This is a genomic window from Clostridium sp. 1001275B_160808_H3, from assembly GCF_015550425.1.
GTDB lineage: Bacteria > Bacillota > Clostridia > Clostridiales > Clostridiaceae > Clostridium.
In genome coordinates, this window is the sequence record NZ_JADNAT010000001.1 from 115344 (window position 1) to 173014 (window position 57671).

The following is a 57671-nucleotide window of genomic DNA, read 5'->3' on the forward strand; positions in this document are numbered from 1 at the left end:
TTATAAAATCTAAGTCTTTGTAGTATTTACCATTATCTATGAATGCATCTTTGAACCCAATTCTATTGCTGATTTATTTAATTCATAATATTCTTTTTTCCCGTGTACTCTAATAGAGTTTAAAACATCTTCTATAGTAATAATTTTTAATTTTTCAATTAAAAAACCTAGTAGTATCATATTGGCATTTCTTTTATCTCCAAGCTTCTCTGCTTTCGATTCAGCATTTATCTTATATACTTCTATATCCTCAAAATCAGTTTCATCTTTTACCATATCTGAATCTATTATTAAAATTCCATTTTTCTTTATTGATTTACTAAACTTATCTAAAGATGGCTTATTCATAACAACAACTATATCTGCTTCTGCTATAACAGGAGATCCAACTTCTTCATCAGAAATTATAACTGAACAATTTGCTGTTCCACCTCTCATTTCAGGACCATAAGATGGTAACCATGAAACATTGAATCCCTTATCCATGGCTGCATAAGCTAAAAACTTTCCAACTGTTAGTATTCCTTGTCCACCAAAACCTGCAAATATAATTTCCTTTTTTGTCATTCTAATTATCCTCCTTCTTTAAATCTTTTTTAACACCTAAAGGATAATATGGAATCATATTTTCTCTAAGCCACTTTAAAGAATCAATTGGAGATAAGCCCCAATTAGTTGGGCATGTAGATAAAACCTCTATAAATGAATATCCGAGTCCTTTTATTGAATTATCAAAAGCCTTTTTAATTGCTTTTTTAGCTTTTGTTAAATTAGCTATATTATCTACACTCACTCTTTCAACATAACATGCACCATCTATAGTAGATATCATTTCTGATACTCTTATTGGATAACCTTGAACCTTAACATCTCTTCCATATGGAGATGTTTCTGTAATTTGCCCTTCCAAACTTGTAGGTGCCATTTGACCACCTGTCATACCATATATGCAATTGTTTACAAAAATAGTTACTATATTCTCACCTCTTGCTGCTGCATGAACAACTTCTCCAGTTCCTATTGCTATTAAGTCACCATCTCCTTGATAAGTAAAAACTACTTTATCTGGATTAGCTCTTTTAATACCTGTGGCAACTGCTGGAGCTCTTCCATGTGCTGCTTGAAACATATCACAGGCAAAGTAATCATATGCAAGTACAGAACATCCAACTGATGCAACTCCTATAGTTTTATCTAATATTTCCAACTCTTCTATTACTTCTCCTACTAACTTATGAATTATTCCATGAGTACATCCTGGACAATAATGCGTAGGCACATCTAAAAGTGCCTTTGTTGGCTGATAAACAATTCCCATATTACATACCTCCAATAATAGATTTTATATATTCGTATATCTCATCTACTGTTGGTATCATTCCACCTGTCCTACCATAAAATCTAACTTCTTCTTTTCCATTTACAGAGAGTTTTACATCTTCAACCATTTGCCCACAATTCATTTCAACAGATAAGTACCCATGCTTACTTTTCCCTAAAGTCTTAGTAAATGCTTCGTTAGGAAATGGCCAAGTAGTTATAGGTCTTATTAACCCTAAGTTTATCCCTTCCTTTTTTGCAAGGCTTATAACACTTTTGCATATTCTTGCTGTTATACCATAAGAAACTAATATTAAATCACAAGATTCTTCACAATTATATAATTCATATTTAACTTCATTTTCTTTTATTATTTTATATTTTCCTTGAAGCTCCATATTAAGTTCTTCAAGTTTCTCTGGATTTAACTCTAATGAATTTATTATATTATGTTTACTTTTCTTTCCTAAACCATTGGCTGCCCAAGTTTTTTCTTGTAATTCTCTTTTTATATTCTCTTTAAATTCAACGCCTTCCATAATTTGTCCAAGCATTCCATCAGCCATTATCATTACAGGTGTTCTATATAAATCGCTTACATCAAATGCCTCGCAAATTAAATCTATCATTTCTTGAATAGATGCTGGAGCATAAACTGGTATATTAAAATCTCCATGCCCTAAACCTTTATTTACAAATAAATAATCTGATTGAGCAGGTTGTATTCCTCCAAGTCCTGGACCACATCTAACTACATCAACTATCACACAAGGTACCTGTGCTGCTGCTAAATATGAAATTCCTTCTGTCATTAAGCTTATTCCAGGACTAGATGATGAAGTCATGCATCTAACTCCAGTTCCTCCACAGCCATATACCATATTTATAGCTGCAATTTCACTTTCTGCTTGTAAAAAAACTCCATTAACTTTTGGCATATTTTTTGCCATATATGCTATTAATTCAGTTTGAGGAGTTATAGGATATCCAAAAAAACATTTACATCCAGCCCTAATAGCAGCTTCTGCTATAGCTTCATTACCTTTCATTAAAAACTTTTCTCCCATAGTTACCCTCCTACCTTTCAATTGTTATTACACAATCAGGACAAATTTTTCCACAAGATGCACAAGCTATACATTGTGTCATAAGATTTTCTTCTATTCCAGCTGGATGATATCCCTTACTATTAAAATTTTCTTTAAAACTTATAATCTTTTTAGGACATATATTTATGCAATGTCCACAACCTTTACACCTTTCCTCTTTAAATATAACCTTAGCCATTTAATTCCTCCTCATTATTCCCAAGGCATGTCCATATATAATTCTATAGGTAATATTTCTCCATTAACTTTATCCTTTATTACCTTTTCAAATTTTTTGGTACACACAGTGTATTTGTAAGGAATGCTTAAAAACTTAGATAACTCCAAAGATTCAATATCTCCTTTCAATATATGTTTAGATTCTGTTTCCTTCATCATGTGAGTATTTGATATTATATCAGTAACTTTTAATCTACTTGCTGATTCTATGGATTTTAGATATTTACTTGCCATTCTACAACTTAAGGTTTCTGATCTTGAATTATTTAAAACATAATACATTGAATAGTCTTCATCTTCAAAATACTTATTATATACTCCCAGAACCTTTGCCCCTACATCATCTCCACCAATATCAAATATAACTTCGTATGATTTATCATTAAATACGGATAAAATTTCTCCTGATAGTACCATTAGCTCTGCATTAACTAAATCCTTTCTTGTACTTATAACTCTTATTTTATAATTATTTTCTAAAGTTTCCTTAATATCTCTTACACAAAAATAAGGATTTATTACATCCATATCAACCAATGATACCTTTTTACCTTCCTTAGCCATTTTAATAGCATAATTAATTGCAATTTCTGTCTTACCACTACCAAAGTGTCCAGTAAATATCTTAATCCTACTCACACTAACACTCCTCATTAAACATTCTTACTAAAAGTATACTTTATATTCTATTTATTATGCAATGAAAAGTGCTATAACAAAATTGACATCTTCAAATTTGTTATAGCACTTTTTATAAACCTATTACTTTTACTATTATAGGAATGGTTACTATTGATAAAAGCGTTGTAACAAACACTACTATTGCTCCATATTCCTTTTCTTTATCAAAATCAGCCGCAAATATTGATGTCATAGCAGCAGCTGGCATAGCTTGAATAATTATCATGGTATCTATTACATTAGAATTATCTTTTATTATTAATTTAATCATATAAATAGCAAGTGGTATCACTATTAATTTTATTAAAGCTCCATAATAAACTGATACTTCTTTAAATATAGATTTAATTTTAACCTTTGCTAATATACTTCCAACTATAATCATTGATATAGGTGCAGTCATATCCCCTACTATCTTAGTTGTATCTAAAATAGCTATCGGTAATTTTATATTAAATATCATAATAGGTATTCCAATATATACTGCAATGATTGAAGGATTTAATAATACCTTTTTTATATTTTCTTTTGATAGCTTATCTGAAAATATCATTACTCCATATGTCCATAAGAAAATTGTAAAAACCATATTAAATATAGATGTATAAACTACTCCTTCTGCACCAAATATGCTATTTATAATTGGAAATCCAATAAATCCACAATTAGAAAAGAAATTTGCAAAATGTAATATTTTTTTCTTTTCACCCTTAAATGGCTTTAATAAAATGAAAGATATTATTCCTCCCAAAATCATAAATAAAACACTATATATAAATGCGCTAATTACGTTTCTTCCCATACCTTCATTAAAAGTAAAGCTAAAGGAATTTATAACTAGTAGTGGTAGTGTAATCTCTAATAATATTCTTCTTAACCCTCTATTAACCCCTTCATTTATTATATTTTTTTTGGTTCCATAAACTCCTATTAAAATAATCAAAAATAGTGCTATTATTTTATTAAAAACTATCATCCTATACTCCTAAACTATTATATTTCACTTTATTATATACAATTTATTTATCTAAGGACTAATTTATCTTTATAAAAGTTACAAATATGGTTTTATACTTTTCTATTAATAAAAGTATCTGTCCAATCTCTATTTAATCATAATTTAGGTATTATAAAATTAAAATCCTATTTACTTATTTATAAGATTTCAATGTTACTATTTTTATTTATTGCTTTCCAAAACTAAAAGGATAAAAATGAAAATTAATTATTGATATATTACTTATAATTTGGTAATATATAGGCTGAAATAAAGATATACTATTTAAATATGATATAGTTTTTATGTATAGGGGAGTAGTTAGCTCTATTTTCGAATGAGTTACTAAGTCAACATATTGAACTAACTTGGTTCTGGCTTAGTATTGAATAACGAGACTTATGCGTAGCTTTGCTACGTATAGGTCTTTTTTATTTATTTATTATTTTATGTGAGTATAATTTGTAAAAGGCAATAGAATCCTAAATACTAATTGGATTTTGCAATAAATTCTATAATAAAGGAGTTACATATCATGGGTTTCTTTTCAATTTTTATGACAGGAATAGGCTTATCTATGGATGCCTTTGCTGTTTCATTAGCTAAAGGTATTTGTTTAAAAGAGGATGAATTTAAATACTCTCTTAGAGTTGCATTATTTTTTGGTGGCTTCCAGGCATTAATGCCTCTACTCGGCTGGTGGTTTGGTAGATATTTTGAAGATTATATAAAATCTTTTGATCATTGGATAGCTTTTATACTACTTGGAATCATAGGTGGAAAAATGCTAATAGAATCTATTAAGGAAATGCGTTCTGAAGAAAATGATATTGCTTTAGAATGTGAAAGAGATGAATTTTCTTATAAAAAGCTAACTATATTAGCTATTGCAACTAGTATAGATGCCTTAGCAGTTGGAGTTAGTTTTGCATTTTTAAGTGTTAACATCATTCCTTCAATAACTATAATAGGAATAACTACTTTTGTATTAAGCTTCTTAGCAGTTTTTCTTGGTAAAAAGCTTGGAGAGCATGTTCAAAATTATGCTGAAATAATTGGTGGAATTATTTTAATAGGTATCGGATTTAAAATATTATTCGAACATTTAATGTAAAATACAGCAGCATGGTAGAATTAAAAATGTAGAGTACTTATCTTTACAGCTTTTGTATTATTCTTATATTAATATCCTTAATATAAACGATAAACTTTTTCGATAAACTTCTTGATATTAAATTAGCTAAGAGTGTAATTTTTTATGCTAGATAATAAAAATTAATATGATTTTAAATTATATATAAAATATTCAAAGGGCGTCGTGTTTCGCGACGCCCTTGAGTTATAGAAGTTAAAATAAAAAATAAACATATAATTTTTTATATTTAAATTTATTAATTTCTAGATAAATCTAATTTCTTGTTTTTTCATACACTACATTTAACAATACCAATTTATTTTTGCTGGATTAATCTCATCTATTATAGCTACTTTACGTAGAGCATCCTCCATGTTCTTGCACTCTTTTGATGCAATTTCCTCATAAACATCAATTTCAGCATTAACACCAACAGATGAATATGCTATTGCTGCAGCACCATAAAAAGCAAGGCCTAAAGAACTCGTTACAGTATTAATTGTTGCAGTTGTTGCTCCAATTGCTCTAGCTGCAGCTTGTGCTGATGGATTTCCTTCTGCTTCTCTTGCTGCTATTTGAACTTCCTTAATAATTTTCTTTGCCTCTGTTAATTTCATATTTCCTTCTAACCATTCACCAACTGCATTCAATGCATTTTTTAAACGTGTATCCTCAGGATAAACTTTTTCATAAATAGGTAGAATATGCTCCCTTGCATATTCATTACACCATTTTACAATTGTATTTTTGCTTTGTGTTTCTATTAATCTCATAAGAGAAACAATATATGGTGAATCTGCTTTTCCAAGCATTTTTCGTACTTTAACCATAATAACCCCTTTTTCCTAAATAGTTTTAATTTAAAATCTAATCATATAAATCTTTATTTCTTAAATTATTATACCATCGAAATGGTCTACTTCATGCTGAATAATCTGTGCAGTAAATCCATTAAATATTTGTTTATGCTTTTTAAATTCTCTATCAAGATATTCTACCTCAATTACTTCATATCTCATTGTTTTTCTGAAGCCACTTAAAGATAAGCAGCTCTCCTCAGTCTCATAGCCTTTATCTTTCTTTACTATAACTGGATTCACCATAGGAACTATTATATCGCCTATACTAAATACCAATATACGTTTTTTAACTCCTATCATATTAGCAGCCATACCAACACAATTCTCTAAATTTGCCCTTAACGTATCCACTAAATCATCAATAACTGCTACATCAGCTTTAGTTGCAATCTCTGATTTCTGTCCTAAGAATAATATATCTTTTACAATCGGTTTTATCATTTTTACTCCAACCTTTCTAATTTCTTTCTTGAAAGCTATAAATTTTTTTAGGAAATTCAACTCCTTTTTATAACTTATCATAGTTTGCTATCAAGGCTTAACTTTAAAGCAGCCTTCATTTAATTCATATCTTATCTGAATAAATAAGAATCAATTACATATTACTTTTACTGGAATATAAACTTAATTAAATTGATTTCTATTACAACAATATTAACAATTATTATACATATAATCAATTTACACAAAAAAACTTCAATTAATTTAATTTCATATTATAATACTATAATAACTTTTGTAAGGATTTTCTTTTTTCATATTCATAATTCTTTTTATAGTACATAAACTAGGTAACACTACTTTTAGCTACTAATATACTATTAATTATGAGTCTTACAGCAGTATCAATATAAAGGAGTATTATATGTATAATAATCAATTTTTCTCTTATCCTTATTACATTAAGCAAGCTGATTACCTCCACTACAATTCAATGTGGAGAAACACGGTACAAAAATTTGCAGCCTTTAGTGGCACTGTTACACTGATTGAAGATTTTTACACAGGTCAAGATAATCCATCATTAGGTTGCTATAAATTAATGTCGCTAGAAACTATGGACATGGGCCCTGTAAATTTTGTAATTTCACCAGAAACTTACTTTGTAGATCATACAGTAATTAAAGTAGGCGACAAGGTAACCGGCTTTTTCGATGCAAATGCACCAGTCCCGCTTATTTACCCTCCACAATATCGTGCAATTGTTATGGCTAAAAACACAGGAGCTGAAAATGTTACTGTAGACTATTTTAATAAACAACTTGTAAGCAGTGATGGAAATTTTAAACTCAACATTGGTCCATCTACAGAAATAATTTTAACAAATGATCAGATTTTTAATATATACCCTGGAAATAGAAACCTAATAGTTGTTTATGGTCCTACAACATTTAGCATCCCTGCCCAAACTACTCCATATAAAATCATTGTTCTTTGTTAAATCAAACCGTGTTATATTGTGCATATATTTTATTTACATCATAACCTTTCTTAAAAAATAATATTACCTTTAAATTCTAAAAGTTTAAAAAAGTCTTCTCATTTTTTATTCTTATATTTAACAACACTATTCTTTAAATTTGTAAATATATTATTATTTATAAAAATTAAATTTTGCAACTTTCAAAGGGGCTCGCGTTTCGCGACCCCCTTTGAATTTACATCAATTCTATCCAATCACTTAGTTTATTATAAACCTTAAATCCTCTTTTCTTATACATTTCATACGCAATACTATTCTTTTCTATTACTGTTAAACAAACTTCTTCTACTTGCTTTTCATTTAAAAATTGTATTGCTGTTTCTAATAATTTTTTACCATAGCCCTTTCCCCTATACTCTTTTTTTAATCCTATATCAAAGAAAGCTTTTTTATCTTTAATAATAGTATTTAAAAAGCCTATACTTTCACCCTTATCTAATACAATAAAATAATCTTCATTGTCATTTTTATTTGATAAATAATCTTTTGCCTCTTCTATTTCTATATAAGTTCCGTGAGGCATATCCATAAAAGACTTATTATATACATTAACATATTCCTCGATATTTTCCTTTGATAACCTAGTCTTATCTAACACATCATTTACTTTTTCTCTATTGTTTAGAACCATATTAAAAGATGAGTAACTTCTTTTCAGTCCAATATCTTGTGCTAACTTAAGCAAATTATCACTTCTTATTCCAAGTAAAACTTTCTTGGCATTATATTTATTAGCAAACACTAATGAATTATTAATTAATTCTCTCAATATTTTTTTATTATAATTTGGACAAACTACTTTATTTATATAGATAGTTTCTAATTTATCTACAACCTCTAGTATAACCGACACCTTACCTACTACTTCATTCTCATCAAAATAAAATAATATACCTTCACCATAATTACATATTTTATCCGTAAGTTCTTTTTCAATTTGGGATAATGATAAATCAATATTTTCATTTTCCTTTATAAACTTTAATGCTAAAATTTTTTCATCATTATTTAACTCTAAAAAATTCTTTATCATTATTCCTTCACCCAATATTCACTACAATCTTTAGACCTATCTAGGAATCCATATTGAATTAAAGCTCTTCTTATTGTTACATAGTCTTCATATATTCTTTTTAATACTCTATTTATTTCTTTTTCAGAATATTTCTTTCCAACATTAAAGTTTTTAGTTATTTCTTCTAATAATATAATCTTCTTCTTTTCTTTAGATGGATAGCTTTTTAATGCACCATTTTCATCTACATAAGTTTCTATTACCTTAATTTTTTCTTCCTTTGTTATATTAAATCTATCATCTAAAGTTGTTGCTCCCTTGTGTGCATCACAAATAACATCCTCTTCTAACATATTTATATCTTTATTTGTTTCTTTAACAAGTAAATTCATAGTTGCTAAAAATAGCTTAGCTTGTTTTTCTTTTTCTCTTAATTTATACCTATGGTTTCTAATAGTCGAATTTGCAATACCTAACTTTGCTGCTATTTCTTTATCACTAAGGCCTAAAGCTATTAATTCAATTACTGACTTTTGAGATGATGATATTCCTGTATAAAGTGAATTCATATTTAATAGATAACTTAACATAGAATTATGCTTTTCTTTTATATGAAGCTGAGCAGCTTTTTTTGCATCATATAAATTACCACCTATTTCGTATATTCTTCCTTTAATAAATATTTCTTCACATACTATACATTTTATATATTCTTCTGTTTCTACAAATCCCTTTTCTATTTCATCTATAGACGCTCTCCAAAAAAACTCATTATCCATAACTACCTCCATAATATTTCATTAATTAAATTCTATAACTAATTTTGCTTTTTGTCTATGTATACACAAACTTTATTTAATTTTGTTTATGATTAATTGCATAAAAAAGACAGGTTATAATTTAAAATTCACAACCTGTCATTTATTTTAATTTATATTCATATCTTTCTTTTTATAAATAATACTAGCAGCAACTAATGATATTATAATAAGTAAGAATCCGAGTAAAACAAATTTTAATTCAAATCCATCCTTTATTATATTTGATGGAATTACCCATTCATATGGAGAAACATATTTTATAAATGAAAACTCTTCTTTTAGCTTAGATATAATACCAATTATATATGTCATAAAAAATAAACTAACGCCTAAACTAGTTGCCATTTTCCCTTTTTTTAAAATTGTTGATATAGCTATACCAATTGCCATAAATATATATCCTAAAAAGGCCATTCCAATAAACACACTTTTTATATTCATCATAAGATCCATTGTATTTACTTCATTTGGCTTAACTGCAATAGATATACCTATTGTAGATGCTCCAATAACAATTATGAATATACAAAAGTACACAACCCTTGATGATATCTTACTCCAAAGAATTTTACTCCTTGATACTGGTTTAGAATATAAGAATTCTATTGTACCTTCGCTCTCCTCTTCTATTATAGAATTAACTCCAAGCATTGCACCATAAATTCCACAAGCCATTGCAATATATTGAAGACAATATCCAAGAAAATCATTTATATTGCTAAAATCAGTAGTACTTGAAAAATTAAAGGTTTCTAAAATGGCTGGTGGAAGTGAATCTAATTTTGCACCTACTAATTCTTGCATTCCCATATCCTTCATACTTGGGAATAATGCCATAAAAAAAACTATAATTGCAGAAGTTCCTATACTCCAATATATTAATGATTTTATATTTCTTTTAAATTCAAACTTAAATATATTCATTACTTATTCTCTCCTTCATAATAGTTTAAAAAGGCTTCTTCTAATTTAACTTCTTCAATTAATAACTTGTCCAAATTGTATTTAGCTAAAACACTTATTAACTCATTTATATTTCCTTTATATATAAACTCAATTTCTTCATCAATATATTTAAAGCTTTCTGATATCTTCTCAATTTCCTTTATATTTATGTCATTAGATTTTAAAATTATCCTTTTGCCTAAATCTCTATTCATTTTATTTAAATCTAATATGTCAATTATTTCTCCCTCTTTTATAACCGCAACTCTATCACAAAATTTCTCTATTTCAGAAAGATTATGTGATGATAAAAATATAGTCTTCCCTTTTGATTTTTCCTTCAATAATATATTAAATAGCTTTTGTTGAATTAATGGATCTAACCCATTTGTTGGCTCATCTAAAATAACTATCTTAGGATTACTTAAAAGTGCTTGAACTATAGCTACCTTCTTTTTATTTCCAAGGCTAAGTTCTTCAATTTTCTTATCTAGTTCAACTTCTAATTCATTACAAAGTTCATTTAAATACTGACCATCATAATAATCAAAAAATGAAGCTGCATAGTTTAATATATCTTTTACTTTAACATCTGAATAATATCTAACTTCACTTGGTACATAACTTGTAAATTCCTTAATAAGCTTGCTTTCACTTACAATATCTTTTCCTAATATCTTAGCACTACCTGATGTAGGGAAAATAAAATTAAGCAAAGTCTTTATTGTCGTTGACTTTCCTGCTCCATTTGGCCCTATAAAGCCATATATTTCTCCTTCTTTAATTTCTAAATTTACATTTTTTATTCCTCTGCTTTTTCCATAACTTTTGGTTAAATTAGTTATCTTTATAGCTTCCATTTTTACACCACCTATAAATTCTCTTTATATTTTAATAATTTGTCGTTAAACCTTTCTCCTGTTATTTTTTTATAAACATAAAAATTCAAAGTTACAAGTATAAAGTATGCTGTATATATTATGAAAAATATCTTAAAAGGTATTCCCCATAATTCTATCCAATTAAAATATTTAATGAAGATACTTAAAACTCCTAAAAGTATTAAATAATGTGATATTGTTTTTGTTTTTATTGATATCTTCGATAAAAACTTTTCATTATATAAAATAAATTGAATTAATCCAACTATGATCGCTAATAAGATAAATTCCCATAATAACTCTAAAGGCATTATCTTATTTCCAATAAAAAAACTTACTACTCCATAGGTTAATATTATCATCATAAAGAATAATCCTATTAGAGCTTTTATTTCATATCCTATATTATAAAAATTCTTCATTATATCCCAACCTTTTAATAATCTAATTTTGCTTTAAGTATAGGTACATATTGTCTAGAAACTATTAACTTTTCCTTATTTTCAAGCAAAACCTCTACTCTTCCCCCAATTACAGGGTTTATAACTGAAATTTTAGATATATTTATTATTGTTGATTTAGATGCTCTAAAAAAATGATATTCTGAAAATTTATCTTCAATTTCATAAAGTCTAAGATTACTTTCATATACCTCTTCCTTGGTATATATAAATATCCTTTTATCAACAGATTCAAAATATAATACATTTTCTGGTTTTATAATATGAACTTTACTATCTTTAACACCAGTAATTATATTTTCCTCTTCCCTTAACTTTTCAATTATTTTCACTATATTATCATCAATAACCTTGCAATTTATCACTATTTCAACTTCATTATTATTCTCATCTTGATTAATTACTACCTTCATAATAGCTCCTCTTAAACCTTTATAATCTCATACTACTATTTTTAATTAATATATCAATATAATTTTACTAAGATGCATTATTTAAATACTAAGTTACACTTTAAATAAATTGCAAATTAAACTTAATGATATGTATTAATTTTCCGATTTTTATATAATATCTCCAATTTAATACATATCATTAATGAGTCTAATTCTTAATTTAACTGTATCAAGTGACAGAATATAAGTTGGCGAAGATAAATAGACTGTGGAATAAGCATATAGCGAGCAATTAGAAGTACTTGGCGTAGCTATTTAGCTTATGGAACATATCTAGTTATCATAGCCCTTTTATTCGCAATTTATAACTTTTTAGTATTAATAATTAGTAAATTATATATACTAAACTATAGAAAATTTATTAATTGGAGGTATATTAATGCATAATAAATACAGTGATCTTTTTGATACTTTAGTAAGATCTTATTACGAAGGCAACTTTGATGAAACGCTTTCTAGAATTATGGTCTGTCATGAAATTTCACCTCAGGAGACATTTAAAATTATTACATCACTTTGTGGAGTTTCTATAGATTTTGATAACAACTATGTTTACAACATAAAAAAAGCAATTACAAATTATGCAGTTAATAAAAGATTCATAGAGAAATTAGATAGTTGCAATATTAGCTGTAAACAAGATGAAAATAAGAAGTTTAAATGTCAAGCAAGTTGTCCATTCGATGCAATATTATATGATGATGATAATAAATCTACATATATAAACTATGACTTATGTGTTGGTTGTGGATTATGTATAGATGCTTGCAAAGATGGTAAAATCCTAGATAAAATTGACTTTATTCCTATATTAGATTTAATTAAAAACAATAAGACTGTTATTGCTGCTGTTGCACCTGCAATTATGGGCCAATTTGGTGAAGATGTATCAATGGATCAATTACGTGCTGCTTTTATTAAAATGGGCTTTACTGATATGATTGAAGTTGCTTTTGCTGCTGATATGATTACTATTAAAGAAGCTGTTGAATTTAACCACCATGTTAATGGTCCTAATGATTTAATGATAACCTCATGTTGTTGTCCTATGTGGGTTGGAATGCTAAAAAAAGTATATAAAGAATTAGTTCCTGATTTATCTCCATCCGTTTCTCCTATGATTGGAGCTGGAAGAGTTATAAAAAAACTAAATCCAGATGCTAAAGTTGTTTTTATAGGCCCTTGTATAGCTAAAAAAGCAGAAGCAAAAGAACCTGACTTAGCTGGAGATATCGATTTTGTTCTAACATTCCAAGAATTAGACAATATATTTAAAGCTTTTGAGATTAATCCTAACGAACTTCAAGGTATCCCATCTAAAGATTATGCTTCAAGAGGTGGTAGACTATACGCTCGTACAGGTGGTGTTTCTATTGCAGTTGGCGAAGCTGTTGCTGAACTATATCATGAAAAAGCTAAGCTATTTAGTTCTGTCAGAGCCGAAGGAGTAAGAGAGTGTAAGGAAATATTAAACAAAGCTTTAAATGGTGAAATTAAAGCAAACTTCGTTGAAGGCATGGGTTGCATTGGTGGATGTGTTGGAGGTCCTAAAGCTATTATTCCTAAAGAGCAAGGGAAAATAGCCGTAGATACTTTTGCTTACCATTCCCCAATAAAAGTAGCAACTCATAGTACTACTATGGATAATGTTTTAGAAAAACTTAATATAACATCTTTAAGAGACTTTGAAGATGATACTAAGACTGCAATATTCCATAGAGATTTCAAATAAAAATTAGTAGCTCTACAACTTTAAATATGGTATTATATATGCATAATAATAATTATTATATAATAATTTAATTACTTTAGCGTATGATAAGGAGAAAAAATGAAATATTCAATAGTTTTTAGCAGTGTAACTGGTAATACAAAAAAATTAGCAGAAACAATTAAAAGTAAAGTTGGTGAGTGTTATATAGGGAAACCTTCTGATGAAGCACTTGAAGCAGATGTTATATTTGTAGGATTTTGGACAGCAGGAAACTCTTGTGGAGCAGATATTAAAGCATTTATAGAGAAACTTTCTGGCAAGAAGGTATTTATATTTGGAACTGCTGGGTATGATAATACAAAAGAATACTTTAGCGGAATTTTAGATAGCGTAAAAAAATTAATACCTCAATCTAATACTATTATTGGAACATATATGTGCCAAGGTAAGGTATCAGATGCTATTCAAAATAAGATAAAGGAATCTATGCCTGAAAAGTTTGAAGCAATTAAAGATAATCTTGTAGAATCATTAAACCACCCAAATGATAATGATATAAAATCATTAATATCTGAAATTGATAAAATAAACTTCTAATTGTATTAAATTTTAATTCAAGAGGCTGTAATTTTGCATTTTACATTTTGCATTAAATATCTTTCTGATACAGCCTCTTTTATATACTGTAAATTAAAATATAGCCTTTAATTAAACGACTGATATTATTTCACTTTTCAATATTCTGCCTCTCAAAATATAGCAAAGCTATCTAATATAGAATAAATTTGTTAATTGCTTACTATTCTATCCACTTTTTTAAATTTGGATTTTTATCTAATATTGAGTAATACTGTGCAAGAATTCCAAACTTACCTTCTGGGTCTAGCTTCATATATCTTTCAAACTTTTCTTTTCTATCTTCTGATCTAGACCATCCATAATGCTTTAATCGTAAACTACTCAGCTCATAGGCTAAATTATTACAATTATATGGCATCCTTCCGCAATGTTGTGGCGTTTCTCTAAATAAATAGTTATAGTTTTCTTGATATCTTATCATAAATAATCTATAGGTATTATGAGCATTCCATAAATCATCTTCTCTATAGTGCTCTTCATCCCAAAAATCATACAGTCTAAACATGTAACCATCTACTTCAGTATTTTTCATTAAATCACGTACATTATATTTAAATCTATTTTCAAAAATCTCATCCGCATCTAAAAATATTATCCAATCTGGATTAATCTTTATAGTTTCTTCCCACTGTTGTTTTCTTAATGTAACTTCGTTACTAAATTTTGAATCAATATTTTCTATTAATTTATATGGTATATTTCCTAATACTTCTTTTATTATCCCAACAGTATTATCAGTGCTTCCATCATCAATTATAACTGCATTATCAATATATTGTTTAGCATCTTCTAGCACTTTCTTTAAAAATCTATTTTCTTCATTTTTAACTATCATTGATAAAGTTAATTTATTACCTTCTTCTTTAGCTTTCCTTACTAAAGGTTTAATTACAGGATCTCTTTTACCTTCAGATATCCACTTAATAATTTTATAATTTCCGTCTTTATCCATCTGCAAAGTAAATTCACTTTGCTTTTCTTCATAATAACTATAGCTATTCCTATATCCTAATTCATTATAAACTACCTTAATAACTATCTCATTAACATTATTAGTAAATTGTGTTTGATGACTAATTATCCTTATTTTATTTGTTATTTTTTCTTCTAATACTATCTTTCTATTAATTATTAGCTCCCTTCTTAATCTAGCTTGCTCTTCTTCTTCAAAAAACTCCAAATAATTAAAAGGTATATCTTTTTTATAGCTATAATCCCCAATTCCTTCTAAGGCTATTTCCAAAGTTTCATATGCTTTAGCACTGTAAACTTGAAACTCTCTAATAATATTAGATGATTTATATTCACTTATCTTTCCTAAATCTTCATCTCTATATATATGGTGAGCAGGATAATAGGTATCTACATATAACTGAATGCCAAGTACAGCTGCCCTTATGCAAAAGTGTCTATCTTCCCCCCAAAAGGAAATATTATAAACTGGATTAAAGTTTACTCCTTTTGAAAGTGCTTCTTTTGATATCAAAGTGCATGCTCCAAGCCCTCCAACCTTATAAGTTCCAGGTTTCCTTAACATATTTATAAAATCTGATGTTCTTTTCATAACTTCATTTCCACTTAAGTTTTCTCCGTATTCAAATTCATATAAAGTATACATATCTTTTAACCAAACTTGTGGTTGCTCATAGTTATTTGGTTGCCATCTTGTCCAAAATATATTTGAAACTATTTCTTTCTTTAATGATACTAGCCTTTTTAAGGTTTTAGGGTGCATTACTAAATCAGAATCTACAAGAAAAAGATAATCATACTCTTCTTTTAAAGCTTTTTCTATTATAGTGTTTTTAAAATTAGACACCTTTCTTATTAAATCGTTTGACCATCTATGAGTATAATCATCACATATATATAACGATGTATTTTCTTCACTTTTTAAAATAGTAACTTTCTCTATATCTTCTTTAAACTCATTTAAGATTAATGAAGATTCTTCTATATTATTATCATCAATGAAGCAATATTCAATAAATAAATCATCTGAATTTAATTCTTTTAATGATAGAAGGAACTCTTTTAAAATAGCAGGTTTTTGATGAATAGGACTCCCAATTAAAATTCTAATCATTGACTTCCTCCAATTACTTATTTTATATATAATAATCTATTCCTACTTATCATATTATGCTTATTTTTAATAAAATACCCTTTAATAAGTAGTTTTAAGTAGAATTTAATAATAATATCTATTTTTCTATTATTAGCATATTTTATTTATTATCATATTCTATAATAAAACCATTTTTATTTGGAGGTAACTTTCTTTGGATACTTTAAGCGTTTGTATTATAGCTAGAAATGAAGAAGAAAACCTATCTAGATGTCTTAAAAGTGTAAAAAGTATTGCTGATGAAATAATCCTAATTGATACTGGATCCACTGATAATACGATTAATATAGCCCAAGAATTCAATGCACAAGTAATAAAGTTTCCATGGAATGATAACTTTAGTTCTGCAAGGAATAAAGCATTAGAAATCGCATCTAAAGACTGGATCTTGTGCATTGATTGTGATGAGGCATTAGATAATACTCAAGTATCTAAATTAAAAAATGTATTAAATGATTCTTTATATTTAGGATTTAGATTAAAGCTTATAAATATAATCGATAATAAACCTTATAAAGGCGAGTATTTACTTAGGATTATTAAAAATAACTCTGGATTTTATTTTTCTGGAAGAATAAATGAAAAACTTAACAACTCTTTATATAATGATTCATATTTAAATCAAATTTTAAATTTAGAATTTATATTATATAATTTTGGATATGACTATAATGAAAAACAATTAACAGATAGGTGTAATAGAAATCTTTCTATATATTTATCTTATGCTGACAAAGAAAAAAATTATTTATATTACTATAACATTGCTAATGAATATTTCCTTTTAAATAAATATACCATAGCAATAAACAACTATATTAAGGCAATTGAACTAAATGATAACTATTATATAAGCAGCTATCTCTCTTTTTTAATTGTAAAAACTTATTATATAGCTCAAAAATATAATAAAGCAATTCTTATGGGTGAAAGATATTTACTTAAAAATGACGCTTTTAGAGAAATATATTTATTACTTAGTATATGTTATGAAAAAATAAATAATCTAGAAGAATCACGAGAAAATCTAAAATTATATCTAAAACTTTATGAGAAAGTCCCTCAATATTATTTTAGATTAGATTATATAAATTTAAAAAACTTCATACCCGAAATGCTTGGATTTAATTTAGAAAGCTTAGAAAGACTTAATTAAAAAAAGAAGGATAAGTATTTCTACTTGTCCTTCTTGCTAATTTACAAATATAAGTAATCCAAATTATTAGTGGAACCATTTAAAGTTTAAAAAATATAATTTATTAAATAATGGCAACTTTCTTATGTTCTTACCCCATTTTTTTCTTTAAAATTTGTTCTAATACATTTAATCTTGTTTTTCCTAAAATTTGTTTTGGTTTCTTAGCTATTTCATCATCTTTATAGAATTTAGCCTTATTAGCTTCTATTACCATAAATATTTTTTCTTCTAAAGCTTCATCCTCTATGTTACCTTCAAAATAATCGTCTATGTAGTCTCTTAGTGCATAACTAAGTTCTTCCTGATTTTTATAATATAATCTAATTCCACCCTTATTCAAGAATATTATCCTCCCTAAAAATCTACTTTTTAAAATCTACTTTTTATATATATTTTATACTAAATAAACATGTAAAACAATATGTATTAAAATTCTTAATTTTTATTTAATTATTATGTGTAAGTATTATACATATTTGGGCAATAATATTATATATTTCTGTATAACTGCTACAAAGAATCAATTGATAAAAATTATCAATTATTTTTCAAAAACCTATTGACATTTTATTAAATAATAATTATTATTAATTCATAGTAATTATTGAAATTTGAGGAGGAAAAAATTTATGTCATTAATAGGAAAAAAAATCGAAGATTTTAAAGTTCAAGCTTACCACAATGGTAACTTCAAGGAAGTATCAAAGGAAGATGTTTTAGGTAAATGGTCAATCTTCTTCTTCTATCCAGCAGACTTTACATTTGTTTGTCCAACTGAATTAGGAGATTTAGCAGATCATTATGAAAAATTCAGAGAAATTGGAGCTGAAATATACTCAGTATCTGAAGACACTCATTTTGTTCACAAAGCATGGGCTGATGCAACAGAAACAATAGCAAAAGTTCAATATCCAATGTTAGGTGACCCTACTGGAAAATTAGCAAGAATGTTTGAAGTTCTTATTGAAGAAGAAGGATTAGCTTTAAGAGGAACATTTATAGTTAACCCAGAAGGAGAAATTCAAGCATATGAAGTTCACCAAAATGGAATTGGAAGAAATGCTGAAGAATTATTAAGAAAAGTTCAAGCTGCTCAATTCGTAGCTGAACATGGCGATCAAGTTTGCCCTGCAAACTGGACTCCAGGTGAAGAAACTTTAGTACCAAGCTTAGATTTAGTTGGTAAACTTTAATATAAAACATAAGGAGAGCTAATCTCTCCTAAATATATATCAATAATATTAAAAAATTAGCGAGGCAACTCGCTATTTTTTTAATAAACTAATCAATAATAATTATTACTTAATAATATCATTGAAATCTTAAGGAGGAATTTATGAATAAAATATATGATTTAATTATAATCGGTGGCGGTCCTGCTGGTTTATCTGCTGGTCTATATGCTGGTAGAGCAAGACTTAATACTTTAATAATCGAAAAAGAACATACTGGTGGTCAAATTAATAGTACTGCTGAAATTGTAAACTATCCTGGTATTGTAAAAACAACTGGTCCTAATTTAACATCAGATATGAGAATCCAAGCCGAAAACTTTGGTGTTAAATTTCAATCAGCTGATGTAATTGATGTTGATTTTACTGGAGATGTAAAAATTATCAAAACAAATAATGGTGAAATTCAAGGTAGATCTATAATTATAGCTACAGGTGCTACACCAAGAAAATTAGGCTTCCCTGGAGAAATTGAATATGGTGGTAGAGGTGTTGCTTATTGTGCTACTTGCGATGGAGAATTCTTTAAAGATTTAGAAGTACTTGTAATCGGTGCAGGTTATGCAGCTGCTGAAGAAGCTATTTATTTAACTAGATTTGCTAAAAAAGTAATTATAATTGCAAGAGAACCTGAGTTTACTTGCGCTAAATCTATCGGTGATAAAGTAAAAGCTAATAAAAATATAGAAATAAGATTCAATACTGAAGTTGTAGAAGCTGTTGGTGATGATGTTCTAAGATCTGTAAAGCTTATTAATAATGTTACTAATGAAAGATCAGAATACTTCCCTCCTAAAGAAGATGGAACATTTGGTATCTTTGTATTTGTTGGTTATGAGCCACAAACTAAAGTATTTAAAGATAAGATAGAAATGGATAAATACGGATATATCTTAACAAATGAAAATATGCAAACTAATATAAAAGGTGTTTATGCTGCAGGTGACTTAAGGCCTAAACTATTAAGACAGGTTGTAACAGCTGTAGCTGATGGTGCTATTGCAGCAACAGATGCTGAAAGATATGTTGCTTCTGAAAAAGAAAGACTTGGTATAGTTGATGAAAATATTATTGAAGAAAAAGTTGAAATAAAAAAAGAAGTACCTACTACCAATAATAAAACTTTATCTGGAAAAAGTAATTTATTAAACGATAATCTAAGAAACCAATTAAAGGGTATATTATCTAAGATAGAAAATAACATTTCACTAGTATCAATAGTTGATGAAAGTAATAAAAAATCAATTGAATTAAGAGATTTAATTTTAGATATATCTGATTTAAATGATAAAATTTCTGCTATCATCTATAAAAAAGGTGAAAACCTTGAAATGGAATCTAAAATTCATGCAGATAAATATCCTGTAGTTGCTTTATTAGATAAAGATAGTAACTACAGTGGAGTTAAATTCCATGGTGTACCTGGAGGACACGAATTAAATTCATTTATACTAGCTATTTACAATCTAGCTGGTCCAGGTCAAGCACTAACTGACGATTTATTAAATGAAATTAAATCACTGTCACCAGATAAGAAAACTAATATTAAAGTTGCAGTATCTCTTTCATGCCACGTTTGCCCTGAAGTTGTAACTGCAGCTCAAAGAATAGCTATAGAAAATCCTAATATAGAAACAGAAATGTTAGATTTATCAAACTTCAAAGATATTAAAGATAAACATAAAATAATGAGCGTTCCAGCACTAATAATAAATGATTCTAAAGTTTATTTTGGTGGTAAAAAGCTTGAAGATATAGTTGAATTGCTTAAATAATAAATATTGTTTTAAAGGTATTACAGAAGATAATAATTATCTATGTAGTACCTATTTTTTATTATCATTTCTATATATATTAATTATTTAGAATCATTTCTGTATCCATTAATCATTTAGAACCATTTCTATATCCCTTAACTATTATAATCTATATCTACACTTTCACTGTTTATTTTTTACTAAGTAATTAAAATAAAAAAAACCCTATTAAACATATTATTTTCAGTTTAATAGGGCTAAAACTTATATCATATTTTACTTTTATTTAATTATTTAGCATCAAGTGCTACATTATTACGTTCTTTTCTTTTTTCAGTTTCATCAACTACTAGAGCTGCAACAGCAGAACCTGTAACATTAGTTGCTGTTCTCATCATATCTATTATAGCATCTACAGCCATTACCATTGCCATACCTTCTATAGGTAATCCTAAAGTTGATAAAACAACTGTTGTTGACATAGTTGCTGCTCCAGGAACTCCTGCTATACCTATTGAAGATATAACTGTTGTTAATACTATTAAGAAATAATGATACATTGTCATATCAACATTAAATACATTAGCTACAAAAATTGCAACTATTGCTGGATATAATCCACCACATGCATTCATTCCTATAGTTGATCCAAGTGGAGCTACAAAGCTTGCTATATTTTCAGAAACCTTAGCATTTTCTACTAAGCTCTTAATTGTTACAGGTAATGTTCCATAACTACTTTGACTTGTGAAAGCAACAACTTGAGCTGGGAAAATATCCTTAAAGAACTTTAATGGATTTTTTCTTGCAACAAAAGTTATTAAAGGAGTATGAACTAATAACATTTGTAATATACAAGCAATATAAACTGCTAAAACGACACCAATTAATGATTTTATAGTATCCATCCCATTGCTTGCTGCAGCTGTTGCTATTAATGCAAAAACTCCATATGGTATGAATTTTAATACTATTCTTGTTATACTTAATACTAATTCATAAGTTGATAAAATGAAATCCTTAAATGGTTTAACCTTCTCAGGATTCTTATTATCTTCAATAACTAAAGCTATTGCTATGAAAAGTGAAAAAATAACTATTGGAATTATTTGATTATTAACTACTGATGCTACTGGGTTTGATGGTAAAAAGTCTAATAATACCTTTGAAAATGATGGTATTTCTCTTGCTTTAAATCCTTCAGCTCCTACAAAGCTTAACCCTTGTCCTAATTTAAAGATCTTTCCCATAACTATTCCTATTATTGATGCTATACCTGTTGTTCCAAGTAATATACCTAATGTTTTAAGGCCAATTGATTTTAGAGTATCTAAATTTTTAAGCCTAATTATACTTGTTATTATTGATACCATAACTAAAGGAACTACTATCATTTTAATTAATGATATATATCCCTTACCTACTACTTCAAGGAACATAATATCTCCCTTGAAAATTGCACCTAGGATTAACCCTATTGCTAATGCAGTTAATGTTGAATAAGAAAACTTTCCTGTTTTTGATTTTACTAAATAAATTATATAAATTGCTGCTATTGATAATATAATAGCTAATATTAAATTAAAGTTCATTTTTTATCCTCCTAATATTTATTTTAGATAATTTAATTCTTAGTTAAACATTTATTTGCTGGCCTGCAAATTCCTTAAGATAATTCTTTAAATATTGTATTTTAAGATTTCTATCTAATAAGTTAACTTTAAATTAATTATATAAGTATTTATATATTATAATTAATTTATACTGTAGTTAATAAGCATATTATTCGAATATATTATATAAATAAAAAAAACCTACTACCACTGTTTATACAGAGGCAGAAGGTAAACTTCCACGGTTCCACTCTGATTAGATATAATTAAATATCCATCTTTTCTAGGTACTATATATAATACCTTATCTCTGTAATGGGAGAACCCATAAGTCCCTACTTATAACGTTCGGATCTTAAACTCCAAGGTGCACTTCATTAATAAAACTATAGGTTATCTCAGCTACTAACCCTCTCTGTTATAATTGTTATTAATTACTTTTCCTCTTCATAGCCTTTAATTCATATCGGATTACTATGATTTAATTATAGCATTATTTACTCTATTGTCAATATACAAATTACATATTTAATTCGTATATTTATAAGGTATTTTTAGCTAAAATAAAAGAGTAAGGATTTTCCTCACTCTTAGTAATTTAATTTTCATTTTCTATATACAAATCTACATTGTCTTTAGTTACCTTTGTATGAGGCACTTTTATATATTTATTATTTTCAAGCTCATCAATTCCTTCTACATTATTACCTTTAGCTAATGCTATTGCAAGATCAAATATTGCTTGTGCTTGAGCTTTAGAATCACTTATAACAGTACCAAGCATTTCACCTTCCTTAACTGATTCCATTGCTTCTTTTATACCATCTATCCCAACAACTAGAGGCTTTTTAGTAAATATATCGTTAGAATTAATTGCATGTATAGCCCCAAGCGCCATTACATCATTATTACTAAATACAACTTCAATTTTATCTCCGAACTCTTTGATCCATTGACTCATTTTACTTATAGCCTGATCACTTTGCCAATTTGCACTATCATCTGCTAATTTTTCTAGTTGAACACCTTTTTCAGTAATAGATTTTATACAGTATTCTGTCCTTATTGAAGAATCTTGATGCCCTGGTTCACCTTCAAGCATTACATACTGAATCTTATTGTCTTTATTCTTATCTACTATATCTTTTTTTGAAAGCCATTCATCAAGTAGTATCTCCGCTTGTAACCTTGCAGATTGTTCTGCTTGTGCTCCAACATAATATAGTTTATCCCATCTATTCATATCTTCTTCTACTGGCTCTCTATTAAAAAATATTAATGGAATATTTGCTGATTTTGCTTTATCAATTATAGTTGATGCTGCTGTTCTATCCACTAAATTCACACATATAACATCATACTCTTGATTTATAAACTTATCCACTTGATTCCCCTGATTTATTGTGCTTCCTTTTGCATCAACAAAATCAATCATTACTTTAGATTTATCAACACTTTCATTTTCTTTGACTATCTCCTCTAAATTTTTACTGATTGTAGATATGAAAGTATCATCTTGCTTATAAAGTGTTACCCCTATTTTAATTTCTTTTTTAAATTTAATATTGCTTTCTTTATTACAGCCTACAATAAGAGTAGATATTAGCATTAAGCTAAAAATATTAATTATTCTTTTACCCTTCTTCACCCTAACCTCCTATAAAGCATTAAATTTATCATCTTACAAAGGGAAATAACATCCTTTGATTTTCTTTAGAATACATATTCCTACTATTAATTATAGTTGATGTTATTACACTATCATCAATTTCCTTTTCTTCAATTTGTGAAACAGATGCCTTAACGCTTAAATATCCAACATTGAATTCATTTTGCATAGCTATTGAATTTATTATATTTTCTTCAATTAATGATATTATTAAACTTGTACTGCCTGTCCCATATAATTCAACGCTAGATTTTAAATCACTATTACTTACATACTTCTTAGCTTTTCCTACACTCTCTAAAATACTTGGCTCAAATGTAATTATTACATCCGTTTCATTCTTCTCTATAATTTCTCTAACTTTATTATAAAGCTGTACCTCATCTTTCGGTAATTCTAAAAGTTCATAAGTATTTTTACTTTTATTTATTTCATCTACAAAACCTAAATATCTTTCATTTATACTACTACAGCTTAAATCACTTTTTATAATAGAAACTCTACTTCTTGTATTTCCATTTCTCACTACTTCTTCTGCAAGGCTTTGCCCTAACTTATAATTATCACAAGACACATATGGTATATTTTGCTTAGTTTCTATATTAGATTCAAATAAAACTACTGGTATCTTTTTTCTAATGTTTTCTATAGTATTTGCCATAGCCTTATAATCTGTCGGAGATATAAGTATAGCATCTGTCCCATTGCTTAACTCTCTTTCTATTAATTCAGTTTGCTCATCAATACTATTTTCCTCTAAAAGTGTTAAAAACCTTATATTTACGTTCATCTCAGAAGCAGCTTGCTCCATCCCCTCTTTTATTATCCTCCACCCTTCACTATTTTTCCCTCTAATTATTACTGAAAAATTATAAACTTTAACATCCTTTTTTTTACCTTCATTTAATAATACTAAAAAAGAAGAAATAAGCATTGTAAATAAAATTATGAAAATTAATTTCTTTCTTATCTTCACTTTTTCTCCTCCTTAATACTATAAAAATCTATAGATGGCATATGAATCCTTATTGTTGTACCTTCATCTGGCTCACTATATATCTCCAATCCATATTTATCTCCAAAGTATAATTTTATTCTTTCATGTACATTTCTAAGTCCTATTCCTGACCCCTTCTTTTGAACACCATTTTCATTAGTTAGCAATTTATCTGCAATCTCTTGAGGCATCCCAAGTCCATTATCAATAATATCTATATATAAATCATTATTTTTCAAATATGCTTTTACAAGAATATCTCCGTCACCACTCATATACTCCATACCATGGTAAATAGCATTTTCAATCAGTGGTTGAATTATTAGTTTAATACTTGTAAGATTTAAAACCTCTTCCTCTGCTTTAATATCATAAGTAAACTTATTTTTATAACGTATATTTTGTATTGTTAAGTAATTTCTAGCATGTTCTAATTCATCCTTAACAGTTATTACATTTTTACCTTTACTTAAACTTATTCTAAAAAATCTTGCTAGTGCTGTAACCATTACTATAGCACCATCATAATTTTCATTTTCTATCATCCATATAATAGAATCTAAAGTATTATATAAAAAATGTGGATTTATTTGAGCTTGCAATGCATTTAATTCACTTTTACGTTTTGCCTCTTGCTCACTCATTATATTTTCCATTAGCATATTCATTTGTTTTACCATGGACCTAATTGCTTTTCCTAAATGTTGAATTTCATAAGAACCACTTTCTGATATATTTAAATTAACTACTCCATGTTCAAATTCATTAACTGACTTTTCTAATTCCTTTATAGGATTTGCTATTCTTGATGATACAAACATATTTATTGAGATTAATGTAAATATTCCAAAAAACATTATAAATACAGCAAATATTCTAATTTCAGAGTAGTCAGCTGTAATATCTGTCATTGGTGATATAGCAACTATTTTCCATCCAGTATATCCAACTGTTTTCACTGTCACTAACCTTTTATTTCCTTCAAACTTTTCAATATGATTTCCATCTTCATATTTAGATGCTTCATAATTATTTTCTTTTACTAAATTAGAATATATCAATTGTTGCCTTGGATGATATATTATTTCTCCATCTCTGTCTATAAGATAAACATACCCATTTCTACCCATATCAACATTTTTACATATTTGCTCTATACCACTAAAATTCATATCAACTAGAAGAACTCCGCCATTAATCCTACCACTTTCAGTAATCTCAACTGCCCTACTCAAAGATACTACCCAAGTGTATTTATAATTAGGATCGTAAAATAAATTTTGCACATGAGGAGTAGAAAAGTGTAAGTTTTCCCTTTTACTTATAGCACTTTGAAACCATTCACTTTCTCTAGGATCAATATTGTTTTTTAATTGTTGTAATGGATATGAAGCTATTACCTCACCATAATCTGAAAAAAGGCTAATACTTATTAAGTAATCTTTATTAGCTTCATAAATTAAATCCATTTCTTTATCTATACTTTCATTTGATAAATCTGTTTTCTTTATAGCTCTATAATATATTGTATCTGATATCTTCATCATTTTTCTTAAGTAAGTATCTAAATTTAAATTAACTTGCTCTAATATGGATTTATTATTCTTTAAAACCATTTCTTCTGTTGAATTAGTAAATCTTAAGTAAAGAGCTCCACCTACTACTATCATTCCAATAACAGCTACTATTGTAAAAGATATAGATATTATATATTGGATACTAGCTTTTTTATAATAACCTATTATTTTACTCTTAATAGAATTTAGCATATTAAATCACTCAGTTCTTTCTATATCTTGATGGTGCTATTCCAAATTTCTTTTTAAATACATAACTAAAATAATTTGCTTCTTGATACCCAACTTTTGTAGCAATCACATATGTTTTATCATCAGTAGTATTTAATAGTTTTACAGCTTCCTCCAATCGTACTGAAGTTAGGTAATTTACAAAACTCATATCTGTTTCTTTCTTAAATATAGTAGAAAAATAAGTTGGACTCACATGTAATTTTGAGCACAATTTTTCAACTGATATTTCAAAATCATTATAATTTTCCTTTATATAGATTTTGGCTTTTTCCACTAAAAGCATTGAAGAATTAACACGTTCTTTTTTTATAAGCTTGTTTAACTTAATAGCCTTACTTATAAACCATTCTTTTATTTCTTGTATTGAATCTAAATGGTCTAACCCCATATAACAATTGAAATTTTCACCAAAAACATTATTAATTTCTATATTGTATGTTTGAGTTAATTTAAGCATGGATGTTAGTATCTCCATTATATAAATTCTATACTTTTCTAATGGTATACAAGATTCTTCGACTACTTTAAATATATTATTTACAACTTCTTGTATTTCACTTTCTGTTAATAATTTAATAGCATTTAAAAATTTAACTTCATCTTGCTCATCAAATTGTAATTGAATTGAATTGTCTGGCTCAACATCATCAATATATATAGTTTTTCCATTACCCACTATTGGCCTATAATTTAATGCACTTTGAGCTGTGCTATATGAAAATCTTATTTTTGATATATCATCACATATCCTACCTACACCTACAGATATAGTACTTCCAAATATACATTCATAAACTTTACAAACTTCATTTAATACCTTTATAAAGCCCATTATGTTATCCTTTTCATAGAAGCTGTTCAAAACCACAACCTTATCTAAATATGGAAAGCTAATAAACTTGCAATAATTCTCCATTGTTTCATCAACTATGCTTTTTATTGATATAGATAATAAACCAATATCATTTTGTAATTCTAAATCTTCCTCATTAGAGCTTATATTTCCATCAACACCTATTATTGCAACTGACAAGTATTTTTCTATAAAATCTAGTCCTAATTTCTTCTCATCTTCTATCCACTTTTCTCTAGTTATCCTGCCTTCTAAAGCTCCAATAAGAAACTGTTCTCTTATTACTGGAATACTTTCTATATAATGATTCTTTAATGTTTCCACATTTCTTTTTGCATCATATTCTGTATCTAATTTTTCTTTTAATCTCTTTAGAACTTCTATAAGTTCAACTGAATTAATAGGCTTTAAAACATACTCAACTACATTTATTTTTATAGCCTTATGTGCATATTCAAGATCATCAGAGCCTGAAAATATTATTATTTTTGTAGAAGGCATTATATCCATAACTTTTCTACCTAACTCTAATCCATCCATAAATGGCATTTTTATATCTGTCATTATTACATCTGGATGTAACTTTTCTGCCATTTCCAAGGCTTCTTGTCCATTTTCAGCATCACCTACAACAATAAATCCTTGTTCTTCCCAATTGATTTTTTTTATAACGCCAAGTCTTATCTCCTCTTCATCATCTACAATCATTAGTTTATATAATCCCATAAATAGTCCTCCTATATAAAAAAATATAGATTTCTAAAAGAATAAATTTGATTAAAAGTATATCTTTAACAACATATTTTTTATATGTATAATTTTTTAACCTCATTATATTTATTTAATCATTACTCTATCTAACATCAAATAAGTAAGATTAATATAACACTCTATACAAATAATTAAATATTTATATGGTTTAATATTTTTATTCCATTATAAAGAAATAAAAAACAAATTTATAAAACAAATAATTTTTAATCCATATCAAATTTTCTAAATCTTAAAATTAATTATAACATATTTTTGTAATTTTTTTCATGTAAATATTATCAAACAGCAAAAATAGGATGAGATATTATAATTCTCATCCTATTTCTATGAATAATATTATATTTTATACTAATATTCCTATTATCAATGACAATGCTAATAATACAAACAATACTGCAATAACTCTATCCATTGTTTTAACTGATACATCTAAATTACCGTATAATGTATCCCTTACAGTTTTTTTAGGAACTTCCTCTACTTTTTCTTTTACAGTTTCATTTTCCATTTAACATCATTTCCCTTTTCGAATTATTTTTTAGCTATATATTTTCTTACGTCTAGTGAAACAGCTACTATTATTATTAAACCTCTTATTATATATTGCCAGTAAGCATTTACTCCAATGAAGTTTAATCCATAGTTTATAACTTGTAGTAATACTGTACCTATAAGAACTCCTGGAATTGTACCAATACCACCTGTAAATGACACTCCCCCAACAACACAAGCTGAAATTGCATCTAATTCATAGTTGAATCCAGTACTTGTTGTTGTAGATCCTGCTCTAGCTGCTTCTAAGAATCCAGCTAGTCCATAAAGTACACCTGATATTATAAATATAATCATTATATTCTTAACTAAGTTAACACCTGAAACTGCTGCTGCTTCTGGATTTCCCCCAATAGCAAACATATTCTTACCAAGCTTTGTTTTATTCCATACAAACCACATAATAGCTGCAACTATTGCAAGATAGAATACTAAATATGGAATTTCTACACTACCTAACTTTAAGTAACCATTAACGAATCTTGTATATCTTTCATCTAAGTTAGCAACTGGTTGAGCTCCTAGTGGAGGTCTATCAATATATAAGCATGATGCTCCATAAGCTATAAGCTGAGTACCTAAAGTAATAATAAATGCATGAACCTTCAGTTTTGCAACCCCAAATCCATTTATTGCACCAAATATACCACCTATAACTATTGCTAAAAGCATTGGTAATATTAGTGGTAACGCTGGTAGATCTGGATACATTCTAGCAGCATATGTTGTTGATTGTAATAATGATGCTGATATTATAGCTGTAAAGCCTAATATACGGCCTGCTGAAAGGTCTGTACCTTGAAGTACTATAAGCCCTGCTACCCCTAATGCAAGAATACCACGTGTTGATGCTTGACTTAAAATATTAGTAAAATTCTTCAATGAAAGGAACCCTGGTTCCTTTATAACAAAGAACACTATCATTATAAACAATACTATATATAGTGCATAATTTAGTAGGAAATTTTGTAAAGACTCTTTATTAAATTTAACTTTGTTCATAAGTTACACCTCTATCCTAAATATATTTAGCAGCCATAGCCATAATATCTTCTTGTGACAATTTATCTGCATCACCTATCCCTGCTACTCTTCCATTTGACATTACAAGTATTCTATCGCATATTCCTAATAACTCTGGCATTTCTGAGGATACAACTATAACCCCTTTGCCTTTATTAGCTAAATCTATAATAAGTTGATAAATTTCATATTTAGCTCCAACATCTATTCCTCTTGTTGGCTCATCCAATAGTAGTATTTCTGGATTAGTTAAAAGCCATCTTCCTATAATTACTTTTTGTTGGTTACCTCCTGAAAGAGTTCTAATAGCCGTCTTTTGACTTGGAGTTTTTACCTTCATACTATCTATTGTCCATTTAGTATCTTCAGTCATCTTTTTATTATCTAACACACCAAATTTACTATATCCATCTATATTAGCAATCATTGTATTAAATTTTATATCAAGTTGTCCAAATATTCCTGTTGACCTACGTTCTTCTGTTAATAATGCAAATCCATTTTTTATTGCTCTTCTTGAATCTGTATTTTCAACTTTCTTGCCATGTAATATTACTTCGCCTTCATTATGACGAGCTATTCCAAATATAGTTTCTAATAATTCCGTTCTTTTTGATCCAACAAGTCCAGCAACCCCTAAAATTTCTCCTTTTTTAAGTTCAAAGGATACATCCTTTATAGATGGTTGATATGTACCAGTTAGATTTTTAACTTCTAATATTATCTCTCCTGGCTTATTTGTCTTTGGTGGGAATCTATTAGTCAAATCACGACCAACCATTAACTTAATTATTTTATCAGTTGTAAGATCTTTTGCAGGAATTGTATCTATCCATTTACCATCACGCATTATTGTAACGTCATCAGAAATTTCAAGAATTTCTTCCATCTTATGAGAAATATATATAATACCGCAGCCTTTAGCCTTTAATTTATTAATTATTCTAAATAAATGTTTAACTTCTTCTGTAGTCAATGATGATGTTGGTTCATCTAAAACAAGTATTTTTGCATTATATGAAACTGCTTTTGCAATTTCAACCATTTGTCTTTGAGAAACAGATAATTTTGCCATTTTAACTTTTGGATTAACATCTATTTCAAGTTCATCTAATATTTTTTTAGTTTCTTCATACATTATCTTTTCACTTACAACTCCAGCATTACCTGGATATCTTCCAAGCCATATATTATCCATAACATTTCTTTGTAAAACTTGGTTTAATTCTTGGTGAACCATAGCAACTCCATTATCCATTGCTTGCTTTGGATTAGAAAATTTACTTTTTTCACCATCTATTAATATTTCTCCGCCATCTTCAATATAAACACCGAACAAACATTTCATTAAAGTAGATTTACCTGCTCCATTTTCACCCATCAAAGCATGTACAGTTCCTGGTCTTACTTTTAATTGAACATTATCTAGCGCCTTAACTCCTGGAAACTCTTTGCATATATCTGTCATTTCAAGAACATATTTTGTATCTGCCATAACTTACTTCACCACTTTTCTATTATTTATTAAACTGCATAGTGAAAATTACACTATGCAGTTTAAATGAAATTTATTTCTTTACATATTATTTAACATATTCTTGATATGGAATACGTACAGCAACTCCTGTATCATCAAATTTATATGAAGTACCTTCTACAGCACTCTTTCCACCAGCTAAGTTCATTCCAGTTTCATATAATGCTTTTGCCATTCCTTCTGCATCTTGAAGAACTGACCCTAACATAAATCCTTTTCCAATTAAGTCTTGTGCTGCTGCTGTAGCATCAACACCTACAACTGGGATAGTTTTTGCAGCATCACCATTGTTATAACCTTGAGCTTGTAATGCAGCTATAGCACCTTGAGCCATACCATCATTATTAGCAATTACAGCTTCAATCTTGTCACCAAATTTTGAGAACCATGCTTCAGTAGCATTTTGTGCTAATGCTTGGTCCCAGTTACAAACTTGAAGTGCTAATTCTTCTGTCTTAACTCCTTTATCATTTAAAGTTGAAACAGAATATTGAGTTCTTGCAACTGCTTCTGGATTATCAGGTTCACCTTTTAGCATTACATATTGTAATACTCCATCTCCATTCTTATCTATAGCAGCTTTATCTTTTTCCCATACCTTTGACAGTATTTCTCCTTGCATAACTCCAGCTTCTTTTGCATTTGTTCCAACAAATATAGCCTTGTCATATGCCTTTATTGAATCTGCTGATGGTTCTCTATTGAATAGTACTACAGGTTTCTCTGCAGTTTTAATCTTATCGATTACTGTTGGTGCAGCTCCTGTATCTACTAAGTTAACTAATAAAAGATCTACATCTTTTTGAAGTAATGTATCTATACTGTCATTTTGAGTAGCTTGGTCACCTTTTCCATCATAGAAAGTGAACTCAACTTTATCTGGATTTTCAGATTGTATTTTTTCTAAACTTTGACGAACTGTAGAAATATAAGTATCATCAAATTTGTATAAGCATACTCCAACCTTAACCTTGTCTCCTTTTGAAGTATCTCCACCATTTCCGCCACATCCAACTAATGAAGCTGTAACCATAACAGTAGCCATTGCCATTGTAAGTAATTTTTTTACTTTTTTCATATTAACCCTCCACCTTTTATAAAATCGTTAACACTCAATTGATTTCGTTTACATTAATCATTATAAATTTATCTTGTAATAACTTCCATACGAAAAACTTAACACTTCTATCGAAATTCTTAGATAATAATTTTTTTATATATTTTAATAATTTGAAAGAACTATCCTTTTATGATAAAATTTAAAATTGCAATTAAATATATGAGGTGATTAAAGTGGATAAAGAGTATCTATCGAAATTTATTAAGGATTCTTGGAAAGCATTCCGTCCTTTTTCGTTAACATTAGCAATTGGATCTACTACTCTTGGGATTATTGCTGCTGATAAAATGGGATATATTAATTGGTCTAGTACTAATGATATTTTTTTAGTTATCCTAATAACAGTAGCTGGACTTCTAGCTCAATCAGGAGCTAACCTAGTAAATGATTATTTTGAAGGAAGCTTTAGATATTATAGGCCAAGCGGTAGAAAGGTTAATTTTTTAGGCGTAACTAGAACTTATTTTGATATTTATGTTTTTCTTTGGGCAATGTGTTGTTTTGCATTAGCTTCACTAATTGGATTATATCTTATATACATAACTGATTTTAAAATGTTTATTATAGGTTTGATAGGAATATTTGGTGCTTACGCTTATACAGGAGAACCCTTTGTATTTAAAAGAAAAGGACTCGGAGTTCCAATTTCTTTTATAACCATGGGTCCACTAATGGTATTAGGTGCATCTTATCCTTTTACTAAATCTATAAGCATATACCCAATATTACTTTCATTACCAGCTTCATTTCTTATTCCAGCGCTAATGATAAGTAATGAAATGAGAGATTTTAAAAGAGATGCTAATTTAAGTCTTGGAACATTAAGTGTTAGAATTGGTAGTAAATATAGTACATATATTTATAGATTTTTAGTTTTTGGTTCATATTTTTTAACTTTAATATATGTTATATCAGGATTTTATCCTATTACTTCTTTATTAGTATTTTTAACATTTCCAATAGCACTAAAGGCTCATAGATCAGTTTGTAAATTTGAAAAGCTTGGAATCCCTTATACAAATAATTTACATTGGACATTTACTCTTATTTTAATATTAGCATTATTTTTAGGATAACTCTTATTAATTCAGATTATACAGTAAATCTTTAATAATACATCTTCTTTCTACATATAATAATTTATATATAGAAAGGAGATGTATTTTTATATGAAAAAAGGAACCAAGGTATTAATAGCTGTACTTGTTGTTATTGTAATATTAGTTTTTCCTATAATATCTAGCTACAATAATTTAGTATCTCTAGAGCAGCTTGTTAATACATCAGAATCTAATATAGATACTCAATTACAAAGGAGATCTGATTTAATACCTAATTTAGTTAATACAGTTAAAGGATATGCTTCTCAAGAAAAGGATATATTTACTGATATAGCTAATGCTAGAAGTAAGCTTTCAGGTGCAACAAACATATCAGAACAAGCAAATGCAGATAGTCAATTATCAAATGCTCTTTCTAGATTATTAGTTGTTGTTGAAAGATACCCTGATTTAAAATCTAACCAAAACTTTCAGGACTTAAGTATTCAATTAGAAGGAACTGAAAATAGAATAGCTGTTGCAAGGCAAGATTATAACACAGCTGTAACTAATTATAATACTAAAAGGAGAAGATTCCCTACTAATATAATTGCTTCAATGTTTGGCTTTCAAGAGAAACAACTTTATAAAGCAAGTGATGGTGCTAATGAAGTACCTTCAGTTGATTTCTCTAGATAAATATGAATTTTAGTAATATATTAAAAAAACTTTTAGTATCTTCTCTTTTATTAATACTGAGTTTTTCATTAACAGTTTCAGCAGCTACTAATTATCCTTCTCCCACAAATTATAAATATGTAAATGATTATGTAGGAATACTGAAATCAGATGAAATAGAAACTATTATATCATTGGGTAAAGAACTAGAGGATAAAACTGGAGCTCAATCTATTGTTGTAATAGTAGATACTACAGATAATATTCCAATTGAAAATTATGCTATAAATTTATTTCGTTCTTGGGGAATTGGACAAAAAAATAAAGATAATGGTTTATTACTTCTTGTTGCAATAAACGATAGAAATTGGCGAGTTGAGGTTGGAAGAGGTTTAGAAGGCGTTATTCCAGATGCCCTAAGTAACAGAGTTATGCAATCTTTAGCTAAGGATGATTTTAAAAATGAAAACTATGGTTCTGGTATAATAAAGAGCTATAGTGCTTTTACTGATTTAATTGCTGAGGAATATGGAGTTACTTTAAGTAAATCTTTAAATATATCTATTCCAAAGGAATCTCAAGAAACATCACGTAACTTTTCAGGAAATATTCTAATAGGAATATTAGTTATTTTCTTCTTCTTAGACTTATTCTTTAACCGTGGAAGAGTTTCTTCTTCATTACTTCAAATAATTTTTTGGAGTAATATAGGAAGACGAGGTCCTCGTGGCGGAGGTGGAGGCTTCGGCGGCGGTGGATCTGGTGGATTTGGAGGTTTCGGTGGAGGATCTTCTAATGGAGGTGGCTCCTCTGGAAGCTGGTAATCTCAAATTTAAGATAATCGAACCTTATATAAAATTAAAAATCATGTATATAGAATATTCAGTTTCTATATACATGATTTTTTAATCTTATTTCATATATTCTTTTGTCTCTGTTTTTAGTCCTTTTTTTCTTAGCCTGCTTTCTATAAATTCCTTAACTATAGAATAGAAAATAGCAAATAAAGGAACTCCTATTATCATACCTACTATACCTAATAACTTTCCTGCAACTAATATAGAAAATAATATCCAAAAAGCTGATATTCCTATTGAATCTCCTAAAATCTTTGGCCCTATTACATTTCCATCTAATTGTTGTATAAAGAATATTATCAGTAGAAACCATAAAGCTTGTATAGGTGATACAAATAATATTATTATAAATGATGGTACTGCACCTATAAATGGTCCAAAGAAAGGTATAATGTTAGTTATACCAACTATAACTGAAACCAGTATTGTATATGGCATTTTAAATATAGTTAATATTAAAAATGTTAATACTCCTATAATTAAAGAGTCTATTATCTTTCCAACTAAAAATCTTCCAAATGTATAGTTACTTCTATCAACTAATTTTATAATCTCATCTGCGTGTACTTGTGGAAGTAATCCGTAAGTTATTTTTTTACTTAGTGCACATAACTTTTCTTTATCTATTAATAAATAAACTGAAATAATTATTCCTAAAATTACATTCCATATACTTGATGCAACACTTGCTACAAAGCCTCCTAATGCTGGAATTAAATTCGTAACAAATTTAATTATATAATTAACTAGGTTATTAAAGTTATCCATTAGAACTTGAGAATATTGTTCTTCTATATTCAATTTCAAAATTGTTTCATTTACAAACTTTGTAGTGTTAGTTATATATGTAGGGATATCATTTACCAATCCAACAATACTATCAATTAACTGAGGTAATAAAAATTTAATGAACATACTAATTATAAAAAAAGCAGTTACATAAGAAAATAGTATAGCTATACCTCTCTTTGATTTTAGCTTTACCTTTTTCACATATTTTGTTTCAAAAATCTTATTTTCATAAAAGTCCAATAAAAAATTCACTATATATGCAATAGCAAATCCAATTATAAATGGCTGCATAATAACTAATATAGAATCTAGCTTATCTGTAAATATAGTTACTTGTGATATGGCTAAATAAAATAATATAACTGAAATTGCAACTATAAATGAATATATTGCTATTGTTGTATATTTACTATTCCAATTTACTTTCATTACATACCTCTCTTTACTATAATATTTTTTTATGTTAACCTTTATAATAATTATAATGTATTTAGTCTTAAAATGGACATTTTTAGTGAAATTTAATTAATTATTCATTATTATAATATTAATCTTATGTAAAATTACACTATATATTACTCACAATCTACGCTATATTTTCTTATTTTCTTTATATCAACTTATATACAATTATAATTACTATTCCAAATATTAAAGAATTAAAGTAGTTTCTAAAAATATATATCTAAAATTACTCAAATTAATCCTGGTATTTCTAATAAAAATGAAATTACAGTTAAATCATTCCATATATCTATTTTAGATATTACTCTCAGATTAAATTGAAATATATTTCAATTATAATATATTTCAATTTAAATTATATTTATTCTCTAAATGTTACACAGTATGTTTTATTTTTCTATTAAAAACTTTTGCTAATAGATATATTAATCCTGTATATATTAATACCAATACCTCTAAATTTATGAAATAATTATATCCTTCTCCTAACCCTTCAAGAATAGTCCCTTTTGCTGCTAAATTTGAATTAAATAATACAAAGAAATAATTAGTATTAAATTTATGATTAAATATCCCGACTGCAAAACCCATTACCTGTAATAATAAGTATAATTTTATTACATTATACTCCTTTAGATAATATCTATGTACTAATAAAAAGTATATTGGAATTACTATTATTGAAATATGAGATATCATAAACTGATAATATTTTAAGTACATGCTAGATAAAGAAGTATCCATAGATATTAGACTCGCTACTCCGCCTATAACTCCATAGCAAATAACAAAATCATATATTTTTTTATTTTTTGTAAATCCCAAAATAATACAAAGTATATTTACAATATAGCAAAGATGTATAGGCAAATTATCTACTTTTACTCCATTGATTAACCATGTTATCAAATAATAAAATATAAATATAATTGATGATAAACATGTTAATGTATATCTTATCATTTTTTCAATCTTATCATTTCTTCTTATCTTATTTCTATAGACTACTAATAACACTATTATTAATATCATTATTATTATTGGAATAAATTGCTCCATATTACTCATTTGATAGTTTTTATTAGGTCTTTGCAATATAAAAAAATTTTTCATTATATCTCCTCCTTCTAACTTATCAATATGACATCAATAATAAAATGATTCTAAAAAAATAAACCAGTATAGTATTTACTATACTGGTCTTATCATATTATTATCGAATTAGATTATTTTTATATTAACAAGATCTCCAACAACCATTGTTATTTCTATTATTATTGTTATTTCCTCGGCTCATACTGTTTAAGAATCTCATCATTTCTCTAATTGCATCTTCACGTCCTCTTCTAAATCCAACTCTAACGCCTCTTTGAAAACCTACCCTGCAACCTTCTCTAAATCCTCTATCAAAGCCTTGCCTAAACCCTTGTCTAAAGCCTTGTCTAAGACCTCTTTCAAAACTAGCCCTAGCTAATTCTTCTGCTCTAGAAACACCGTTTCTGAATCCATCTCTAAATCCTTCTGAATATCCTTCACGTCTCCCTTGCTCTCTCCCCTTGATTAAACCACATCTAAAGCCTCTTCTAAAGCCTCTTTCTTCTCCCACTCTTAATCCTCTTTCAAAGCATCGACGACAATTTATTATTCCGCTATTATTGCCACAGCCACCACGGAATTCTTCATTATTAAATGCATCGAAACGTTCCTCGCCAAGAAATTCATTATTTTCATTATTTTCATTATCGATATCTTCTTCGAAATTCACTAAATCTGCAAAATTATCATTTTCAAAGAATGAATCATTATCTATTAAATTATTATCTATTGAATCCTCTTCTACAAATTGGTTTGATTCTTCATTCTGAATTCTTCTTAATATTTCTTCAAAATTATCATTATTGAATTCATAATTTGTTTCCATCTTTTTTATCTCCTTGTATAATACTCATAATATATAATATATGAATGGTTCCTTCTTTTGGTTAATACTTTTTATAATGTTTGCTGTTTATCTTATTAAGTATAATTAATAACTTAATAAGCTTATTCATTTAATAACGAATAAACTTCTCTAACAAGTTTTTTTACCCTATCAGGAAGTTTTGATATAGCTTTTTCTCTTTTTTTCTCATCTTCTATCTGTGCTATTCTCATAACTTCTTGTTGAACTCCTGGAATGCTATTAAATTCAGTTACTATTCTATTGAACCTTTCGGCAAATCTTGGATCTTGCATTTTTGCTTGGAGTTTCATAATTAAATTATAACTATTCATTCTTTATTGCTCCTAGAATTATTTTACTTCATATTATTCATTGGCATTTTTATTTGTTACCATGATTTTAATTAAAAAAATAAGCCAGAATAGATAGTTCTATTCTGGCTTATTTTTTTAATTAAAATTTCAAACTTGAAACTTGCTTAAACATATTTATTTCCTTTTCGGATTCTACCTCACTTAAGCTTTCATTCCAGTTCTTATCAAATTTTATCTTATATATTTCAATATGTGACTTATCTTTAACTGGTGCCATAGCAACATATTCACTTCCACATATTAATTTTTGTTCTAATATTGCATATTCTATTTTATTTCCATTTTCATCACTAAAAGACATTATTTTTTCACTCATAATATACACTCCTTTACCTTACTAAATTTATTTTGCTTTAATCTAGTAAATTTATTCATATATATTAATAAAAGTATCTTTAAGTTAATTTTAATAAATATTCTTGCATAGATTTTATTAACTTTGCATATTCATCTGATACTTCTATTAAGTTTTTCTTTAAATGCTCATGTATATTATTGTCTTTTATTAAGAAATCTAAAATAGCTTTAAATCCCATTTCTGTACCTTTAATAGCTGTTTGTAGTATTTCCTTATCAGTATCTACGTTCATTTCTTTAATGCTATTAAACACCTCTAAAAGTTTTCCCCAAATACCTTCGTCATAAGTTACTTTTTCATTTAATTCTTCAATTTCTTTTACTATTAAATCCTTATTTTTTTGAACTGTTATCAATACTTTATCTAGAAGTTCTATAACTTTATAATCGGTAGCTCTTTCTTTTAATCTTGCTATCTCATTTTCCCCCATTATAATTCCTTCTAATTCTTTATTTAGTTCTTTAGCTTCTGTATTCATGTTTTCACACTCCTTTATATTAGTGTTTAATTTATAAAGGAGCATTATTCATTTTAAATAAGAATTTATTTAGCTATTTTCATTTAATTTTTCATTTTTCTTTTCTTTATTATTTATAATTAAATGAATTCTATCTATTCTTCTATCATCTAATTTTACTAATCTAAGGGTTATATCATCTGCTACAACTTCACAATTTTTAGTTGTAGTTGGAATTTCTCCAAGCTTTTCAATGAAAAATCCCCCTATAGTGTCGGCAACTTCTGACTCTAATTCTATATCTAAATAATCATTTAAGTCTGATAAAGTCATTAATCCACTAACAACAAAGTTTTTATCATCTATTTTTTCAACATCTAATTTATCATCATACTCGTCTAGGATTTCTCCCATTACTTCTTCTATAATGTCTTCCATTGTTACTATACCTGAAAATCCACCGTACTCATCTATTAAAATAGCTATATAAGCCTTTTTATCTTTTAATTCTTTAAATAAGTCATCTATACTCTTTGTTTCAATAAAGAAACATGGATCTTTTATTAAATCTCTTATTTTTACATTATCTATACCCTTTTCAACGATACTTGCAAATAAATCCTTCATATGCAATATACCTATAATATTATCTATTTCATCTTCATATACAGGTATTCTTGAAAAGTTTTCATCTAAGATAGTTTTAATACAATCTCTAATATCTTCATCCACATCTAATAAAAATGTTTCTGTTCTTGGTGTCATTATCTTTTTAGCTGTAGTATCATCAAATTCGATTATTCCATCTATCATTTCTCTTTCGACTTGATTTATAGCTCCATTTTCTTCACCAATTTCTATAAGACTTCTAATTTCTTCCCTAGATATTTGTTCTTCAATTCCTTCTGTTTTAAATCCAAAAATCTTAAGAATAATATTAGTTGAAAATGATAAAAACCATACAAATGGCTTAGTTATTTTTGATACTAGAATTATCGTTTTTATAGAAAACATAGCAACTTTTTCTGAATTTTGAAGTGCTATTCTCTTAGGTACTAATTCTCCAAGAACTAATGTTAAATATGAAATAGCTAATGTTGTTATAACTAATGCAATACTTTCACTATAAGGAATATTAATATTCTTTAATATGTTTGCAAAACCAACTGAAATTGATGTTGCAGCCGATGCTGATGCAAAGAAACCTGCAAATGTTATTCCAACTTGGATTGTAGATAAGAAGTTATTAGGCTCCTTTAGTATGTTTTTCAATAGTATTGCTTTCTTATTTCCTTCTTCTGCTAATATGTTTATTTTTGTTTTATTTAATGATACTATTGCCATTTCAGCAGATGCAAAAAATGCATTAACTACTACCAATATTAAAATTAAAATAAAACTACTCCCGGGACTTCCTTCCATTTATTCATTCTCCTTAAATTAAAATTATAATGAATTTATTCTATCATATAAAAGCTTGTACATACAAATGCCTATTTTTAACTCTAAAGATTAAATAGTCTTAATTTTTAAAATTATTATAAAATACTTATATATATTGAGCTATATCTTCTAAAACCTAATGATCTTTATTATATCTATAATAAAAGGTTAGGAAATCAAAAGTTTCCTAACCTTTTATTAGTTTTCTTCACTAATAGCTTCTTTTAAAGTATGCCAAGCAAGAACAGCACACTTTACTCTAGCTGGCATATTTGATATATTTTTTAAAACTATAGCATCTTCTAAAGCTTCAAGTTCATCTTCATCATTTATTTCTCTTTTTATCATTCCAATAAATGTTTCTACAAGTTTTAAGGCTTCTTCTTTATCTTTACCTTTAATAAGATCAATCATCATTGAAGTTGATGCTTGAGATATCGCACAACCTTGACCAGTAAATGCTAAGTCTTCTATAATATCTCCATTCATTTTTAACTCTAATGTTATTTCATCACCACAACTTGGATTATGACCTTTTTCAGATAAATCTGGATTATCTAGCTTTCTTCTGTTATGTCTTGAAGTACTGTGCTCCATTATAAGTTCCGTATATATAGCATTTAAATCCATTAATATTACCTCCATTTTGCAAACATATCATATGTTTGTTTTACTGCTTCTATTAATCTATCAACATCTTCTTTTGTATTATAAAAATATATACTTGCTCTAGATGTTGCATTTATTCCCATATATCTCATTAAAGGTTGTGCACAGTGATTACCAGCTCTTATACAAACTCCAAAAGTATCAAATATTGAAGCTACGTCATGTGGGTGTACTCCATCTATTTCAAAAGATAAAACTCCACCTCTTTTTTCAATATCCTTTGGTCCATATATTTTCACGTATTCAAGCTTACTCATTTCTTCATATGCATAAGTCATTAGTTCTTTTTCAATTTTTTCTATGTTCTCCATGCCTATTTCATTTAAGTAATCTATTGCCTTTGATAAACCTACTGCACCTTCAACATTTTGAGTACCTGCTTCAAATTTATATGGTAATACGTTGAACGTAGTATCTTGTTCATATACATACTCTACCATATCTCCGCCAAACATTAAAGGTGGCATTTTGTCTAGTAGTTCTTTTTTACCATATAATACACCTATGCCCATTGGTGCTAATAGCTTATGGCCTGCAATTACTAAAAAGTCTGCATTTATGTCTCTTACATCTACTTTCATATGTGGAACACTTTGTGCTCCATCAACTATAACTACAGCACCTTTTGAATGCGCATATTCTGCAATTTCCTTTACAGGATTTATTGTTCCTAATGCATTAGATACATGTGTTATACTTACAATCTTTGTTTTTTCAGTAATCTTACTTCTTACTTCTTCTTCTGTAAGCTCACCATTTTCATCAGTGTACATATATTTAAGAATTGCACCTTTAGCTTTTGCTACTTGTTGCCATGGAATTAAATTTGAATGATGTTCCGCAATTGAAATTACTATTTCATCACCTTCACTTATAAAATTCATTCCATATGACATAGCTAAAAGATTAAATGATTCAGTTGCGTTTTTAGTGAAAATTATTTCTTCTCTATATTTTGCGTTTATAAATTTTTTAACCTTTTCTCTTGCTTCATCATAAGCTTCTGTTGCAAGTACACTTAATTCATATGCCCCTCTATGAGGATTTGCATTAGATTGTTCATAATAATCTTTTATAGAATTTATAACAGAACTAGGCTTTTGTGTTGTAGCAGCACTATCTAAATAAACTATTCTCTTTCCATTTCTTTCTTTATTTAATGTAGGAAAATCCTTTAAAAAATTTCTATTATTCATTATCCAAACATTCCTTTATTGAAGCTAATATTGCTTCTCTTATATTTTCATTATCTATTTTGTCTATTATTGGATTAAAGGCACCTTCTATAATCACTCTTCTAGCATCATTATAGTTTAAGCCTCTACTCATTAAGTAGAATAGTTTTGCTTCATCTATTTTACCTGAAGCTGCTGCATGTTCTCCAGATACATCATCTTCTTCACAAAGTAATAGTGGAAGAGCTTTTCCCTTAACTTTTGGAGATAGTATCATACAATATTCATCTTCTACTCCAACACTTCTTGAAGCTCCTCTCTTGAAATCAAGAGTTCCTCTGAATATTTTGTTTGCTTCTCCCTTTAAGGCTCCCTTAGTTGTTATTTCTGACTTACTTCTTCTTCCTTTATGAGTCATAACATAATTCATATCTATAACTTTCTTATCTCCACCTAAGTATATTGAACTAAGTGTTGATTCAGAATTATCTTCAAGTAAATCACCATGATAATTTGTGATACTATTTTTTCCGCCTAAGTCTATTGAAACAAAATCAACTTTACCATTGTATCCAACATCTGAAAGATTTGAATCTAAATTCATTGTATTTTTGTTTAGCAAGTTTACTTTAACAACTTGAATGTTGCTATTGTTCTTACTAAATATCTTACAAACACCATTATGATATCCTTCACTATCATCTAATGAATTATATTTTATGATAACTTTGGAATTAGAATCTTCTTCAGCAACTATTAGTATATTATCTACTAAAGTATTGTTTTCATTATCCATATTAAATTCTATAATTATTGGTTCTTCAACCTTAGAATTCTTAGCTATATTTACTATATATCCTTTATTAAAATCAAATTCACCTTGATTTACTATTTCATCTGAAACTCCATAGATAAACTTCTTATTTAATGGAAATACATTTCCCTTATTAAGTTTTTCTATTGTAACTCCTTCTAAATCATTACCAGTTATTTTATCATTATTAAAACTTCCTATTTCAGGAGCTTTATAATCTCTTAATGTTATATCATTAACATTTAACCAGCTTTTAGTTCTTACAGGAGTCTTATTTAAATTATTGAAATTTAAATTATTATTCATTATCCAATGCTCCCTTCTAATTCAAGCTTAATTAAATTATTCATTTCTACCGCATATTCTAGTGGTAATTCTTTTGATATAGGTTCAACGAATCCTCTTACTATCATTGACTTAGCTTCTTCTTCACTTATTCCTCTACTCATTAGATAGAATATAGCTTCATCACTAATTTTACCTATTTTAGCTTCATGTCCTATTTCAACATCATCATTCATTAAATCTATAACTGGTATAGTATCAGATTTAGATAAGTTATCTAACATTAGTGATTCACATGACACTACTGATTTAGAATTATAAGCATTTGCATTTACTTTTACAACGCCTCTATAAGTAGCTGCCCCTCCATTTTTTGAAATAGATTTTGAGTTTATTGTTGAAGAAGTATTTGGTGCTGCATGAATTATTTTTGCTCCAGTATCTAAGTTTTGACCTTTACCAGCAAAAGATACTCCTGTAAATTCTGCTCTTGCACCTTCTCCTTTTAAAATACTCATAGGATAAAGCATTGATATCTTTGATCCAAATGATCCTGATACCCATTCTATTCTTCCGTTCTTTTCAACTATAGCTCTCTTTGTATTTAAGTTAAGCATATTCTTTGACCAGTTTTCTATTGTACTGTATCTAAGAGTAGCTCCTTCTTTTACAAATAACTCAACACATCCTGCATGAAGATTAGTCATGTTATATTTAGGTGCTGAACATCCTTCTATAAAGTGAAGTGTAGCTCCTTCTTCCACTATTATTAATGTGTGTTCAAATTGACCTGCACCTGGTGAGTTTAATCTAAAATAAGATTGTAGTGGAATATCCACATTTACACCTTTTGGTACATATACAAATGATCCACCTGACCATACAGCTCCATGAAGTGCAGCAAATTTATGATCACTTGGAGCAACACATTTCATAAAGTATTCTCTAACTATATCTTCATATTCTTTAACTGCTGTTTCCATATCTGTATAAATTACACCTTGCTTAACAAGATCTTCTCTTATACTATGATAAACAACTTCTGAATCATATTGAGCTCCAACTCCAGCTAATGATTTTTTTTCTGCTTCTGGTATTCCTAAAAGATCAAATGTCTTTTTAATATCTTCAGGAACCTCTTCCCAACTTTCATTTAGCTTTGATTTTGGTCTAACATATGTAACTATGTTATTCATATCTAACTCATCTAATGATGGTCCCCAAGTTGGAAGCTTAATTTCATTATATATATCAAGAGATTTTAATCTAAATTCTCTCATCCATTCTGGTTCTTCTTTTTCTTTAGATATAGTTTCTACGATTTCCTTTGTTAAGCCTTTATCTGCCTTGAAGTCAAATCTGTCTTCATTTTTAACATCGTAGACACCTCTATCCATATCATCTACATAGGTCTTCTTCTTTATTTCCAAAGTATTCACCTCCATATTACATTGCTGCTTCTGCTTTAAAAGCTTCATATCCGTTTTGTTCTATTTCTTTAGCTAATGTTGCATCTCCAGTTTTAACTATTTTTCCGTTAACTAATACATGAACATAGTCAGCCTTTAAGTTTTCAAGTATCTTTGTATTATGTGTTATTATTAACACTCCATTTTCCTCATTTGCAAACATCTTTATACCTTGTGAAACTATTCTTATAGCATCTACATCTAAACCTGAGTCAGTTTCATCTAGTATTGCTAATTTAGGACTTAGCATAAGCATTTGTAATATTTCATTTTTTTTCTTTTCTCCACCTGAGAAACCTACATTTAAATATCTCTTTGCATATTCGTTATCCATTTTTAATTCTTTCATATTATTCTTTAAATCTTTATCAAACTTTAAGAACTTAATTAATTGTCCATCCTTAGCTATTTTAGCGCTTCTTATGAAGTTTTCTACAGTTATACCTGGCACTTCTTCTGGATGTTGGAATGATAAGAATAAGCCTTTTTTAGCTCTTTCATCAGTTTTTAATTCTGTTATATCTTCACCTTCAAATGTAACTTCGCCTTCAACTTGCTTATATTTTGGATGAGCCATTAAAGTATTAGCTAATGTTGATTTTCCAGCACCATTTGGTCCCATTATAACGTGAATTTCACCTTTATTTATCTTTAAATCTAAGCCTTTAAGAATTTCTTTTCCTTCTACAGCTGTTTTTAACCCATTTATATTTAATAAAACATCATTCATATTTACATCTCCTTAATTATGTTTGAATTTATTTTAAGTATATTTAAATTAATCCTTATTATTTCACTCTGAATTAATTATATCATACTAAATTACTCAGATTTAATCAACTGGTATTTTTTTTAATTTGAACTATATTGCCTAATTATTTTCTAATAACTTATATTAGCTTTGCATTTCTAAATATCTTTTTATTTTTATATTAAAAAGATGCTCAGTCTCAGAAATCTATTTAATATAAAATTTATTCAATTTCAAGTAAGCTTTATAGTCTTAAAAGTTAATCTCTTATTTTTATAAAGGGGCTCGCGTTTCGCGAGCCCCTTTTAAACCATTGATTCTACTTGCTTAAAGACTTTTTTAAGCTTAAATAGAAATTTTTCTTTATTATTTATATATGTGCCAAAAGAGAAGCTCAAATTAGAGCTTCTCTTGTTATAGGCCAATATTAAAATTTATTTTGATACATCCCCTACTTTTATAATTCTTTAGCCAATACATACCTTCTTAATCCGCCATACTTAATTTTATCTTTTCTAATCTTATATCCTAAGTTTTCAAATGTATTAACACTATACTTATTATATGGTGACGCTGTTGATGTTAATAATTTAACATTATCTTCTTTAGCTATATCTTCAATTTTTTCACAAAGTATTCTTTGAAGACCATTTCCTCTATAATCACTTCTAACTACAGTTGATTCAACTTGACCAACTTTAAGCAACTTTTCTCCTTCTAGATCCAAATCATATCCGTAATTTCCTTTTTCATATCCTTTTTTTATATAAACTGCCATAGCAATTAACTCTTCTTTTTCATTTAAATAGCCTATTATTTTAGCACCTTTTTTAAAATATGCTATGAATTCATTCTTTTCTGTAGGAGCATATAATTGCTTATCTTCTAATCCATCTATTATTATATCTTGTAGCTCCATTATTTGATCTATATAGCTTAAATCTAATTCTCTATATTTTGCATCAACCCTATTCCCACTCTTATCTTTTAACTTCAGTATCTCCTGCATTTTAATATCCCTCCTTATTGTAACTTATATAATATCATATTTTTTAATAATACTATTGTTAATACTAAAAACAGGCGTATATTTTTATATAGCCTGTTTTATATAGCCTGTTTAATATAAATAATTATATTAACTGCATACTTTCAATAATTATATTAACTAATTAAATATTTTTTATAATATTATTTCAACTTTCTAAAAAATTAAATATTTTTTCTAAATAAGGAACTAGTACATCATCATTTTCTAAGTAAAGTTCATGTTTAGCATTTTCAAATCTAACTAATTCACATTTATCACATTTTTCTGAGAATCGTCTTTCTCCTCTTTCCCCAACTAAAGTATCATTTCCGGCTTGAAAAATCAAAACTGGTATCTTTATTCTTTCTATATGTTTCTTCTTAAATATATACTTAATTGCCTTTAAAGATTCATATAACCATCTGAAAGATCCCCCACCTCTTTGTATCTTTTCATTGCATACTATCTCTTTATAATATACTCTATACCTACTTTCATTCGATGTTGATGCTAATATAAAATCGTATGTACTTTCATAAGGCATATTACCAAATATAAATTCATCGCCCTTACCAAGGCATATACTTATTTTGGCTATAGCTCTAGCTAAACAACATGGAACCTTTCCTATTGCTATTTGAAACATGGGACATGATAAAATAGCCTTACAAAAATACTCTGGATATTTTTCTATAAACATAGCACCTATTGCACCTCCCATGGAATGAGAGAATAAGTATAACCTTTTATTATTTTTAATTACTATATTGTCAAGAAACTTTTTAAAATCCTCAATATAGTAATTGAAATTCTCAACATTTACTTGTGTTTTATCCTTTACTCCTAGTTTTCCTGACCTACCGTGTCCCCTGTGCTCCATTATATAGACTGAGTATCCTTCTCTTATAAAGTAATATATTATTTCCCTGTATTTTTCTATACATTCAGTAAAGCCGTGTGCAATGACTATTTTACCTATTTCTTTTTTAGGTTTATATTTTTCATAATATATTTTCACATTATTTTCTCCAGTGAAATATCCTGATTGTTTTATATATGAAAGCTCTTTTTTCACCTTTTCTACTACATCTTCGTCCATACCAAAATTATTAAAATATTCTCTTTTATTGCTCATAATTTCGTCTCTCATTTTAGCACCTCTTATACACAATAGTCCTTAATATTTTATCTCATTTTGGAAAATTTATTAAAAAAGGTAGGGATAGTCCCTACCTTTTTAGCTTAATATAAAATTTTGCATTGCAAGCAACGCTTTAACATCTATATCTTCATTTGAATTTATAAGTTTCCTTGCTTCTTCTTTTGAAACCATTATAACTTCTATATCTTCATCATCTTCTAAGTTTTCTGATGATATTTCACCATCACATGTACATTGAACAAGTGCTATAGATTCATCAGTCATACCTGCAGATACATAAACCTTCTCCTTGGTATTTTTATAATCTATGTTTATAAGATTTAGCCCTGTTTCTTCTTTTAATTCTCTCTTTACCGCTTCTTCAAAGCTTTCATTATTATCTATAAGTCCAGCTGGTAATTCAATAATATATCCATTTATAGGAACTCTGTATTGTCTTATCATAACTAGTTTATCTTCTTTTACATGTTTTGCGACTATTACAACAGCATCTATTTTATCTTCTGCTCCATGAAAATACTTATCATTTATAGTTTCCAAATCCTTCCTTGATGCTATAGTCCAGCTCCTTAAAACGCCCTTTTTATTTATGTAATCCGCGTTATATAACTTTAAATATTTTGTATCTGCTAATGTTGTTATCTTCCTTACCTGTACCTTACTCATACTCTCAACTCCATTACTATTTTAGTTCACAGCTATTATTATATATATTTAATTTTTATTTTACAAATGATTTAACCTTTATTACTGGTATTAATTCACTTATTGATTTAAAATTATATTATAATATTTTTTTGCAGTAATAATAAACAATTCTGAAATAAACTTGATTTTAATATTTTATTATATCTTAAGCAATTGGAGGATGTATAAGTTTGAAAGAAATAAACAATAAATTTAAGCAAAATATTTTACTTGGAACATATTTAATTATTCTATATTTTGTATTATTAAACATAAAGTATGTAATTAGTACATTTGGAAACATTTTAGGAATACTAAATCCATTTATCGTAGCATTTGCAATGGCATTTGTATTGAATTTGCCTATGAAATTTTTTGAAAAAAATGTATTTTATTTTTTAGATAAACAAAAATCAAGTTTTGTAAGAAATTTAAAAAGACCATTATCTATTTTAACAACATTTATTACTATTATTGGGCTTATAATAGCCTTAGCTTTATTTGTTATTCCTCAGTTAATATCAAGTGTTTCAACCTTGCTAGACACTGTCCCTGAATATATAAGGTCTTTTGAAACTTTGATAAATCAATTTATTTCATCAACTGAGATTCTACAAAATTTATATGATACTTTAATGAGCACATGGAAGGAATTACTTCAATTCTTTGGAGGATTATTAACTACATCTCTTAGTAGTATATTAAACACTACAATGAACATAACTAGTGGCGTTGTTAATTTTGTTCTTTCTATAGTACTTACAATTTATATGCTAGCTAGTAAGGAAACTTTAATCTATCATTTAGAAAAGACATTGTATGCTTTTTCAAAAGAAAATATAGCATATAAAATAATAGAAATAGGTAGACTTGCTAATGTTACTTTTGCAAAATTTATAACTGGTCAATGCATAGAAGCAGTTATATTGGGAGTTCTTTGCTTTGTAGGGATGAATATATTCTCAATGCCTTATTCATTGCTTATTAGTGTTCTTATTGGAGTAACTGCATTGATTCCAGTATTCGGAGCTTTTATTGGTACTATTCCAGCTGTATTCTTAATACTTATAATAAACCCTATACAAGCTCTATGGTTTATTGTATTTATTTTATGCTTACAACAATTTGAAGGTAATATTATTTACCCTAAAGTTGTTGGAAACTCAGTTGGGCTATCTGCAATATGGGTTATGCTTGCTATGTTAGTTGGCGGTAGTACCCTTGGATTAATAGGTATGCTAATTGGAATACCAACATTTAGCGTAGCTTATCAACTTATTAAAGAATATACTAATAAAAGATTAACAAATAAAAACATAAAAATGTAATAAGGAAGTGAGAGTAATCTCACTTCCTTATTACATTTCATCTATTTTTTTTAAAATTTCATCACATATTTTATGAGTATTTAAAGCATCTTCTATTGTTGGATTTGCTTGAATTCCTAGCTTTACAGAATTAATAAACTCATTTATTATACTTTCAAATCCTCTTCTATATAAAATAGTATCCCAATCTTTAAAGTATTTATTTTCTTCTACATTGTTTATTAGCACTCTCGAATCCATTAAATTTCTAACTATTACTTTTTTCCCTGATGAAGTATATTCTAGTTCTTCTTCATTAGCTCCACTATCTCTATTCATCATAGCTATACATGTTGTGTTCTTGCTAGTCATTGTAACAACAAGATTATAAATTAATCCATCTTTCTTTAGTCCATTTACGTTTATGTTTTCTATCTCATCATCTGTTAAAAATCTTAAAGTGTCTATAACATGAATAAAATCATCTAAAACAAACACAATTGGCTCCTTTGGACTACTCAATCTATTTTTCTCTAATTTAATAACAGAAGGAATTCCATATTTTTTTAACTCTGAATACATTGGTGCAAATCTTCTATTAAATCCAACCATTAAAATTTTATTAAGCTTTTTAGCTAAATTAGAAACTCTAATACTTTCTTCATAGCTATAACTTATAGGCTTATCTACATAAACATGAATATTATTATTTAAAAGCTTTTCTATTATTTCTATATGACTTTCAGTTGCGGTATGAACAAAGGCTGCATCGATATTCATATTAATTAACTCATCGACAGTAGATGCAGATTCCCTTACCCTATATTTTTTTGATAAGCTATTTAATCTTTCCTTATTACGAGTACAAAATACTATTTCTATTCCATCTATAGCTGTAATAACAGGTAAATAAGCCTTTTCACATATATTACCTAAACCAATTATTCCTATTCTCATCAAACTCACCTCTTTAAACTATATTTTAATTACATTTTATCATAAAATAAAAGCGAGAAGATACCAATATCCCCTCACTTAAATAAGATTATCTAATTTATCTTTATTTTCTTTTATTACTTCTATAAACTTTTCTGCAATAACTGGATCAAATTGAATTCCACTAAACTTTCTTAATTCTACTATAGCTTCATCATATGTTTTTCTTTGATTATAAGGTCTATTTGAAGTCATTGCATCAAAGCTATCAACAACAGTAAGCACTCTCGATAAGTAAGGGATTTCTTCGCCTTTTAATCCGTCTGGATAACCAGTTCCATTATATTTCTCGTGATGATGCAATATAATTGGCACCATATTTTCTAATGACTTGACAGGTCTTATTATTTCAACTCCACTTTCTGGATGTTGCTTTAATAACTCCCATTCTTCTGCTGTTAATGGCATCTTCTTCATTAATACATCTTGTGCTATATTTATCTTACCTATGTCATGCATATATGCTGAATATATTAATGTATCAGTATCAATTTTATTTAACTTTAATTTCTTTGCTAACAATCTACTATATAGCACTACTCTCTCTGAATGCCCATATGTATATCTATCCTTAGCATTAATTACACTTATTAAAGTCTTAATGGATGTAACTAATTCTACATCTTTTTCTTCTATATCATTCTTAAGCTCATCTAATATTGAAGTATATGTCTCAACTCTATTCTTATTAAAGAACTTTGCTCTATACAATGCGTCATCAGCACTCTTTATAAGTTCTACATCACTTTTAGCTTTATCTGGATAAACAGAAACCCCCATAGAAGCTGTTAAAACTCCCCTTGGCTGATTCTCTTCACCATAAAACTTAGTTTCCTCTATAGTTAATCTTAATTTATCTGCTAATAACGTAGCCTCTTCTTCTGTAGTATTTGGTAATATCACAGCAAATTCTTCTCCCCCGTATCTCGCTGCAATATCATCTTCCCTTATATTATTTTTTAATAAACTACCAATAGTTCTTAAAACTTCGTCTCCCTTTTGATGTCCATATAAGTCGTTATAATGCTTAAAATAATCTATATCAACAAATATCATAGAAGTAGGTTCTTTATACTTCTCTGATAATGTTATTTTCTCTTTCAATGCATCATGGAAATATCTATGATTAAATACTCCTGTTAGTCCATCCTTATTTACTAATTCTTCTAACCTATTAATATGCTCCCCTTCAATTTTAACATAAAATCCTAGTGGCCAAGCTGTAAGAAGAAAAATCCCTGATAATATCAAGTCATTTTGAAAATACTTATTAACACTTGCATTAGGCATACAAATAATATCCATTCCTAATATTAAAGTTGAAGATATTAAAGCAACTATTATTCCATTTTTTAAACCTAACTGTATAGTTGAACTAGTTATTATAAATAAAAATAGATATTTATATTCACTTTCATTTGCTCCTGACAATATGACGGTTATAAAAAATACAGCAATAAAAACTAAGTTTTCTATAAAGATTATAAACCTATACTTTCTTTTATTTATTCCACTATTTAAAGAAAGTGACCATATCATATATATTGCTAATAACAACAATATCACAAATCCAACACCTACAATTATAATTCTCTGACTTATCAAATTATCTAAAATTTCATTTTCCTTAAAAATATATTGAAAGAATATTATAGCCGTGAACATTAATGATGCCAATTTTACTATTGAAACCATATCATTTATTTGTTTTCTTCTGTCTTCATTTATTGTTTTCAAACTGTTCACCTCATCACTACTTAAAATAGGGATCGGAATAATCCGATCCTATTTAATTATTCATCTCTTAAAGCTTTTGGCTCTTCTGGTTGATATACAGCCCAAAAACAAGCTGAAGTAGATACTACAGATGCAATTACTGTAGCAAAAGCAGCAACAGCCATTAAAATTTTGTTGTTTAATCTTTTCATTTTTTTTCAACTCCTATCATCTTTAAAATTTTTATTAATAAAGAGTCTATTGCATTAACTATAGTATGACCATGTTTTGTTAAAGTTAGAACCTGCCATAATACTCCAAAATATATACAGGCAGAATAAACTAAAAAAGTATTATTTTTATTAATATAATACATTATTATATTATAGCTTACTATAACCATATAAATAGTTAATATTATTATAGAACTCTTTTTTAATCTCTTTATTTTTTCTTCTTTTTTTATTGGTTTATTGGGACTATCCACTGGAGCTAATTTATAAATAATACTTAATGAACTAATATATATAATAATTCCTATAAAAATCATATAAGTAATATTAAGCTTAATATTTTCAATAAAATATGCAGGTAATACTGCTACGACAATTCCTATTAATATACAATTAAATGGAGTACTTGCATGAACTCCACCTGAATATTTTCTTAAAATAGCTTGGACAAAAGATATTATTAATGATTCAATCATTACATCAAACAGTATTCCAAATAACCCCACTGATAGTATTGATATAACCATATGTACAACAGCATATAATCCATATTCTATAATACTTCTTTTGTCATCATCTAAATTTAATTCCTTTTTTAAATTATAAGATATCTTCTTACAAAATAATTCTAAACTCATTTTTTCAGCTTCCTTTTTTTATTAATTATATAAAACATGATAATTATTATGAATGTGATTAGTAATGATGGTAATCCTAGAATAGATTTTTTTACTGGGTCTTTAAATAACTGATCTAAATTAAGTTTCATTAAATTAAGTATTGAAATATTTATCCCTTCTGATATCAATTGAATTAAATAAAGAATTATAATACTTTTTACCGAATGAATAGCCTCCACCTTATTATATGATATCGATATGAATAGCAAGACTAATACTGATAGTATCATATGTACTCCATAATTTATTGGAAGACTTCTTATTATAAATACTGCAACTGAGAATATCAAACTAGATATTATCAACTTTTTTTTATCTATTTTCAATTGTGAAAAAATATAAATAGAAAACACAAAAAGAAATCCTTCTGGTAGTACCCTTAAGAAAAATTCTATTGGTTGTAATTTTAACATGACTTCTCTCCTTCTTATAAGCTCTTTAATTAAATAATTAACTTATTTTCTCTTTTGATATATTTAATTGTTTTACTACATTATAAATTATAATAAATACATAAACTCTAATAAAAATATCACCTATGCTAAGAACGCTATAACCAAGATCAAATATATCCGTTAAAGGCTTTAGCTTAGTACTTGAATCACCTAATATATGTATATCATTTACTTTATCAAAGGCTTCTATTTTTGCATATCCAGTAAAAAAAGATAGTGTTGGAAAAACTGGCATAAATCCATTATTAGCAGATATGGCTATATCATTTAATAATCCTCCAATAATAACAAATATAGAACCTATTATAGCTGATATGTATTGCCTATATTTAAATATCATTGGTAAATATGAACATAAATATAAGGCTTTTAATATTCCTACATTATTTATTACTACGTAATTGTCCATAAAAATATTAACTTGTATAATCAAATATACAAATTCCATAAATAGTACCGGATATATTGTCCAACTTTTAAATAAAGGCTTTATTTTTAATTTTTTTATTTTACAAAATATTAAAGAAATTAATATTGTTTCAATCATAAAATGCCCTTTCGATTATTATTATTTAGTAGTCTATTAAAAAAATATATCTTTAGTATGATTACATAATAATTATACTATCACCTGTTATTCTTTTCCATAGTTTTTTTCTAATTAAAACGTTTTTTTTGATATTTTTCCCAATATTTTGTTTTTTCTGATTAATTTTATTAGAATAAAAGGGAAACTTACCGTTTCCCTTTATATTGTATAATTAATTCTTAATACATTTTATAATATAGTTAACTATATTATATCTATCATTTAATTAGTTCTTTTTATAATTAATGTGTAAAATATGATGAGCAATATAACTATTTGGTTTTTGTAAATAATCCTTATATAACTTTTGTATCATAGGGTTTTCATGAGATTTTCTGATAATTTTATTTTTATCTTCGTTATATATTGCATTCATTCTCTTTTTCAATATATCTCTATTGGACTTTATAAAAGGTTGTCCTCCTCCATCAATACATCCTCCAGGACACGCCATTACCTCTATAAAATGATATTTTGAATTTCCATCTTTAATTTCATCCATTATTTTTTTTGCATTTCCTAATGAGCTAATAACTGCTATATTAATTTCTTTTCCATTTAGGTCTATCTTAGCCTCTTTAATTCCTTCTAACCCTCTAACATTTTCAAAGTCAATTTGTTTTAATTCCTGACCAGTTATCCATTCATAAGCAGTTCTAAGTGCAGCTTCCATTACCCCTCCACTAGTTCCAAAAATAGTACCTGCTCCACTTGACATTCCTAAAGGATTATCAAATTCTGAATCCTTTAAATTAACTATATCTATTCCAGCCTCTTTTATAATTTTAGCAAGTTCTCTTGTAGTTATTACTAAATCTACATCTTTTATACCATCAATGCCTTTCATTTCTGCTCTGTTTGCCTCATGTTTTTTAGCTATACATGGCATTATAGATACTACAGTTAAATTTTCTCTTTTTACAGACAACTCTTGAGGAAGATAATTTTTAGCTATAGCTCCAAACATTTGTTGAGGCGATTTACAGCTAGATACCAGATTAATATTTTCATAATAATTAGTTTCAGCATAATTTACCCAAGCTGGACAGCAACTAGTTATAAGTGGTAAGTTTTCTCCCAAAGTAATTCTTTCAATAAATTCATTAGCTTCCTCCATTATAGTTAAATCAGCGGCAAAATTAGTATCAAAAACAGAATCAAAAGATAATAATTTCAGTGCAGTTACAATTTTTCCTGTTGATAATTTACCAGGCTCTAGCCCAAATTCTTCTGCAAGTGCATATCTAACTGCTGGTGCAATTTGAGATATAACATATTTATTATTATCATCTAAAACTTCCCATATTTTTTTATAATCACTTTTTTCTCTTAATGCTCCTGTAGGACAAACTGCTACACATTGTCCACAATAAGTACAGTTTGTATCCTTTATCGAATCATTTGAAAATGTTGATACATTGGTTTCAAATCCTCTATTAGCTATTGTTATTGCATGTACCTTTTGTATATCATTACAAGCAGTTACACATCTTCTGCATAAGATACACTTTTCTCTATCTCTAATAAATCCATCAGAAATATCTAGGTCAAATTTTACCTTTTCGCCTTCATACTTATTTTCATCTATTCCTAAATCAGAAGCTAATTTTTGCAACTCACAATTCATATTCTTATCACAATTTAAACAATCTTTAGGATGATTTGATAATAATAACTCTACTATAGTTTTTCTTGCTCTAATTGCTTTTAATGAATTAGTTTTTATAGACATTCCTTCTCTTACTTCAGTTGCACATGCTGGTACTAATCCATCCCAACCTTCAACTTCAACAACACATACTCTACAAGTTCCCTTACAGTTTCTTGTTTTCCCATCTACCATATACATATGACATAATGTTGGTAAATTTATATTAAGTTTTTTTGCAGCATCTAAGATACTAGTTCCTTTTTCTACTTCTATATTAACTCCATTTATCTTAGCATTAACCATTTAAACTTCCCCTCCTAAGCTAGTTTTTATTATAGCTTTAGTTGGACATGCTTCGTAGCATAAACCACACCTTATGCACTTATCAATATCAATACTATGCTTTTCTCTAATCTTACCCTTAATAGCTAATACAGGACATGATCTTAAACACTTAGTACATCCAATACAACTATCTGTAACCTCATATTTAACTAATCCCTTACACACTCCTGCAGTACATTTTTTATTTATTACATGATCTTTATATTCATTATTAAAGAACTTTAAGGTACTTAATACTGGATTTGGTGCTGA

The 57671-nt window shown here is 27.5% G+C and carries 59 protein-coding genes and 1 other annotated feature (1 of these 60 only partly in view); of the genes, 11 read left to right on the plus strand and 48 right to left on the minus strand.

Features of this window, described 5'->3' with window-relative positions:
• Positions 1-36 precede the first annotated feature (36 nt).
• The 6 genes from I2A75_RS00520 to I2A75_RS00545 form a co-directional block, all read right to left on the minus strand.
• Positions 37-567, minus strand: coding sequence for a 2-oxoacid:acceptor oxidoreductase family protein (locus I2A75_RS00520; RefSeq protein WP_195262526.1), 531 nt, complete (start codon positions 565-567; stop codon positions 37-39).
• Between the two features lies 1 nt (position 568).
• On the minus strand, positions 569-1318 hold the full coding sequence (locus tag I2A75_RS00525; RefSeq protein ID WP_195262527.1) for a thiamine pyrophosphate-dependent enzyme: 750 nt from the start codon (positions 1316-1318) through the stop codon (positions 569-571).
• Between the two features lies 1 nt (position 1319).
• Positions 1320-2387: a 3-methyl-2-oxobutanoate dehydrogenase subunit VorB gene (gene vorB, locus I2A75_RS00530; RefSeq protein WP_195262528.1), complete on the minus strand. Its 1068-nt coding sequence runs from the start codon at positions 2385-2387 to the stop codon at positions 1320-1322.
• 10 nt (positions 2388-2397) lie between these two features.
• Positions 2398-2607 (minus strand): 4Fe-4S dicluster domain-containing protein, encoded by a 210-nt coding sequence (locus I2A75_RS00535; RefSeq protein WP_195262529.1) that lies wholly within the window; start codon positions 2605-2607, stop codon positions 2398-2400.
• 14 nt (positions 2608-2621) lie between these two features.
• Positions 2622-3287, minus strand: coding sequence for an ATP-binding protein (locus I2A75_RS00540; protein WP_195262530.1), 666 nt, complete (start codon positions 3285-3287; stop codon positions 2622-2624).
• 112 nt (positions 3288-3399) lie between these two features.
• Entirely contained in the window at positions 3400-4305 is a 906-nt protein-coding gene (locus I2A75_RS00545; protein ID WP_195262531.1) for an AEC family transporter, read from the minus strand.
• A gap of 556 nt (positions 4306-4861) precedes the next feature.
• On the opposite strand from I2A75_RS00545, the gene I2A75_RS00550 reads away from it, so the two are divergent.
• The gene (locus I2A75_RS00550) at positions 4862-5440 is read left to right on the plus strand and encodes a manganese efflux pump MntP family protein (protein ID WP_195262532.1); all 579 of its coding nucleotides are present in this window, start codon (positions 4862-4864) and stop codon (positions 5438-5440) included.
• Between the two features lie 323 nt (positions 5441-5763).
• Here the strand turns inward: I2A75_RS00550 and I2A75_RS00555 are convergent, their stop codons facing one another.
• Positions 5764-6291: a putative immunity protein gene (locus I2A75_RS00555; protein ID WP_195262533.1), complete on the minus strand. Its 528-nt coding sequence runs from the start codon at positions 6289-6291 to the stop codon at positions 5764-5766.
• A 60-nt stretch (positions 6292-6351) separates the two neighbouring features.
• The gene (locus I2A75_RS00560; protein WP_195262781.1) at positions 6352-6762 is read right to left on the minus strand and encodes a peptide deformylase; all 411 of its coding nucleotides are present in this window, start codon (positions 6760-6762) and stop codon (positions 6352-6354) included.
• 424 nt (positions 6763-7186) lie between these two features.
• On the opposite strand from I2A75_RS00560, the gene I2A75_RS00565 reads away from it, so the two are divergent.
• Entirely contained in the window at positions 7187-7762 is a 576-nt protein-coding gene (locus tag I2A75_RS00565) for a hypothetical protein (protein WP_195262534.1), read from the plus strand.
• Positions 7763-7979: 217 nt separating this feature from the next.
• On the opposite strand, the gene I2A75_RS00570 is transcribed toward I2A75_RS00565, so the two are convergent.
• The 6 genes from I2A75_RS00570 to I2A75_RS00595 all read right to left on the minus strand — a co-directional run bounded on the left by I2A75_RS00570 (position 7980) and on the right by I2A75_RS00595 (position 12340).
• Complete coding sequence (locus tag I2A75_RS00570; protein WP_195262535.1) at positions 7980-8837, minus strand: GNAT family N-acetyltransferase; 858 nt, start codon at positions 8835-8837, stop codon at positions 7980-7982.
• On the minus strand, positions 8837-9598 hold the full coding sequence (locus I2A75_RS00575; protein WP_111931319.1) for a DUF2087 domain-containing protein: 762 nt from the start codon (positions 9596-9598) through the stop codon (positions 8837-8839). The genes I2A75_RS00570 and I2A75_RS00575 overlap by 1 nt, the downstream gene beginning before the upstream one ends.
• 147 nt (positions 9599-9745) lie before the next feature.
• Complete coding sequence (locus I2A75_RS00580) at positions 9746-10564, minus strand: ABC transporter permease subunit (RefSeq protein WP_195262537.1); 819 nt, start codon at positions 10562-10564, stop codon at positions 9746-9748.
• Positions 10564-11445, minus strand: a complete 882-nt coding sequence (locus I2A75_RS00585) for an ABC transporter ATP-binding protein (RefSeq protein WP_111931741.1) — start codon at positions 11443-11445, stop codon at positions 10564-10566. The genes I2A75_RS00580 and I2A75_RS00585 overlap by 1 nt, the downstream gene beginning before the upstream one ends.
• Positions 11446-11456: 11 nt before the next feature.
• Positions 11457-11888, minus strand: coding sequence for a DUF3021 family protein (locus I2A75_RS00590; RefSeq protein ID WP_111931739.1), 432 nt, complete (start codon positions 11886-11888; stop codon positions 11457-11459).
• A 14-nt stretch (positions 11889-11902) separates the two neighbouring features.
• Complete coding sequence (locus tag I2A75_RS00595) at positions 11903-12340, minus strand: LytTR family DNA-binding domain-containing protein (protein WP_195262538.1); 438 nt, start codon at positions 12338-12340, stop codon at positions 11903-11905.
• Positions 12341-12761: 421 nt separating this feature from the next.
• Here I2A75_RS00595 and I2A75_RS00600 point away from each other — a divergent pair, with 421 nt between their 5' ends.
• Both I2A75_RS00600 and I2A75_RS00605 read left to right on the plus strand, forming a co-directional pair.
• Positions 12762-14114, plus strand: a complete 1353-nt coding sequence (locus I2A75_RS00600) for a [Fe-Fe] hydrogenase large subunit C-terminal domain-containing protein (protein ID WP_195262539.1) — start codon at positions 12762-12764, stop codon at positions 14112-14114.
• A gap of 99 nt (positions 14115-14213) precedes the next feature.
• Positions 14214-14693 carry a flavodoxin family protein gene (locus I2A75_RS00605; protein WP_195262540.1) on the plus strand — a complete coding sequence of 160 codons (480 nt, stop codon included), beginning with the start codon at positions 14214-14216 and terminating at the stop codon, positions 14691-14693.
• Between the two features lie 202 nt (positions 14694-14895).
• Here I2A75_RS00605 and I2A75_RS00610 read toward each other — a convergent pair whose 3' ends face one another.
• Positions 14896-16821 carry a glycosyltransferase gene (locus I2A75_RS00610; RefSeq protein WP_195262541.1) on the minus strand — a complete coding sequence of 642 codons (1926 nt, stop codon included), beginning with the start codon at positions 16819-16821 and terminating at the stop codon, positions 14896-14898.
• 196 nt (positions 16822-17017) lie between these two features.
• On the opposite strand from I2A75_RS00610, the gene I2A75_RS00615 reads away from it, so the two are divergent.
• Positions 17018-18019 carry a glycosyltransferase gene (locus I2A75_RS00615; RefSeq protein ID WP_195262542.1) on the plus strand — a complete coding sequence of 334 codons (1002 nt, stop codon included), beginning with the start codon at positions 17018-17020 and terminating at the stop codon, positions 18017-18019.
• A gap of 130 nt (positions 18020-18149) precedes the next feature.
• On the opposite strand, the gene I2A75_RS00620 is transcribed toward I2A75_RS00615, so the two are convergent.
• Positions 18150-18401 carry a TIGR04540 family protein gene (locus I2A75_RS00620; RefSeq protein ID WP_195262543.1) on the minus strand — a complete coding sequence of 84 codons (252 nt, stop codon included), beginning with the start codon at positions 18399-18401 and terminating at the stop codon, positions 18150-18152.
• 289 nt (positions 18402-18690) lie between these two features.
• On the opposite strand from I2A75_RS00620, the gene ahpC reads away from it, so the two are divergent.
• Positions 18691-19254 carry an alkyl hydroperoxide reductase subunit C gene (gene ahpC / locus I2A75_RS00625; protein ID WP_195262544.1) on the plus strand — a complete coding sequence of 188 codons (564 nt, stop codon included), beginning with the start codon at positions 18691-18693 and terminating at the stop codon, positions 19252-19254.
• A 143-nt stretch (positions 19255-19397) separates the two neighbouring features.
• On the plus strand, positions 19398-21068 hold the full coding sequence (locus I2A75_RS00630; protein WP_195262545.1) for an FAD-dependent oxidoreductase: 1671 nt from the start codon (positions 19398-19400) through the stop codon (positions 21066-21068).
• Positions 21069-21340: 272 nt separating this feature from the next.
• On the opposite strand, the gene I2A75_RS00635 is transcribed toward I2A75_RS00630, so the two are convergent.
• The 9 genes from I2A75_RS00635 to I2A75_RS00675 form a co-directional block, all read right to left on the minus strand.
• The gene (locus tag I2A75_RS00635; protein ID WP_195262546.1) at positions 21341-22642 is read right to left on the minus strand and encodes a dicarboxylate/amino acid:cation symporter; all 1302 of its coding nucleotides are present in this window, start codon (positions 22640-22642) and stop codon (positions 21341-21343) included.
• Positions 22643-22880: 238 nt separating this feature from the next.
• Positions 22881-23123: a binding site (T-box leader), on the minus strand.
• Positions 23124-23261: 138 nt separating this feature from the next.
• A complete protein-coding gene (locus tag I2A75_RS00640; RefSeq protein WP_195262547.1) occupies positions 23262-24311 on the minus strand; it encodes a galactose ABC transporter substrate-binding protein in 1050 nt (349 codons plus the stop codon).
• Between the two features lie 28 nt (positions 24312-24339).
• A complete protein-coding gene (locus I2A75_RS00645; RefSeq protein WP_195262548.1) occupies positions 24340-25308 on the minus strand; it encodes a geranylgeranylglyceryl/heptaprenylglyceryl phosphate synthase in 969 nt (322 codons plus the stop codon).
• Complete coding sequence (locus I2A75_RS00650) at positions 25305-27098, minus strand: sensor histidine kinase (protein WP_195262549.1); 1794 nt, start codon at positions 27096-27098, stop codon at positions 25305-25307. Before I2A75_RS00650 ends, I2A75_RS00645 begins: the two co-directional genes overlap by 4 nt.
• Positions 27099-27108: 10 nt before the next feature.
• Entirely contained in the window at positions 27109-28719 is a 1611-nt protein-coding gene (locus tag I2A75_RS00655; protein WP_195262550.1) for a response regulator, read from the minus strand.
• 391 nt (positions 28720-29110) lie between these two features.
• Positions 29111-29275, minus strand: a complete 165-nt coding sequence (locus I2A75_RS00660) for a hypothetical protein (RefSeq protein ID WP_195262551.1) — start codon at positions 29273-29275, stop codon at positions 29111-29113.
• Between the two features lie 23 nt (positions 29276-29298).
• A complete protein-coding gene (gene mglC, locus I2A75_RS00665; protein WP_142691162.1) occupies positions 29299-30321 on the minus strand; it encodes a galactose/methyl galactoside ABC transporter permease MglC in 1023 nt (340 codons plus the stop codon).
• 16 nt (positions 30322-30337) lie between these two features.
• A complete protein-coding gene (mglA, locus tag I2A75_RS00670) occupies positions 30338-31837 on the minus strand; it encodes a galactose/methyl galactoside ABC transporter ATP-binding protein MglA (protein WP_195262552.1) in 1500 nt (499 codons plus the stop codon).
• Positions 31838-31925: 88 nt separating this feature from the next.
• Positions 31926-32957, minus strand: a complete 1032-nt coding sequence (locus I2A75_RS00675; RefSeq protein ID WP_195262553.1) for a galactose ABC transporter substrate-binding protein — start codon at positions 32955-32957, stop codon at positions 31926-31928.
• A 215-nt stretch (positions 32958-33172) separates the two neighbouring features.
• Between I2A75_RS00675 and I2A75_RS00680 the strand changes: the two genes are divergently transcribed.
• From I2A75_RS00680 to I2A75_RS00690, 3 genes are all read left to right on the plus strand, one after another.
• Complete coding sequence (locus I2A75_RS00680; protein ID WP_195262554.1) at positions 33173-34075, plus strand: prenyltransferase; 903 nt, start codon at positions 33173-33175, stop codon at positions 34073-34075.
• 93 nt (positions 34076-34168) lie between these two features.
• On the plus strand, positions 34169-34738 hold the full coding sequence (locus I2A75_RS00685) for a LemA family protein (protein ID WP_195262555.1): 570 nt from the start codon (positions 34169-34171) through the stop codon (positions 34736-34738).
• 2 nt (positions 34739-34740) lie between these two features.
• Positions 34741-35541 (plus strand): TPM domain-containing protein, encoded by an 801-nt coding sequence (locus I2A75_RS00690; protein WP_195262556.1) that lies wholly within the window; start codon positions 34741-34743, stop codon positions 35539-35541.
• Positions 35542-35628: 87 nt separating this feature from the next.
• On the opposite strand, the gene I2A75_RS00695 is transcribed toward I2A75_RS00690, so the two are convergent.
• From I2A75_RS00695 to I2A75_RS00765, 15 genes are all read right to left on the minus strand, one after another.
• Positions 35629-36795, minus strand: a complete 1167-nt coding sequence (locus I2A75_RS00695) for an AI-2E family transporter (protein WP_195262557.1) — start codon at positions 36793-36795, stop codon at positions 35629-35631.
• A gap of 411 nt (positions 36796-37206) precedes the next feature.
• A complete protein-coding gene (locus tag I2A75_RS00700; RefSeq protein WP_195262558.1) occupies positions 37207-37944 on the minus strand; it encodes a TIGR02206 family membrane protein in 738 nt (245 codons plus the stop codon).
• Positions 37945-38068: 124 nt separating this feature from the next.
• Positions 38069-38752, minus strand: a complete 684-nt coding sequence (locus I2A75_RS00705) for a Yae1 family protein (protein WP_195262559.1) — start codon at positions 38750-38752, stop codon at positions 38069-38071.
• A gap of 122 nt (positions 38753-38874) precedes the next feature.
• Positions 38875-39105: a hypothetical protein gene (locus tag I2A75_RS00710; RefSeq protein ID WP_195262560.1), complete on the minus strand. Its 231-nt coding sequence runs from the start codon at positions 39103-39105 to the stop codon at positions 38875-38877.
• Between the two features lie 121 nt (positions 39106-39226).
• Positions 39227-39466: a DUF1292 domain-containing protein gene (locus I2A75_RS00715; RefSeq protein WP_195262782.1), complete on the minus strand. Its 240-nt coding sequence runs from the start codon at positions 39464-39466 to the stop codon at positions 39227-39229.
• 76 nt (positions 39467-39542) lie between these two features.
• Positions 39543-39983 (minus strand): hypothetical protein, encoded by a 441-nt coding sequence (locus I2A75_RS00720; RefSeq protein WP_195262561.1) that lies wholly within the window; start codon positions 39981-39983, stop codon positions 39543-39545.
• 69 nt (positions 39984-40052) lie between these two features.
• Positions 40053-41384, minus strand: coding sequence for a hemolysin family protein (locus tag I2A75_RS00725; RefSeq protein WP_195262562.1), 1332 nt, complete (start codon positions 41382-41384; stop codon positions 40053-40055).
• Between the two features lie 219 nt (positions 41385-41603).
• On the minus strand, positions 41604-42035 hold the full coding sequence (gene sufU / locus I2A75_RS00730; RefSeq protein ID WP_142691171.1) for a Fe-S cluster assembly sulfur transfer protein SufU: 432 nt from the start codon (positions 42033-42035) through the stop codon (positions 41604-41606).
• 5 nt (positions 42036-42040) lie between these two features.
• On the minus strand, positions 42041-43270 hold the full coding sequence (locus tag I2A75_RS00735; protein ID WP_195262563.1) for a cysteine desulfurase: 1230 nt from the start codon (positions 43268-43270) through the stop codon (positions 42041-42043).
• Positions 43263-44369, minus strand: a complete 1107-nt coding sequence (sufD, locus tag I2A75_RS00740; RefSeq protein ID WP_195262564.1) for a Fe-S cluster assembly protein SufD — start codon at positions 44367-44369, stop codon at positions 43263-43265. Before sufD ends, I2A75_RS00735 begins: the two co-directional genes overlap by 8 nt.
• Positions 44369-45778 (minus strand): Fe-S cluster assembly protein SufB, encoded by a 1410-nt coding sequence (gene sufB / locus I2A75_RS00745; protein WP_279325019.1) that lies wholly within the window; start codon positions 45776-45778, stop codon positions 44369-44371. The genes sufD and sufB overlap by 1 nt, the downstream gene beginning before the upstream one ends.
• A gap of 16 nt (positions 45779-45794) precedes the next feature.
• Complete coding sequence (gene sufC, locus I2A75_RS00750; protein ID WP_195262565.1) at positions 45795-46547, minus strand: Fe-S cluster assembly ATPase SufC; 753 nt, start codon at positions 46545-46547, stop codon at positions 45795-45797.
• 478 nt (positions 46548-47025) lie between these two features.
• The gene (locus I2A75_RS00755; RefSeq protein WP_195262566.1) at positions 47026-47577 is read right to left on the minus strand and encodes a GNAT family N-acetyltransferase; all 552 of its coding nucleotides are present in this window, start codon (positions 47575-47577) and stop codon (positions 47026-47028) included.
• Between the two features lie 187 nt (positions 47578-47764).
• Positions 47765-48748, minus strand: a complete 984-nt coding sequence (locus I2A75_RS00760; RefSeq protein WP_195262567.1) for an alpha/beta hydrolase — start codon at positions 48746-48748, stop codon at positions 47765-47767.
• A gap of 87 nt (positions 48749-48835) precedes the next feature.
• Positions 48836-49426 carry an NUDIX hydrolase gene (locus tag I2A75_RS00765; protein ID WP_195262568.1) on the minus strand — a complete coding sequence of 197 codons (591 nt, stop codon included), beginning with the start codon at positions 49424-49426 and terminating at the stop codon, positions 48836-48838.
• Between the two features lie 212 nt (positions 49427-49638).
• Here I2A75_RS00765 and I2A75_RS00770 point away from each other — a divergent pair, with 212 nt between their 5' ends.
• Positions 49639-50775: an AI-2E family transporter gene (locus tag I2A75_RS00770; protein WP_195262569.1), complete on the plus strand. Its 1137-nt coding sequence runs from the start codon at positions 49639-49641 to the stop codon at positions 50773-50775.
• A gap of 30 nt (positions 50776-50805) precedes the next feature.
• Here the strand turns inward: I2A75_RS00770 and I2A75_RS00775 are convergent, their stop codons facing one another.
• The 8 genes from I2A75_RS00775 to I2A75_RS00810 all read right to left on the minus strand — a co-directional run.
• Positions 50806-51711, minus strand: coding sequence for a Gfo/Idh/MocA family oxidoreductase (locus I2A75_RS00775; RefSeq protein WP_195262570.1), 906 nt, complete (start codon positions 51709-51711; stop codon positions 50806-50808).
• 78 nt (positions 51712-51789) lie between these two features.
• On the minus strand, positions 51790-53445 hold the full coding sequence (locus I2A75_RS00780; protein WP_195262784.1) for a diguanylate cyclase: 1656 nt from the start codon (positions 53443-53445) through the stop codon (positions 51790-51792).
• A 98-nt stretch (positions 53446-53543) separates the two neighbouring features.
• Positions 53544-53678, minus strand: a complete 135-nt coding sequence (locus I2A75_RS00785; RefSeq protein WP_195262571.1) for a cyclic lactone autoinducer peptide — start codon at positions 53676-53678, stop codon at positions 53544-53546.
• Entirely contained in the window at positions 53675-54337 is a 663-nt protein-coding gene (locus I2A75_RS00790; protein ID WP_195262572.1) for an accessory gene regulator B family protein, read from the minus strand. Before I2A75_RS00790 ends, I2A75_RS00785 begins: the two co-directional genes overlap by 4 nt.
• On the minus strand, positions 54334-54792 hold the full coding sequence (locus I2A75_RS00795) for a hypothetical protein (protein WP_195262573.1): 459 nt from the start codon (positions 54790-54792) through the stop codon (positions 54334-54336). The genes I2A75_RS00790 and I2A75_RS00795 overlap by 4 nt, the downstream gene beginning before the upstream one ends.
• Before the next feature lie 37 nt (positions 54793-54829).
• Positions 54830-55381 carry a DUF5317 family protein gene (locus tag I2A75_RS00800; RefSeq protein WP_195262574.1) on the minus strand — a complete coding sequence of 184 codons (552 nt, stop codon included), beginning with the start codon at positions 55379-55381 and terminating at the stop codon, positions 54830-54832.
• A gap of 268 nt (positions 55382-55649) precedes the next feature.
• On the minus strand, positions 55650-57377 hold the full coding sequence (locus I2A75_RS00805; protein WP_195262575.1) for an NADH-dependent [FeFe] hydrogenase, group A6: 1728 nt from the start codon (positions 57375-57377) through the stop codon (positions 55650-55652).
• Positions 57378-57671 carry the 3' end of an NADH-ubiquinone oxidoreductase-F iron-sulfur binding region domain-containing protein gene (locus I2A75_RS00810; protein WP_195262576.1) on the minus strand. Its footprint extends 1611 nt past the window's final position, so 294 of the gene's 1905 nt are visible here — the last part of the coding sequence; its start codon lies off the right edge, out of view; it ends in the stop codon at positions 57378-57380.

Excerpts from the sequence above, each read along its gene's own strand:
- I2A75_RS00520 (WP_195262526.1), bottom strand. The coding sequence starts at position 567 with ATGACAAAAAAGGAAATTATATTTGCAGGTTTTGGTGGACAAGGAATA.
- I2A75_RS00525 (WP_195262527.1), bottom strand. The coding sequence starts at position 1,318 with ATGGGAATTGTTTATCAGCCAACAAAGGCACTTTTAGATGTGCCTACG.
- vorB (WP_195262528.1), bottom strand. The coding sequence starts at position 2,387 with ATGGGAGAAAAGTTTTTAATGAAAGGTAATGAAGCTATAGCAGAAGCT.
- I2A75_RS00535 (WP_195262529.1), bottom strand. The coding sequence starts at position 2,607 with ATGGCTAAGGTTATATTTAAAGAGGAAAGGTGTAAAGGTTGTGGACAT.
- I2A75_RS00545 (WP_195262531.1), bottom strand. The coding sequence starts at position 4,305 with ATGATAGTTTTTAATAAAATAATAGCACTATTTTTGATTATTTTAATA.
- I2A75_RS00550 (WP_195262532.1), top strand. The coding sequence starts at position 4,862 with ATGGGTTTCTTTTCAATTTTTATGACAGGAATAGGCTTATCTATGGAT.
- I2A75_RS00555 (WP_195262533.1), bottom strand. The coding sequence starts at position 6,291 with ATGGTTAAAGTACGAAAAATGCTTGGAAAAGCAGATTCACCATATATT.
- I2A75_RS00560 (WP_195262781.1), bottom strand. The coding sequence starts at position 6,762 with ATGATAAAACCGATTGTAAAAGATATATTATTCTTAGGACAGAAATCA.
- I2A75_RS00565 (WP_195262534.1), top strand. The coding sequence starts at position 7,187 with ATGTATAATAATCAATTTTTCTCTTATCCTTATTACATTAAGCAAGCT.
- I2A75_RS00570 (WP_195262535.1), bottom strand. The coding sequence starts at position 8,837 with ATGATAAAGAATTTTTTAGAGTTAAATAATGATGAAAAAATTTTAGCA.
- I2A75_RS00575 (WP_111931319.1), bottom strand. The coding sequence starts at position 9,598 with ATGGATAATGAGTTTTTTTGGAGAGCGTCTATAGATGAAATAGAAAAG.
- I2A75_RS00580 (WP_195262537.1), bottom strand. The coding sequence starts at position 10,564 with ATGAATATATTTAAGTTTGAATTTAAAAGAAATATAAAATCATTAATA.
- I2A75_RS00585 (WP_111931741.1), bottom strand. The coding sequence starts at position 11,445 with ATGGAAGCTATAAAGATAACTAATTTAACCAAAAGTTATGGAAAAAGC.
- I2A75_RS00590 (WP_111931739.1), bottom strand. The coding sequence starts at position 11,888 with ATGAAGAATTTTTATAATATAGGATATGAAATAAAAGCTCTAATAGGA.
- I2A75_RS00595 (WP_195262538.1), bottom strand. The coding sequence starts at position 12,340 with ATGAAGGTAGTAATTAATCAAGATGAGAATAATAATGAAGTTGAAATA.
- I2A75_RS00600 (WP_195262539.1), top strand. The coding sequence starts at position 12,762 with ATGCATAATAAATACAGTGATCTTTTTGATACTTTAGTAAGATCTTAT.
- I2A75_RS00605 (WP_195262540.1), top strand. The coding sequence starts at position 14,214 with ATGAAATATTCAATAGTTTTTAGCAGTGTAACTGGTAATACAAAAAAA.
- I2A75_RS00610 (WP_195262541.1), bottom strand. The coding sequence starts at position 16,821 with ATGATTAGAATTTTAATTGGGAGTCCTATTCATCAAAAACCTGCTATT.
- ahpC (WP_195262544.1), top strand. The coding sequence starts at position 18,691 with ATGTCATTAATAGGAAAAAAAATCGAAGATTTTAAAGTTCAAGCTTAC.
- I2A75_RS00630 (WP_195262545.1), top strand. The coding sequence starts at position 19,398 with ATGAATAAAATATATGATTTAATTATAATCGGTGGCGGTCCTGCTGGT.
- I2A75_RS00635 (WP_195262546.1), bottom strand. The coding sequence starts at position 22,642 with ATGAACTTTAATTTAATATTAGCTATTATATTATCAATAGCAGCAATT.
- I2A75_RS00650 (WP_195262549.1), bottom strand. The coding sequence starts at position 27,098 with ATGCTAAATTCTATTAAGAGTAAAATAATAGGTTATTATAAAAAAGCT.
- I2A75_RS00655 (WP_195262550.1), bottom strand. The coding sequence starts at position 28,719 with ATGGGATTATATAAACTAATGATTGTAGATGATGAAGAGGAGATAAGA.
- I2A75_RS00660 (WP_195262551.1), bottom strand. The coding sequence starts at position 29,275 with ATGGAAAATGAAACTGTAAAAGAAAAAGTAGAGGAAGTTCCTAAAAAA.
- mglC (WP_142691162.1), bottom strand. The coding sequence starts at position 30,321 with ATGAACAAAGTTAAATTTAATAAAGAGTCTTTACAAAATTTCCTACTA.
- mglA (WP_195262552.1), bottom strand. The coding sequence starts at position 31,837 with ATGGCAGATACAAAATATGTTCTTGAAATGACAGATATATGCAAAGAG.
- I2A75_RS00675 (WP_195262553.1), bottom strand. The coding sequence starts at position 32,957 with ATGAAAAAAGTAAAAAAATTACTTACAATGGCAATGGCTACTGTTATG.
- I2A75_RS00685 (WP_195262555.1), top strand. The coding sequence starts at position 34,169 with ATGAAAAAAGGAACCAAGGTATTAATAGCTGTACTTGTTGTTATTGTA.
- I2A75_RS00690 (WP_195262556.1), top strand. The coding sequence starts at position 34,741 with ATGAATTTTAGTAATATATTAAAAAAACTTTTAGTATCTTCTCTTTTA.
- I2A75_RS00695 (WP_195262557.1), bottom strand. The coding sequence starts at position 36,795 with ATGAAAGTAAATTGGAATAGTAAATATACAACAATAGCAATATATTCA.
- I2A75_RS00700 (WP_195262558.1), bottom strand. The coding sequence starts at position 37,944 with ATGAAAAATTTTTTTATATTGCAAAGACCTAATAAAAACTATCAAATG.
- I2A75_RS00705 (WP_195262559.1), bottom strand. The coding sequence starts at position 38,752 with ATGGAAACAAATTATGAATTCAATAATGATAATTTTGAAGAAATATTA.
- I2A75_RS00710 (WP_195262560.1), bottom strand. The coding sequence starts at position 39,105 with ATGAATAGTTATAATTTAATTATGAAACTCCAAGCAAAAATGCAAGAT.
- I2A75_RS00720 (WP_195262561.1), bottom strand. The coding sequence starts at position 39,983 with ATGAATACAGAAGCTAAAGAACTAAATAAAGAATTAGAAGGAATTATA.
- I2A75_RS00725 (WP_195262562.1), bottom strand. The coding sequence starts at position 41,384 with ATGGAAGGAAGTCCCGGGAGTAGTTTTATTTTAATTTTAATATTGGTA.
- sufU (WP_142691171.1), bottom strand. The coding sequence starts at position 42,035 with ATGGATTTAAATGCTATATATACGGAACTTATAATGGAGCACAGTACT.
- I2A75_RS00735 (WP_195262563.1), bottom strand. The coding sequence starts at position 43,270 with ATGAATAATAGAAATTTTTTAAAGGATTTTCCTACATTAAATAAAGAA.
- sufD (WP_195262564.1), bottom strand. The coding sequence starts at position 44,369 with ATGAATAATAATTTAAATTTCAATAATTTAAATAAGACTCCTGTAAGA.
- sufC (WP_195262565.1), bottom strand. The coding sequence starts at position 46,547 with ATGAATGATGTTTTATTAAATATAAATGGGTTAAAAACAGCTGTAGAA.
- I2A75_RS00755 (WP_195262566.1), bottom strand. The coding sequence starts at position 47,577 with ATGCAGGAGATACTGAAGTTAAAAGATAAGAGTGGGAATAGGGTTGAT.
- I2A75_RS00760 (WP_195262567.1), bottom strand. The coding sequence starts at position 48,748 with ATGAGAGACGAAATTATGAGCAATAAAAGAGAATATTTTAATAATTTT.
- I2A75_RS00765 (WP_195262568.1), bottom strand. The coding sequence starts at position 49,426 with ATGAGTAAGGTACAGGTAAGGAAGATAACAACATTAGCAGATACAAAA.
- I2A75_RS00775 (WP_195262570.1), bottom strand. The coding sequence starts at position 51,711 with ATGAGAATAGGAATAATTGGTTTAGGTAATATATGTGAAAAGGCTTAT.
- I2A75_RS00780 (WP_195262784.1), bottom strand. The coding sequence starts at position 53,445 with ATGGTTTCAATAGTAAAATTGGCATCATTAATGTTCACGGCTATAATA.
- I2A75_RS00785 (WP_195262571.1), bottom strand. The coding sequence starts at position 53,678 with ATGAAAAGATTAAACAACAAAATTTTAATGGCTGTTGCTGCTTTTGCT.
- I2A75_RS00790 (WP_195262572.1), bottom strand. The coding sequence starts at position 54,337 with ATGAGTTTAGAATTATTTTGTAAGAAGATATCTTATAATTTAAAAAAG.
- I2A75_RS00795 (WP_195262573.1), bottom strand. The coding sequence starts at position 54,792 with ATGTTAAAATTACAACCAATAGAATTTTTCTTAAGGGTACTACCAGAA.
- I2A75_RS00800 (WP_195262574.1), bottom strand. The coding sequence starts at position 55,381 with ATGATTGAAACAATATTAATTTCTTTAATATTTTGTAAAATAAAAAAA.
- I2A75_RS00805 (WP_195262575.1), bottom strand. The coding sequence starts at position 57,377 with ATGGTTAATGCTAAGATAAATGGAGTTAATATAGAAGTAGAAAAAGGA.